Source organism: Nonomuraea sp. NPDC049421 (assembly GCF_040677005.1).
Taxonomy (GTDB): domain Bacteria; phylum Actinomycetota; class Actinomycetes; order Streptosporangiales; family Streptosporangiaceae; genus Nonomuraea; species Nonomuraea salmonea.
In genome coordinates, this window is the sequence record NZ_JBFAQA010000029.1 from 109724 (window position 1) to 159211 (window position 49488).

Here is a 49488-nt window from a genome sequence, read left to right on the forward strand (position 1 = left end):
CTGCGCCGCCGCCCCGCCCTGCGCGCACTCGCCGAGCGGACGCGCGCCCTGGCCGCGAACCCGCCCGAGCAGCCGTCCGGGTTCGCCGGAGCACTCGCCGCCTCCGCCGCCACGCTGGCCGGCCGGCCCGACGCGGGGTCCGTGCTCGACATGTGCGCCCACCTCACCTGCAACCGGCTCGGCGTGGGCCAGGAAGAGGAGCTCCACCTGCGCGACCTCGCCGACAGGACCTTCGCGGAGCTGGTCGAGGAGGAGGCCCTCGCATGACGACCGGGTGGCACAGCGTGCACGTCCACCACTACGGCGACGCGACCGACCGGCTGCTGCTGGACGCCGTGCGGCCGGTCATGGCGGAGCTGGCCGGGCGCGGGCACCGGTCCTGGTTCGCCCGGCACTGGCGGCGGGGGCCGCACGTCCGGCTGCACGTCGAAGCCTCGGAACCGGCCTTCCTCACGGACGTGCTGCCGGTGGTCGCGGCCAGGATCGAGCCGTACCTGGCCGGGCTGCCTTCTGTGCCGCCCGACGTGGAGGCGCTGCTGCCGCTGCACCGCCGGCTGGCCGAGGCCGAGTCGGAGCGCGGCCCGCTGACCCCCTTCTACGCCGACAACTCCTGGCACGTCGAGCCGTACGACGACCGTACGGCGGTGCACGGCACGCCCGAGGCCGCCGCCCTGTACGCGGACTTCATGTGCGCCGCCAACGAGCACGCCTTCGCCGTCCTGGAGGGGCGCGACGTGCTCACGGCGGCGTTCGACGCCATGGTGGTCGTGGCCGACGAGTTCCACGAGGACGGCATCGAGGCCGGTTACCTCAGCTTCCGCTCGCACGCCGACGCCTTCCTCGCCCAGCAGGGCGGCGGCGAGGCGCGGCGGCTCGCCTGGGACGCGCGCTTCGAGGCCCGCGCCGACGCGTTCGCGGCCCGCCTGGACGCGCTGCTCGACTCCGGCGCCGTGGACGAGGCGACGGAGAGCCTGGTCGCCGCCCTGCTCGCGAGCCGGGAACGCGGGCTCGGCCTGCGCCGGCGCGGCCTGCTCCCGCTCGGTGAGGACGGCGGCCTCCCCTCGGTTCGGGACGCCTACCGCGACCTCAGCCCGTTCCACCGGGCGCTGGCCGAGAACGAGCGGTGGCTCGCCGAGGTGCTGCCCTCCACCTGGTTCGCGCTCTTCCGGCTCGTGCTGAACCTCATGTACCTGCAGTTCACCCGCCTGGGAGTGACGCCGTTGCACCGGTATCTCCTCTGCCACCTGGTCGCCGCCGCCGTGGAGCGGCGCACCGGCAGGCAGGCCACCGACGTCCTGCGCGCGTTCGCGGCGGCCGGGGACGTGGGATGAGCGGGACGGTGTACGAGACCCTGCGGCTGCGCGCCGGGGTGTCGGCCGGTCGCGGGCGGAGCGGCGTCCACCTGGTCGGCTACCCCGACGTGCGGCCGATCGGCGGCGACGACCTGGCCGTGGTGCGGGCGCTCGCCTCGGGTGAGCACCGCGCCGACTCCTTCCCTCCGCCGGCTCGGCGGCTGCTGTCGGGGCTGCGGGAGGACGGCTGGCTCGTCGCCACCGTGTACGACGGCGACACGCCCGTCTACACCCTGGACCCGCAGGTCTGCCCGGACGGCGACGGCCCCGCGGACCCTGCTGGCAGCCGGTTGTCGCGTTTCACCACGATCGCGGCGGCGCCGGGCGGTGGGCTGCGGGCGACGTCGCCCCGGGCGTGGGCGTCCGTCACCGTGCACGCTCCCGGTGCGCTGGCCGTGCTCGCCGAGCCCGGCGCCCGCGTCCCGCCTCCGGGCGTCGGCGCGCGGGCGGCCGCGATGCTGCGGCGGGACCTGCTGCGGGCCGGGCTCGCCGTGACCGGGGACGAGGACGCGGAGTTCCGGGTGCGGCAGTGGTCGGCGGTCGATCTGGCGTTCCACCGCAGCAGCCGGGGCATCGACGGCGAGGTGGGGGTGGCCGGCGGGTTCGGGGCCACGTACTGGGGGCGGGAACACGTCACCGACCCGGGTCGTCGGCCGCCGAGCGGGCCCGTCACCGAGCTGCCCCGCCCTGACCTCGCCCGCGTCATCGCCGCCGACCCGAAGCTGACCGAGGTGCTTCAGGCGCGCCGGACCCTGCGCGGCCACGACGCCGCCAGGCCGATCACGCTGGGGCGGCTCGCGGAGTTCCTGTACCGCTGCGCCGCGACCGCCGACCACCCGACGCCGCACGGCGACCGGCCGCGCCGCGCCTATCCCGGCGGTGGCGGCGTGCACGAGCTTGAGCTGTACGTGGTGGCGCACCAGGTGGCCGGGCTTGAGCCGGGGACGTACCACTACGACGGCTACGGGCACCGGCTGGAGCTGGTGGGCCGGCAGGCCGGCGCCGAGCGGACGCTGCTGGAGGCGGCGCGTTCCATGTCGGACGCCCCGGCCATGCCGCAGGTGCTGGTGCTGGTGACCGCCAGGTTCGAGCGGCTCATGTGGGTGTACGAGGGGCTGGCGTACGCGCTGATCCTGAAGAACCTCGGCGTCCTGGTGCAGACCATGTACCTCGTCGCCACCGCCATGGGGCTCGGCGGCTGCGCCCTGGGCGCCGGCGCGCCGCGCGCCTTCCGGCGCATCGCGGGCGCCGATCCCTTGAGTGAGGACGTGGTGGGGGAGTTCATGCTCGGCACCGTCGCAGGGGAGCACGACACGGAAGGGAACGCATGAGGCTGCGCCTGGCCGACCACACGTACATGGCGCCGATCGAGAACGGGCTGCACATCGTCACCCCGGCCGGCCCGGTCACGCTCACGGGGCCGTCGATCGCCCGGTGGGTCGAGGCCCTCGTACCGCAGCTGGACGGCCGATCCGGCCTCGACGACATCACGGCGGGCCTGCCGATCGCGCACGCCGCGATGGCCCGGCAGATCCTGACCCGCCTGCTCGACGCCGGCGTCGTCCGCGAGGTCACCGCCCCGCCTGGCGACGAGCCGGTCGCGGGGCCCGCGGAGGTCGCGTTCGTGGGCGCGCACACCGAGGGGGCGGGGGCGGCGTTCGCGCGCTTCCGCGAGCTCAAGGTCGCCGTCGCGCACGAAGGCCAGGCGGGCGACCCGCTGGCGGAGGCGGTCGCCGGCGCGCTGCGGACGTCAGGGGCCGGGGACGTCAGGGTGCGCGCGGCGGACGCGCTCGGCGACGACGACCTGTGGAGCCTGGATGTGCTGCTGGTGATCGGCGAGCTGGGCGCGGGCGGGCATGAACGGGCGGCGCGGGACGGGCTCGCCGTCGGGCACGTGCTGCGGGACGGCACGGACATCTGGTACGTCCCCGTGCGAGGAGCCAAGGAGGACCCGCTCAGCCCGGCGTCCCTGCGCGCCCGCCTCCGCACGGCCCCGCGCGCCCCCGAGCCGATCAGCGATCTGCACGTGGAGGCCGCCGCCGCCCAGGTGGGACGCGCGGTGCTGCGCTGGGCCACGGGCACGGCCGACCCGCGCCACGCGGGCAAGGTGACCAGGATCGGCCCCGACCTGACCACGTCGAGGCACCACTGCGCGCCGGATCCGTACGAGCTGCCGGCCACGGCGTCCACCCCCGAGGCGCTGCTGACCCGGGTGGTGCACCTCAGGTTCCGGCCCGTCGAGGACGGGCAGGCGTTCTCGGACGCGGCGGTCAGGGCGGCCGACGAGCTGTTCGGCCCGTTCCGCTTCCTGCCTGACGACTCCGCCGCGCAGAGCCCCCTGCACGTGTCGGAAGCCGAGGTCGGCGACGGCGTCGTGCGGGCGGTGGGCTTCGATTACGCGGAGACCAGGATCGAAGCGGCCCGCGCCGCGCTGACCAGGTACGCCGCCGCCAGGGTCGACCCGCGCCGCCTGGTGGACGGCGGCGGGTTCGCGCTCGCGTACGACCTGGCGGCGGCGGCGACCGTACGGCTGCCCGCGCACGAGGCCTTCCCCCGCCCGGCGACCGGCGTGGGCGAGGGGTACGGCGCGAGCTGGGACGAGGCCGTGGCCCGAGGGCTGTGCACCCACTGGACGCGCGACCAGGAGCTGATCGAGGACGTGCGGGGAATCCCCGTCACGGTCGATCCCGGCGAGCTGGACGCGACGGGCCGCCGCTGCTTCGCCCTGCTGGCCGAGCTGGGCGAGCTGCCCGAGGTACGCGAGCACGGGGGCCGCTTCGGCGTCACCGTGCTGTCGTTCCGCCGCGGCGGCGTGGAGGTGGCGCGGACGGCGGGGACCGCGTCAGCGGCCTGGACCAGGGGCCTGCTTGGCGCGCTCTACGCCGTCCAGGTACGCGTCCACGCGGGCCGCCCGCGCCCGCCCGCCGAGCCGAGGCCGTCCCTGCCGACCGCCATGTGGGTCGACCCAGGCCGGTCCATCGACCCTGACGAGGTCGCGGCGGCGCTGGCCACCGCCGGCCGCCAGGCCGTCGTCATCCCGCTCGACCACGACCCCTTTGTGGCGGCGATCGCCCCCCTGAGCGTGCGGGTGGCGATCGTCAAGGAAGGACGTCAGGCATGACCGAGCACCCCGTGACCGTGCTGGCGGGCGGGCGGATCGCCGGCGCCGTGGCGGAGCGGCTCGGCGTACCGGCCGTTCCCCTGCCCGACGGTGAACTGCCCCCGGGGCCGACCGTCGCCGCCGCGGACGGCTGGGCCGAGGTCGTCACGCGGGATCTGCGGGCCAGGCTCACCGGCCCCGTGCTCCCCGCCCGCGTCGAGCTGGACACGATCGTCATCGGGCCCTGGGAGACGCCGGGCGAGCAGGGGTGCGCCTCCTGCGCCGCGTACCGGCAGTCGTGGGCCGCTCCGGCGTACGAACGGGGCGAGATCGTCCGCGAGCGCCACGCCGACCGGCTCGCCGCGCCCTCGCCGCTGCTGACCGGGGGCGCGGCCGGGCTTGCCGCGGCCCTGATGGCCGACGACCTGCGCGCGTACGCCGAAGGCGGGACGCCGCGCACCCGCGGCACGGTGCTCACCGTGGACCTCCACGACCTGTCGATCACCCCGCACCGGGTGCTGCCCGACCCGCTCTGCGCGGTCTGCGGCCCGCACGTGACCGACGAGCCGCCGACGGAGCTGGGGACGCCTCGCCCGGTCCCCAGTCACGCAGAGGGCGCCGTACGCGGGCGCGACCTCGTCGGGGAGCTGGACGCGCTGACCGACACGTACGTGGACGAGCGCACCGGCGTGGTGTGGCTGCTGCACGACCGCACCTCCGGTGGCGCGATCCTCAGCACGGCGGAGGTTTCCCACCGGTGGGCCAGGGGGTCCGGCGGCTACGGGCGCGCCTCGGAGCGCCGGGTCAGCAGGACGATCGCGCTGCTGGAGGCGCTCGAACGGTTCTCCGCCTCGCCGGGACGGCTGCACCCGCCGAAGGTGGGGACGTACCACGAGGTGCGGGACCGGGCGCTGGACCCGCGCACGCTCGGCCTGCACCCGCCGCAGGCGTACGAGGAGCCCGGCTTCGCGTACGAGCCGTTCGACCCGGACCGGAACTACCGCTGGGTGTGGGGCTGGTCGTTCCTGCGCGGCGAGCCGATCCTGGTGCCCGAGACCGTCGCCTACTACGGGACGCACTCCCACGAACCCGATAACCGCCCCTTCGTCTACGAGATCTCCAACGGCTGCGCGCTCGGCTCCAGCCTGGAGGAGGCGGTGCTGTACGGCATCCTGGAGATCGCCGAACGCGACGGTTTCCTGCTGACCTGGTACGCGCGGCTGCCCGCACCGGAGCTCGACCTCGCCACCCTCGACGAGGTCAACGCCCTCCACCTCGCCGCCCTGCGCGCCGAGACCGGCTACGACCTGCGCCTGTTCGACATCACCACCGAGCACGGCGTCCCCGCCGTCTGGGCCCTCGCCACCGCGCCTCCCGGCACGGACCTGCCGGCGGCGTTCTGCACCGCGGGCTCCCACCTGTCCGGCCGCCTCGCGGTCACGGGCGCGGTGGCCGAGCTGGGCGACATGCTGACCAACGGCATCAAGTACGGCGGCGGCCCCGAGATCAGGGCCAGGGCGGCGGCCATGGCCGCGAACTCCTCCGCCGTCCAGGAGATGGAGGACCACCCGCTCCTCTACCACGACCCGCGCGCCGCGGCCCGGCTGAGCTTCCTCACCGCCGGCCCGCCCACCCGCGCGGTCGGCGAGGTCGGCTCGGGCACGGAGGAGTTCGCCTCCGACGACCTCGGCGAGCTGATGCGCGCGGTCGTCGGCCGCTACACCGCGTCCGGGATGGACGTCGTGGTCGTGGACCAGACCTCCGACGAGCTGCGCGCCATGGACCTGCACGCGGTCAAGGTGCTGATCCCCGGGACGGTGCCGATGACGTTCGGGCACCGGTACCGGCGTACCAGCGGGCTGCCCCGGCTGCTGGAGGTGCCGCACCGGCTCGGCCACACCGGCGGCCCCCTCACCGAGGACGACCTCAGCACCGATCCGCACCCGTTCCCCTGAAGCCGCGGAGGAGATCATGACTCGACAGGCGGCGGCCGTGTGGCGGACCTTCCTGGGCTGGGCGCGGCCCTACCGCGCCAGGCTCGCGCTCGGCCTCGTGCTGGCGCTGCTCTCGGCGGCGAGCGTGCTGGCGCTGCCGCTGGCCACGCAGCGGCTCGTCGGGCAGATCGCCGGCGGCGACCGGACGGCCGGGTCCGTGCTGCTGATCGTCGCGCTCGTCCTGGCCAACCTGCTGCTCAACGCGGGCAGCTGGTTCCTGCTCGACCGGACCGGCGTCATCCTGACCAGGGATGTCCGGCAGCGGCTGGCCTCGCGCCTGGTGCGGCTCGGCATCCCGACGTTCGACCGGCTCAGGCCCGGTGACCTGCTGTCCCGCGCCACCGCCGACGCGGCGAGCGTGGACGACCTGACCACGTACGTGCTGGTCGGCCTGGGCGTGCACATCCCCGTGATCGTCGCGGTGCTCGTCTTCATGGCCTGGCTCGACTTGCTCCTGCTGGGGCTGACGCTGGCCGTGGTCGTGCTCTCGTTCCTGGTGTTCCGCCTGGTCGCGCCCATGATCAGGAATGCGGGCATGGCCACCGCCGAAGCCGTCGGCACGCTCAGCGCCGACATCGAGCGGGCGCTGGGCGCCCTCCGCACGATCCGGGCGTTCGGGGCGGAGCGGGCGGAGGAGGCTCGCCTGCACGGCGCGGCGGAGGACGTACGCAGGGCCAGGACCAGGGCGTCGCTGTGGGAAGGCGTGTCGGCCAACGTCACCGGCCTCACCTACCAGCTCGCGCTCCTGACCGTGCTGACCGCCGGGGCGGCCCGGGTGGCGGCGGGAACCATCGAGGCCGGCGTGCTCGTGGCGTTCCTGCTGTACGTTTTCTACCTGATCGGGCCGATGCAGAACGTCATCCAGGCGCTGGCGTCGTACCAGTCGGCCAGCGCCGGGGTCACCAGGATCGCCGAGGCGCTCGCGTACCCGGCCGAGCCCGGCCACGAACCGCCGGAGCCGCAGGCCGACCGCTCGCCCCTGAGCGTGCGCTTCGACTCGGTGCGCTTCGGCTACGGCACCGGCCCCGTGCTCATGGGGCTCGACTTCTCGGCCGCGGCGGGTACCGTGACCGCGCTCGCCGGGGCGTCGGGAGCGGGGAAGTCCACGGTGTTCGGCCTGATCGAGCGGTTCTACGAGCACGAGGACGGCCGCATCCTGGTCGGCGGGCGCGACATCAGGGACTGGCCGCTCGCGCAGCTGCGCCAGGCCATCGGGTACGTCGAGCAGGACGCCCCCGTGCTCGCCGGCACCATCCGCGACAACCTGACCTTCGGCGTCTCGGACGTCACGGACGCGGAGCTGGCCGAGGTGCTGCGGATGGCCAGGCTCGACCAATTCGTGGCCGCGCTGCCCGACGGGCTCGACACGCCCGTCGGGCACCGCGGCGGCACCCTGTCGGGAGGTGAGCGGCAGCGCCTCGCCATCGCCCGCGCCCTGCTCCGCAAACCGCGGCTGCTGCTGCTCGACGAGGCCACCTCGCACCTCGACGCGGTCAATGAGGCGGCCCTGCGCGACACCGTACGCGGCATCGCCAGGTCGGTCACCGTCCTCGTCGTCGCGCACCGGCTCTCGACGGTCGTGGACGCCGACCGCATCGTCCTCCTCGACCGGGGAGTGGCCCGCGCCGTCGGGACGCACGAGGAGCTCGGCAGGACCGACGACCTGTACGCCGAGCTGCTCGCCCACCAGCTGGGCGGACTCGCGCCCGTAAGTGCTCCGGCTCCCAGCGGGGGAGCCGGGTGAGAGAAAGGAACGCCATGAGCTCTGCGAAGTTCTCCGTCGCCGACCTGCCCGTCGACGTCTTCGAGCTGGAGACCGGCGACCTGGAGATCGAGTCGCTGACCGGCGGCCACGGGATGCTGGAGCACGGCGCCTCCAGGAACTGCGGCTGCTCCTGCCAGCTGGTCGGCTGCAGCTGCTGCAGCGCTTCGCCCAAGTCACCGAGGTAACCCACCGGCCGGCCGACGATCCCGGCCCGGCGCCTCACGGCCGGGCCGGGTGCTCCCGGAGTGCGAAGGAGACCGATGAGCTCAGGGGAGGCGCCCGCCCTGATCGTGGGCGTGACGGGCGACGCGGTGGTCCGCGTCGCGGGACTGACGACGGCGGTGCTCGACTGGATCCGTTCGCCGCGCCTGACCGAGGCACTCGACGACGTGCTGGCCCGCCGTGACGGGCTGCGCACCCAGGGACGCGCACTCGCCGACGCGCTGCACCCCGTGATCGGCGGCCTGCCCCGCGACGGCGTACGCCCGCGCGTGATCGGCCTGCGCCGGGCCCTGCACGCCGGGCGGCGACCGGCCGCGCGCGAATGGACGCCGGAGATCGCCGCACGCCTGCCGCCGGAGGTGTCGAGCGGGATCGCGGACTGGCTGGCCGGCACCGCCGCCCTCGCCGCCGTCGAGCAGAGCCTGCCGCAGGTCCTCGCCGCCGAGCGGGAGTGCGGCCTGAGCGCGCTGCTCAAGGCGGCGACCGACCCGGGGTTCCGGATCGCGCTCGGCGGGACGAGCCCCGTACTGGCGGCCGAGCTGGAGAAGTGGATCGCCGACCCCGGCAGAACTCCCAGGTCGGGCACCACGACGACCCTCGCCCGCTACCTGGCCCGCGCCGCGACCAAGACCAGCCCGCTGAGCACGTTCGCCACCAGTGGCCCCGTGCGGTGGCGCGCCGGCGGCCCCGCCGTCGAGACGGTTCCGGTCGATCGCTCCGGCGCCTTCGAGCTCTCCTACTACCACATCCGCGAGAACATCGCCGCCTTCGTCCTGGACCACGCGGCAGAGCGGGCGCCGATCGCGCTCAACGCCTCCGCCCAGCGCCTGGGGGAGCAGATCGTCTTCCTGCGCGGGCTGGGCATGCTCGGGCTGCTCGGCGGCGAACGCTTCTGCGCCATCCCCGCCCGCCCGTCCGTCCTCGCCCTGATCGACGTGCTGGGCGAGGAGCCGGGCGGACTGCCCCGCCCCGTCCTCCGCGACCGCCTCACCTCGGGGGACACCTCCCTGAACGACGAGGTGGACGCCTTCGTCGACCACCTCCTGGACGCCGGCCTCCTGGTCCGCGGCCTCCCCCTCACCCACCCCCACGAGGTCCTCGCCGGCGCCGCCACGTGGACCCGGCCGGCACCTGGCCTTTCTGACGCTTCGGCGGCTGTTCCGTCGCCCGCCCTGGCCGGCGCTTTGGGGCGGGCGGCCGCCGCGCTGGGGGCGCGGCCCGCGGCCGACGACGCCGACTTCTACCGGGCGCGCCGCGAGACGGTGGTGAGCAGGCTGCGCGAGCTGGCCGCGTTCGCCACACCGGGCGGGCCGCACCACGCGATGTTCACCTCGCTGACCGCCGTCAACGTCCGTGACACGGCGGTCGCCGCGGAGCCGCCGGCCGTCTGCTCGGTACGCACCTGGCAGCCGGTCGCCGACGACCTCGACGTGATCCGCCGGTGGATCGCCCCCTTCGCGCCGCACCTCCCCGCCAGGCTGGCCCTGACCGAGCTGTTCGGTGAGGGGCTGCGCGAACGCGGCCCCGTTCCCGTGCTGGCGTTCTACCGCGAGTACCAGTGGGCCATGACGGAGATGGACGAGGTCGGCGCCGAGCTGCGCGGCACCGTCCTCGCGCCGTCGGCCCGGCACCCCGAGGACAGCGTGCTCGACGGGGTACGCCGGCTCGCCGGCGTGATGGCCACCGCCCTCGCGGCCCTGACCCCGTACGAGACCGGAGGGACCGGGGTCGTCGCCGTGCCCGTCGAGGCGCTGCGGGCGGCGATCGCCACGTACCCCGCGTGGGTGCCGGAGGTGCGATCCATCAGCGCCTACGTCCAGCCCGCCGGCGGTCTGGGCGTGGTCAACGCGCTCGGCACCGGCTTCGGCTCCGTACGCGCCCGCCTCGACCACCTCACCGGCCGCCGGGACTCCGGCGTGGCGGACCCGGGCACCGGCCCGATCCACGCGGAGTTCGGCAGCCGGTTCGGCATCTCGCTCAACGACCATCGCCGCTGCCTCCCGTACCAGCTCGGCGGCACCCCCAACCTGCTCGGCGACGGCGACGGCGACGGCGACGGCGACGGCGACGGCGCCCGGCTGCGGATGCAGGACCTCGTCGTCCGCCTGGACGAGCGGACCGGCCTGCTCGGCCTGGCGACGACCGGCGGGCGCGAGGTGCGCGTCGTGCACACCGGCGCGGCCGCGCGCGAATTCCTGCCGCCGTTCTCGCTGCTGCTGACGGTCCTGTCCGGCGAGGTGCCGCCTCTCACGGTCCTTCCGCCGCACCCGTCCCGCACCGGCCCGCGTGACGGCCGCCGCGACTGGCCCCGCCTGGTGACGGGCTCACTGGTGATCGGCCGGGCCCAGAGCAGGTTCCCGGTCGGCGAGGTGCCGCTGCCCGGCCAGGGCGAGGAGGAGAGCCGCTTCCTCCTGCGGCTGGCGGAGTGGCGGCGCGCGGAGGGTGTCTCTCGAAGGTGTTTCTTCCGCACCCGCCCCGACCCCGACACCATGGACGAGACCAAATCCCCGACTTCATGGACCCAGGCTCAGGAGAAGTGGCACAAACCCATGTACCTCGACTTCGACAGCCTTCTCCTGGTACGCGGCTTCGTCGCCGCCCTGCGCCGCCCCGGCACCGCACTGGTGACCTTCGAGGAGGCCCTGCCCGACCCCTCCGCCGTGGAGGGCGGCGATCACCACGTCGCCGAGCTGGTCCTGGACGTCACCGCCGCCCCATGAGCCACACCCTCGCCGTCCTCGGCATGAGGGGGGACACGGCGGTGGGCCGGCGGATGCTCGCCCGCTGCCGTTCCGTACCCCCGGCCCCGCGCTCGACACGATCGCGGAGCCGGCCGTCCGCCACGGCCGGGTTCTCTACGACCCGCCGTTCGACGAAGCCTTCTCCTGAGGCGCGTCGAACACCTCCTTGACGAGCCGCTCCGTCGCCTTCTGGAACGCCGGGCCCAGGGAGAGCGTGGGATCGTCGGTGTAGTTCAGTGCGGCGGTCAGGGTCCTGGCACCGTCGGGCGTGCTGTACATGAGCGCCGCGTGGCCCGCGATGCCGCCGTTGTGGTTGATGACGGTGCCGCCGCCCTCCGTGGTCTGGACGAACACCCCCAGGCCGTAGCCCGCCCCGGGGATGCCGGTCGGGTGCGGCGCGCACATCTCTTCGAGCAGCGCGTCCGGCAGGAGCCTGCCGCCCACCAGCGCGGAGATGAACGTCCGCAGGTCGCGAGTGGTGGAGATCATGTCGCCGCCGCTGGAGATCCAGGAGGGGTTGTGCCGGGTGACGTCGACCGTCTCCTGCTCGGATCGGTAGTAGGCATGGGCGTACGGCTCCGGGATGTCGACCTCGTCGGACGGCTGGACGGTGCCCGTCAGGCCGAGCGGGTCCAGGATCAGCCGCCGCATCTCGTCGGCCAGCGGGCGGCCGGTGACCTTCTCGATCAGCAGCCTGGCCAGGACGTAGTTGGTGTTGGAGTACCTCCAGTCGGTGCCCGGCTCGAACCTGGCCGGCTTCGACAGCGCCAGCCGTACCAGCTCCTCCGGCTGGAAGGTCGTGAACCGGGCCGCCACCCACTCCTCGCCCGAGGTGGTGGCGGGGCTGCCCGGCACGTACGTGCCGTCGGGGTCGAAGTCGCCGGTGAAGTTGAACACGCCGCTGGTGTGCTGCAGCAGCATCCGTACGGTGATCCGCGGGTCGAGCCCGAACCCCGCCAGGTGCCCGGCCACCGGGTCGTCCAGCCCGAGCCTGCCCTCGGCCACGAGCCGCAGCACCACGGTCGCGACGAAGGTCTTGGTGTTGCTGCCGATCCTGACGTGGCCGTCGACCGGCGGCCCGGCGCTCCCGCCCAGCTCGGCGGCCCCGGCGGTGCCGACCCATTCGCCCTGCTCGTCGTGGACGCGCAGGGTCACCCCGACGAAGCCCGAGTCGATCATCTCCTCGATGATCTGCTGCAACTGGGGGCGGGCCTGGGCGGAACGCGTGATGGACATGGTGCTCCTTCTGCGGGAATGGGGTGGCTTTACAGGCTGCGGGCGGTGATGTCGCCGTACGCGGTGGTCGCGTGGACGGTCAGGTCGGCGGCGCCGCTGTTGACGAGTGAGTTGTTGATGCGGCCGAACGTGGTGCCGGCGTCCAGGGTGGCCGAGGTGCCGCGGGCGGCGCCGACCTCGATGTCGCCCTGCTCGGTGCGCAGCGTGACGGTGCCGCGTACGGCCTCGGCGACGCGCAGGTCGCCCTGCTGGGTGCTGATCCGCGCCGGGCCGGTGAGGCGGCCCACGGTGACGTCACCGGCCTGGAGCGTCAGGTCGGCGCTCGCGGCCTCGTCCAGCTTGACCGTGCTGCTCGCGCAGGTGAAGGACACCTCCCCGAGCCGCCCGACGCCTCGGAGGTCGCCGGCGGCCGCCTTCGCCTCGACCCGCGAACCGGCGGGCAGCTGCACGGTCACCTCGACGGAGCCGGAGGGGCCGAAGAACTGGTTCTTGGGCTCCGGGGTGTGGATCCGCAGGACGCCGTCGTCGTAGGTGACCACGGTCTCCTCGGCGGCCTTGACGTCGCGGCTCCTGGAGGCGTCCGCGGGACGGACCTCGACCGTGGCGTCGGCGCGGTCGGCGGCGATGAATGTGATGTGCCCGGCGGCGATGTCGAGGACCGTCGAGATGGTGGCGGGGGTGTCGAAGCGCTGCATGGTGTTGCTCCTCTTGTCCGTTCGTTTCCGACGAACGAAAAGCTACGTTGCTTTCCAAATTTCGACAACCTCATCGTTGCTTTTTAGGAGAGTATTAGCAGCTAGATGCCATGAAATCATTGCAACCGGCTTGAATCTAACGCAATGATCGAGACCGTCGCCCGTTGCAACAGGTCGGCGATGAACGCTATGGTGTGCGGACACCGCGGATCACGGAGGAGACCACGATGCCGGGCGGCAGACTCACCCAGCAGGAACGCCAGCAGATCGCGCTCGGCCTGGCCGACGGCCTCGCCTACGCCGAGATCGCCCGCCGCCTCGACCGCCCGACCTCGACGGTCACCCGCGAGGTCATGCGCAACGGCGGCCCCACCTCCTACCGCCCCGACCTCGCCCACCGCGCCGCCGAACACCGCGCCCACCGCCGCAGGAAACCCGCCGCCCGCGCGCAGGGCGCCGGCGCGGCCCCGCAGCACGCCGGCCGGGACACCGAGGCCGTACGCGAGTACGAGGAGACCTTCACCACCGTCTTCATGCAGTCGGGCCTGCCCAAGATGACCGCCCGCGTGCTGGCCTGCCTCTTCACCACCGACAGCGGCAGCCTCACCGCCGCAGAGCTGGCCGCCCACCTCCAGGTCAGCCCGGCGTCGGTCTCGAAGGCGGTCACGTTCCTCGAGAGCCAGGGCCTCATCCGCCGCGAGCGCGACGTACGCCGCCGCGAACGCTACGTCGTGGACGACGACGTCATGTACCAGTCCACGATGGCCAGCGCCCACTCCATCGCCCACCTGGGCGAGATCGCCCGCCAGGGCGTCGGCATCCTCGGCCCCGGTACCGCGGCCGCCGCCCGCCTGGAGAACATCGCCCGCTTCGTGGACTTCGTCTCCGAGAGCATCGCCCGCGCCGCCGACCAGGCCCGCGAAGTCCTCCACACCAAATCCACCGAACGGTGATCCGTTCTGTCGGTGGCGGCGCGTAGCATCGCCGGGCGTCCGGCTGGGCTCACGTGGAAGGGAAGACATGGAGACAGAGCTTCAGGTCGCGTTCGACGGTGCCGATCCGCAGCGGGTCCCCGAGTCCAAGGCCATGAAGAACCGGCTCCACCTCGACATCCGAGTCTCGAAAGGCCTCGCCGGCGACGAGCGCAAAAACCGCATCGAGGAGGAAGTGACCCGCCTGACGAAGCTCGGCGCCACGGTCGTCGAGCGCCGCACGCCGCCGGAGCCGTGGGTGGTGATGGCCGACGTCGAGGGCAACGAGTTCTGCGTGATCTGAGATTGCTCAGCGCGCCCTGCGCCAGTAGGCGAGCTGTCCGCTCGTGCTCTTGACCGTGCGCGGCGCCGACTCGGCCTGCGGCCAGATCTGCAGGAGGTAGCGGTCGATGACGGCGTCGGACGTGTCCGCTTCCGCAGCCTCGTCCATGTGCTGAGCGTGGTAACGCAAGCGGTACCATCCTGGGCCCGCGGGCAGCGCGGGAAGCTCGTGTACGTCCGCGCCGCCCCATTCGTGCAGGGACAACCGGCCGGCTTCCGACCGGAAACTGACCTCCACGATGTCCTCGTAACCGTCGGTGTCCGCTCCCGGGTCGTGGCCGGCCACGCTCACCGCGAAACCGACGACCCCGGTGTGCAGGCCCGTGATCCGCCGTCGTCCACCCGGATGATCCCGACGGGGTGCTGGGGGTGGTCGTCGGGCAGCCCATCGGGACCCATGGCGTCGTCGGTGTCGTCGATGAGGTACGCCTGCCGGTAGTGGACGCCGAGATCGAACGACATCGCGCGAAGGTCGGTCATGGCCGGCAAGCCTACGATCACGGACCGACATTTCCGGCGGGCCGGCCTGTGCCCTCTCGGCCGATCCCAGCCGTTCACCGGATGTGTCGGTGGGGTCGGCCATACTTCGCCGGGTCAGGTGATCACGAGGTGAGGGTGGCGGGCGATGGCGCGGTTGTTGCGGAGTCTCGATGACGAGGTCTACGTCGAGTACAACTCGATCGGGCTCGACGGCACCGACCTGCCGACATGGGGGTCGCCCACCGAGGAGATGTACCACTTCACCGCGGCGCTCCGGCTCGAGTCCTGGGACGCCGAGCCGGAGCCCGCGAACGGCTCGTGGACGCCGGTCAGCTCGTCGGCGCTCGTCGCGGAGAGCGGGGTGATCGCGGTCCTCGCGTCGATGGACGGCAGGGGGCACGACTTCCTGATCGGGCCGCCGCACTTCGAGTACGGCGTCCAGATGCACTTACGCGAGCCCCGGCCGGGCGACGGGCACGGCACCGGCGAGTGCGACGAGACGTGGCTGCTGCGGTTCTGGCCGATCCGGGACGTCTTCGACCCGATCGCGCACGCGGCCCCGTTCTCCTACATCGCCCGCGGCGTCCTCTACTACTCGATCGACCTCGAGCCCGAGCAGCTCGTCCAGCCTCCGTCCCGGCGGAAGACGCCGGTGCCGGTCTCGGTGGCGACCGACTGGGCGTCGCTGCGGGCGGAGCCCGACCTCGACACCTTCGACGGCTGGCTGCGTCAGGTCCACCGCCTGGCCGAGAAGGAGGGCGTCACCGTACACGCGTGGCTGCGCGAGAAGGGGCTCGACATCGAGGACGGCGCCGACCTCACCGCCGCGACCTGCATGCCGCCGGGCATGCGTGCGGGCCGGTACGCCGATCCGCTGCTCGACCGCTACTACGCCGAGCAGCGGCACCGGAGCCCGCTCTCCCGGCAGGACCCCGACGAGGACCGGCTGCGCGAACGCGCCGACGCCGACCGCATCGCCAAGGAGCTGTGCCGCGCCGGCACGCGCACGTTCTCGGTGCCCGTCGAAGGCCGGGGCGGCCTCTACCTGCGGCCGGGCACCAGCCGGCGCGTGTGGCGGTGGGAGGACGACTACCTGGGCGGCGAGCTCATGGACGGCGGGCTGACGGTGGACCGGCAGGTGCTGGCCAGGAACCCGTGGACCAGGCAGGTCCTCGTCTCCGGCATCGTGACGATCCTGCGCCTCGACCCCGACAGGGGCGCCTCCGGCGACACCGTCTGGTACCGCGTACGCGACGCCGAGCCGCACGAGGCGGCCAGGGTGCTGTGCGCGGAGGCCACCTGGGAGGAGGACCCGGAGCATCGGCGGGCCCTGGACGAGGTGGCCAAGGAGAAGCTCATCGAGCTGCGCGCGACGTACCGGAGCCGGGAGGGCTGAGCGGCGAAAACCCAGGCGACCGCCGCCGGGGTCGCCTGGCATGCTTGGACGACGTGATCATACGTACGGCGACGCGCCGCGACCTGCCCGCCGTCATCGCGCTCCTGGCCGACGAGGACACCGTGGTCGATCCCCTGACCGTCGAGGTCGACGAGGCGTACGAGCGGGCCTTCCAGGCGATCGACGCGGATGAGCGGAACGAGATGATCGTCCTCGACGAGGGCGACGGCACCGTCCTGGGCTGCCTCCAGCTGACCTACATCCCCGGGCTGGGGCGCCACGGGCAGGAGCGGGCGCTGATCGAGGCGGTCCGCGTACGCGCCGACCAGCGCGGGGACGGGCTCGGCCGCAAGCTGCTCACCTGGGCGATCGACCGCGCCCGAGCACGGGGCTGCACGCTGGTGCAGCTCACCAGCAACAAGCGCCGCACGGAAGCCCACCGCTTCTACGACTCCCTCGGCTTCACGAAGAGCCACGACGGCTTCAAACTGCCCCTCTGACCCCCGGCTCAGACGGCCGAGGAGCCTGGCGAGGCCAGGCCCGCGCCACCCAGCAGATCCAGCTCGATCATCTCGGCCGACTGAACGAGCCGCATCGCCGCAGCAGCCTCCGGGCTACCGGCCACCTGCTTCAAAGCGTCATCGAGGTCGGCCTGACTACGCCAGAGTTCGGTCACCCAGATGGTGTCGGACGCGTCAGCCTGCCGATTGACCAGGTACAACTCACACCCGGCCACCCCCTCCAGAGCGTTCGCGGCACCGAGCAACAGCTCCGCCAACTCCGCCCCTCGCCCATCCTGAGCCACGAACTTCCCATACCGCGCAACCTTCTCCATGCGCCCGAGCTTACGCGCGGCGGTCGGCGGCGGGCGCGGATGGCGGTCCTATGCGCAGGTCACCGGTGCTGGTCCGCAGGCGAAAGGAAGGGGCCCTGCGTGGAGGGCCCCTTCCGAGCGGGCGTCAGCCGCAGTGGGTCCAGCCGGACTGCCAGCTGTCGCCGGCGCCGACGCCGTTCGAGGCGACGCCGCCCCACGAGACGCACGCGCCCTTGGCGCTCACCTTCACGGGCCCGGTGCTGGGTCGTCGGGCAGCATAACTTGATCTCTGTCGGAAATCATGACAAATGGCGTCAGAGGTGGCAGCGGGCCTCGTGGCCGGGGCCGAAGCGGCGGGTGGGCGGGGGTTCCGTCGAGCAGTGCGGCATCGCATGGGGGCAGCGGTGGGCGAGCGGGCAGCCGACGGGCTCGGTGAGCAGGTTCGGCGGCTCGGCCAGGTCCTCCTCGTCGCCGTCGAGGTCCGTCACCTCCGAGGCGGGCCTGTCCGGATCGGGGGAGGCGGCGAGCAGCAGTTTCGTGTACGGGTGCCGCGGCTCCTGCGTCACCCGCTCGACGGGCCCGGACTCCACGATGTGCCCGGCGTACATCACGCTGATCTCGTCGGCGAAGTACCGCGCGCTGGCGATGTCGTACGTGATGTAGAGCATCCCGCCTGTCGCGGCGGCGCAGCTCGGCCAGCAGGTTGAGGATGTCCAGCCGGATCGACACGCCCCGTACGTCAGCCCCGTACGTCAGCCCCGCACGTCACCGGCGTACGTCAGCCCCGCGGGGCGGCCGAGTCTGGGGTGGGTGGCCGTGGTCTGACCTGCGGCGCGTCGTGGTCGCACCCTTGCCACCACCCAGTCCCCTCGTGGTGGTGGCGGTGTGCGGTGAGCCGGCCCCTCCTCGACGTCAGGAGTGGGCCAGGGTTGTCCGGACGCCGTGTTTCGCGAAGTCGGAGAGAGCGGTGCGGAGGTGGGTGGTGAAGTCGGAGTGGTCGGTCAGGTCGGGGGCCACCTCGGCGAGCAGGCGTTCGGGGGCGTGGGCCAGGCGGCGGAGGTCCGCTGCCCGGGGGTCGTCGACTTGCACCGGGTGGCCTGCGTCGTCCACGGAGACGGTGACGTGCCTCAGCCAGGCGGCCACCGCCAGGCAGGTCCAGTGGGGGAAGGCTCCGGCGGTCAGGCGGTCGCGGGCGGTGCCCAAGAGGCGGATCGGGACCTTCATGGAGCCGTCCATGGCTATCTGGGCGCAGCGGTGGCGCAGCGCGCGGTTGCGCATCCTGGTCACCACCTGTTCGCCGTACGACGGTAGGTCCACGCCGGGAGGCGGGGTCAGGGTGGGCAGGACGTCCTCGGCCAGCAGTCGCTCGGCGAGGTGGGCGAGTGGCGGGTCGTCGAGGGCGTCGGCGATGTACTCGTGGCCGGTCAGCGCGCCCGCGTAGGCGAGGGCACTGTGCACGCCGTTGAGCACCCGCAGCTTGGCCCGCTCGTACGGCTCCACGTCCGCGACGAACCGCGCCCCCGCCCGCTCCCAGGAAGGCCGCCCACCGGGGAAGTCGTCCTGGAGCACCCACTGGCTGAACGGCTCGGCCACCACGGCCGCCAGGTCCGGCCGCCCGGTCAGCCGTTCCGCGGTCGCGAGGTCGTCGGGGGCGGTGGCGGGCACCATCCGGTCCACGACGGTGGCGGGGAACGACACGCCTTCCAGCACGTTGCCGCAAACTTGCTGCACGGCTTCACGTACGCGGGCGCCGTTGGCCAGCAGGTTGTCGCAACTGACCACCGCCACAGGGCCGGCGCCAGCGGCGGATCTGCGGGACAGCCCGGCCGCCAGCAGGCCGATGGGGCTGCCGGGCGCGGTGTCGGCGTACGCCTTCTCGGTGATCGTCAGCGTGATCACCCGGACCGAGGGGTCGGCGATGTACTGGACGACCTCCTCGGACTCGGTCGGCGCGTGCAGGGTGCGGCGGATGGAGGTGACCTCGGTGGCGGAGACGCGTTCGCCGTCGCGTACCAGCAGCGTGTAGCGGTGGTCCTGGGCCCGCAGCGCGCGCACGACGTCGGGGGAGCGCGGCGCGACGGCGCAGATCGTCCAGCCGTCGCCCGCCTCCTGCGTGTGGACTGCCTGGTGGGCGCGGTGGAAGGCGCCGAGGCCGAAGTGCAGGATCTTGACCTCCTCCCCCTCGTGAACGAGGGGGATTCCCACGGTCGCCCGTGAGGCTTCCTGCTTCACCGCCGGTCGCCCGCCCGAGAAAGGAACTCTCGTTGAGGTCTTCACCAGCTCCACAGGCGTTTCACCTCTCCGCCGGCCCGGCGGCGAGGATGTTTCCGATCGTTCGTCCGGTGGCTTGGTCATCGCCACCGTCGAACACACTACCGAACCCTGCGGTGCAGCACGGCGTTTCGACGCCGGTTCGCCTGACGGCGAACCGGCTGCCCCTGTCCTGCTCCGCAGGGGTCCGATTCCTCTCCCGCCTGGAGGCGGGAGTTTCCTCGGAGGTATCTGGTGACAGGAGCGCGGCGATGTCGATCGGACGCCGCTCGACGGCCGAGCGCCGGATCGCCTCGCCCGTCGCCACCGCGAGCGCCCCCTGCCGGGCGTCGGCGGGCGGGCCGAGCCGCAGCGACTCCGGCTCCGGCGTGCCGCACAGGTCGTTGTGGAGCACCGGGCCGGCGCCCTCGTGCCCGCCCTCGCGCACGATGACGTCGATCGTCTCCGGCGCGCCGAACAGCGGGGAGAACGTGAACGTGCCGGAACCGGGCAAAGGGGTGCCGTTCGGGGTCCTGCCGTGGCGGGACTCGATCTGGCCGTGGGTACCGCTGATCACCACGCGGAAGCCCTCCTAGGGTGAGGAGAAGTCGAGGGTGTCCGCCGTACTTGCGCCGTTCCGGTAGCGGACCAGCGCGGAGTAGGCGTCCTCGACGTCGATCTCGTCGTCGTACAGGTAGGTGTCGGTGGGATGGTGGTGCTCGTAAGCGAGGCGGTACAGGACGGTGCGCACACCGCCGGGCTCGCGAACGTGCCGCTGCCCGCCTGACCCCGATGGTAGGGGTCGCGCTCGTAGAGGTCGGCCCCGGCGTACGACTCCCCGGTCGCGTCGTGGGGCGGCGCGGGCTACGCAATCGATGGCCGCAATGGCAGCATCATCTTGCAAACGCGGTCAGCTTCGGCCGGTCCGCACCTGCGATATGGTCGCCTTCGTTGCAGCAAACCAGGAGGGTCAGGCACATGCCAGTCACGCTTGCGGACGTCGCTCAGGCAACGGGGCTGTCCGCGTCGACCGTCTCGCGAGCGCTGTCCGATCCCGACAAGGTCAACGTGCACACGCGCGAAAGAGTTCGCCGCGCGGCCCGCGAACTGGGCTACGTCCCCAACCAGACGGCCCGCTCGCTGATCTCAGGACACCACGACATCCTCGGCCTCATCGTGCCCGACATCGCCAACCCGTTCTTCCCACCGATCATCAAGGCGATCCAGGCGCGGGCGGGCCTCAAGGGCAAGTCCGTGATCATCACGGACGTCGACGAGCACCCGGGCGACGAGGTGGAGCGGGCGCAGATCCTCCGCAAGCGGGTGGACGGGCTCATCATGGTCTCGCCGCGCACCGGCGACGAGCGGCTCGCCGAGCTGGCCAGGCTCAAGCCCATCGTGTTCGTCAACCGGCGGGTCGAGGGCGCGGCCAACGTCCTGATCGACAACGCCGACGGCATGATCGAGGCCGTCGAGCACCTCACCGCGCTCGGCCACCGCAAGCTCGCCTACCTCAACGGGCCCCGGCGTTCATGGTCCAACGCGCAGCGGCGCAAGGCCGTCGTCGCGGCCTGCCTGGCGCAGGACATCGAGCTGGTCGAGTACGGCCCCTTCGAGCCGCAGGTCCAGGCCGGGGTGCGGGCCGCCGACCTGGTGCACGCCGGCGACGTCACCGCGGTGATCGCCTACGACGACCTGATCGCCCTCGGTCTGATGACCCGGCTGGCCGAGCGCGGCGTACGGGTCGGCCAGGACCTCAGCGTGATCGGCATCGACGACAGCCCGATGTCCGGCATGGCCTACCCGACGCTGACCTCCATCCACGTGCCGGGCACGGAGGCCGGGATGGCCGCCGTCGACCTGCTCCTCGACATGATCGCCAACCCGACGGACGAGGAACCCCCGGTCGTCCAGCTGGAAACCCGCCTGGTGGTTCGCGGCTCCACCACCCCGGCCCCCACCACCTGACCACCGACATTCCACACATCTTGGGCGCGGCGCTGGAGGGAATGTGTTGCGGCGGTCCTGTCACGTGGTGGGTGTCCGTCGCGGGCCGCGTGCTGCATCGGAACGCTGAGCGCTCCGTCGGTCTTTCGTGGGACGAGCGGCGGGCCTCCGCGTGTCAGGTGTCACGTCGGCTCGGAGCAGGTGTCAGGCGTTCTCGGCGTGATCACACCGCAACATGCTCCCATGGCGAGAGGTCGCGCCGAGTTTCGTCCGCGCGACCGCTCAGCCGGGCCTCACATGACGGTGCCGAGTTTCGTCCGCGCGACCGCTCAGCCGGGCCTCACATGACGGCGCCGAGTTGCCAGGGGGCGAATTCCTCGTCGCCGAAGCCGAGCAGTTCGCTGGCCGTCTGACGGCCTGATGCGGTGGTCAGGATCAGGTCGTAGATGGCGCGGCCGATCTCCTCGATCGTGGCTTCGCCTGTGGCGATCGGGCCGCAGTCGATGTCCATGTCGTCGCGCATGCGCCGGTAGACGTCGCTGTTGGTGGCGAGCTTCAGGCTCGGGACCGGTTTGCAGCCGTAGACGGAGCCGCGCCCCGTGGTGAAGCAGACGACGTTCGCGCCGCCCGCCACCATGCCGGTGACCGAGACAGGGTCATAGCCGGGGGTGTCCATGAAGGCGAGGCCGGGCTGTCGTACGGGCTCGGCGAAGCCGTGGACCCCGGTCAAGGGCGCGCTTCCGGCCTTGGCGACCGCGCCGAGCGACTTCTCCAGGATCGTGGTGATCCCGCCCTCCTTGTTGCCTGGGGACGGGTTGTTGTCGAGGGAGCCGCCGTGCCGCGCGGTGTAGTCGCGCCACCAGTCGATGCGGTCGAGCAGCGCCCGCGCGACCTTCTCGTCCACGGCCCTGGCCGCGAGCAGCCGCTCGGCGCCGTAGATCTCCGGCGTCTCGGCCAGGATCGCGGTGCCGCCCTGCGCGATCAGCAGGTCGGCGGCGACGCCCAGCGCCGGGTTGGCGGTGATGCCGGAGTAGCCGTCGGAGCCGCCGCACTTGAGCCCGAGCACCAGGTGCGAGGCGGGTACGGGGGTGCGAGTCACGTCGAGCGCGGGCAGCAGCTCGCGGATGGCCTCGACGCCCTTGCGCACGGCCGCCGCGGTGCCGCCCGCCTCCTGGATGGTCATCGTCGCGATCGGGGTGCCGGCGGGCAGGTCGAGCTCGGCGATCTGGTTGACCTCGCAGCCGAGGCCCAGCACCAGCAGCGCGCCGAAGTTGGGGTGGGCGGCGTAGCCGGACAGCGTACGGCGCAGCAGGTCGAGCCCCTCGCCGTCGGAGGCGAGCCCGCAACCGCTGCCGTGGGTGATGGCGACCACGTCGTCCACGTGCGGGGCCGCGTCCAGCACTCCTGAGCGGCGGGTCTGGTCGGCGATGAGTTTGGCGACGGTCGCCGAGCAGTTGACCGAGGTGATGATGCCGACGTAGTTGCGGGTGGCGATCCGGCCGTCGGGACGCACGATGCCCTGGAACGTCTCGGGCTCCTGGGGGACGACCGTCCCCGGCGTGGGGACGACCTCGGCCCGCTCGGTGTCGTGGAAGCCGAGGTTGTGCGTGTGCACGTGGCGGCCCGGCGCGATGGCCTCGGTAGCGTGCCCGATGACCTGGCCGTACTTGATGACCTCCGCCCCGGGCTCGACGGCGGTGAGGCTGACCTTGTGGCCGGGCGGGACGTCCTGGGCCGCCGTGAGCCCGTACCCGATGGGGTCGCCGGCGGCGAGCCCGTCGAGCGTGACGGCCACCGTGTCGCCCTCTCGCAACCGGATGACTCTGGTCATGCGCTGTTCCCTTCTGGGCCGATCCACCTGCCGCGCAGGACGGTCGCCCACGGATGGAAGCCTTCGTCGAAGACGGCGAGGTCGGCGTCGGCGCCGGGCGCGATCACGCCCTTGCGGCCGGTCAGGCCGAGCACCCGCGCCGGCGTGGCGGTGGCGGCGGCCACGGCCTCCGGTACGGGCCAGCCGAGGTCGCCGGTCAGGTGCCGGAGCATGGCGGGCAGCGCCGCGGTGGAGCCGCCGAACGCGTCCGCGCCCACCACGAGACCGACACCGTCGCCGACCTCGCAGGTCACGGTGCCGAGACGGTAGCGGGCGCCGCGCGGCAGGCCGGTGCCGGGCGTGCCGTCGGAGACCACGCACAGACGCTCGCCCACGCAGCGGCGGGCGATCTCCAGCAGCGCGGGCGGCAGGTGGCGGCCGTCGGCGATCACCTCGGCGGTCAGGTGGTCGGCGGCCAGCGACTCCTCCAGCAGGCCGGGCAGCCGCCACGGGCCCTGCCTGACCGTGCTGGACTGGCCGCTCCACAGGTGGGTGACGTGGGTGAGCCCGGCGTCGGCGGCCGCGCGCAGGTCGTCGCCGCGTGCTTCGCTGTGGCCTGCGGCGACGACGACGCCGGCGGCGGCGAGGCGGGCGGTGGCCGCGACGGCGCCGGGCAGCTCGGGGGCGAGCGTGATCATGCTGAGCACGTCGCGGTGCTCGAGGAGCACGTCGATGTCCGCGGTGGTCGGCGGGCGCAGCGCGGCGGGGTCGTGCGCGCCGCACTGCGCCGCCGCCAGGAACGGCCCTTCCAGGTGGACGCCGAGCAGCTCCGCGCCGCCTTCGACGGTACGGTCCACGCCGCCGAACCCCGCCAGCAGCTCCTCCAGCCGCCCGACGGACGCCGACACCAGCGACGCCTGCACACTGGTGACCCCCTGCCCGGCCAGGCCACGCAGCACCGCGACCCCCTGGCCGGGCCCCTCGTCGAAGCACGCGCCCGCGAACCCGTGCACGTGCAGGTCGATCAGCCCCGGAGTGACCAGCCGCCCGCCGACGTCGATCACCTGTCCGTCGGCCCGGCTCCCGCGCGCCGCCACCGCCGCGACGCGCCCACCCGAGACGACCACGTCAACGTCATCACGCACCCCCTCGGCCAGCACCACCCGGCCACCGGTCAGGATCACGTCCACGTCACCACGCTTCCGGATGGGGGCCGCCGGTGAGGATCACGTCCACGTCACCACGCTTCCGCATGGGGAGCCGCCGGTCAGGGGCGCGTCCGTGGCGTCGCGGACGCCCTCAGGAGGGATCACGTCGGCGACGCCTTCGAACCGGAGCACCCGATCACCGCGGCAGGTCGAGCTTGCCGGCGGAGTCGGGGTCGAGGAACAGGGTGGCGTGGGGGGTGCGGCGGAGGATCGTGGCGGGGCAGGCGGGTGAGATCGGGTCGGTGAGGGTGGCGGCGACGGCGGCGGCCTTGCGCTGCTCGGGGACGCACACCTGCACCGACGTGGCCGCCAGCAGGGCGGGCACAGTGAGCGAGATCGCGGTGGCGGGCACGTCGGCGACGGTGGCGAAGTGGCCCTCGCCGACCTGCTGCTCGCGCGAGCGCTGCGTCAGCGTGATCACCCTGGCCCAGCGGTCGTCGTCGAAGCGCGCCTGGTGCGGCTCGTTGAAGGCCAGGTGGCCGTTCTCGCCGACGCCCATGCACACCAGGTCGAGCGGCAGCGTACGCAGCTCGGCCTCGTAACGGGCGCACTCCGCCTCGGGGTCGGGGGCGTTGCCGTCGATGTAGTGGACGGCGGCGGGCGCGAACGCGTCCTCGATGCGCTCCTTGATCCACCGGCGGAACGAGGCGGGGTGGCCGGCGGCGATGCCGACGTACTCGTCCATGTGGAAGACCGTCACCCGATCCCATGGGATCTCCTGCTCGCGCAGCGCGTCGGTGAACGCGTACTGGGAGTTTCCCGTGGCGATGACGACGCGGGCGGCGCCGCGCCGCGCCACCGCGTCCCTGATGGTCGCGGCGGCGCGCTCGGCCGCGGCGCGGCCGAGGTCCGCCTCGCTCGGGTGAACCTCGACGGGCAGGCTGTCCGCCGTGAAGCGGGTCAGTGGGGTGGACAAGGTGCTCCTCCTCGGGCTAGGCGTACACCACCATACTGCAAACGTATGCAGCACTTGCGAGGAGGAGCAGCGATCGTCTCAGGGACGATTGCGCTGATCGCGATGGAAGCGATTGCCACACGGGCGTCCGTGCGGCAATCGCTGCAAGCCGGCTACGGGCGGCGTGCGTCCGTCCGCCGGAGTTCGTGCCTGATGGCGAGCCTGATCGTCCAGTAGAGGAAGAAGAGGACGACTGCCGCTGGAATGACCCAGTAAAACAGCAACATCAGCACTTCGGGCAGCCCGATGTTCATCACGTGGATCCTCCTCCGGGACGGCAGGCGTCCAGCATCCCTCAGGCGTTCCCGCCCGTACAGCGAATCATCGGTCGCGCGGGTCCTTCAGCGAGCGCATGGTGTCGACCAGGGTCTCGTGGATGTACTCCAGCTCCGGCGAGGTGAAGCCCGTCCAGTCACCGGCGTCCCCGGCGGCGTCCTCGGTGGCGTCCTCGGTGGCGTCCGCCGTCCAGGACGCCTCGTCGGAGTCGCTCCAGGTGCTCTCGGCCGCCGCCGGGTCGTGGCAGTACACCCACCACAGGTTCCCCGACGGGTCCTGGAAACGGGCGAGGGTGTCGCCGAAGAAGTCGGTCGGGCGGGTCACGACGCGGGCCCCGCGCGCCGCCGCCCGGTCGAGGGTGGCCTCCACGTCGTCCACGTAGACGCGGGTGAGCGCCGGCGTGAACGGCCAGTCGGGCTTGCGGTCGGCGATGGTCAGCAGCGAGTCGCCGACGCGCAGCTCGGAGTGCAGGATGAGCCCGTCCTTGTCGTTCGTACGGGCCTCGGGCACGTCCACCGCACCGAACACCGCGATCAGGAAGTCGATCAGTCCGGCGGCGTCGTCGGTGACGATGAACGGGTTCACGGTGTTGGAACCCGCGGGCACTGCGGTCATGGTGCGTCCTTTCAGCAAGCTGAACGAAGGGATGCACGCATGGTCGCCAGCGGTGCGGCCACTTGCTGGCCTGAATGCGGCCGCTTTTCAGATCGGGAAGCGGCCGTCGCGCCACTGCCAGTGCCGGCCGGCCTTGAGGTGGTCGATGACCGCCCGCTGGAGCGCGGTGCGGCGCGGCAACTGGTCGAGCGGCGTGGTCAGCGTACGGAAGACGAACCGCAGCACCTCCACGTCGGCGTCGATCCCCTCGGGCTCCTCGTACGGCTCCAGCTCGAACCTGCGCTGGAACCGCACGATGTTGGAGTGGGCCGGCAGATATTCGCTGAGCTGCGGATCGAGCAGCCACGAGCCGCACGAGAACGCCGTGTGCTGCTCGTCGGGGAAGTGACGGGGGAAGAACGCGCGGGCCCGGTCGAGCGAGGCGTCGATGGCCTCGGGGGTCAGCGGACCCGACTCGGGGATGTGCAGCTGAACGGCAGTGTCGCCGCGATGGAACTGCAGCCGGCCCAGCTCGTAGAGGCCGCCGCGGACGTGCAGCGTCAGCCAGTTCTGGATGGCCGGCCAGCCCTCGCGCTCCATCCGCCGGTCGACGGCGAGGTTGCGGCCGAGGTCGGCGAGGGTCGTCCAGGACACGTCCTCGGGTACGCCGTGGTGGCGGTGGTAGCCGAGGACGACGTCGATCAGCGCGAGGTAGGCGTAGACGTACAGGTGCCGCCAGGCGGGGCCCCGATCGCGCGGCAGGGCGGGGCCGAACGGCAACCACCCGTAACCGCCGAGGTCGGCGCGGACCATGGCGGTCGCGCGGTCGAGCAGCCAGCGCAGCTCCGGCGTCCACAGCGGGGAGTCGGGGTCCGGCCAGCCCTCCATGATCTCGGCGGCGTCGTCGGGGCGTACGGCGAGCCGGTCGAGGATCGCGGGGGCGTCGGCCTTGGCGGGCAGCGGCGCGGACGGGAGATCGCCGGCGAGGCGATGCACGCGCTCGACGTCCTCGAGGGGAACCCCGAGCCGGGAGGCGATGTCGTCAAGCTTCATCTAGCCGACTTTACCTACGGGAGGTTATGATACGACTGTATCCATAAGGAGGTCGCCAGCATGCCCGACCAGCCGTCCGCCTTCACCAGCGACCGTGCCCGTGACCGCTACCACGCCGTCTACGACCGCCTGCTTCAGGAGCTGTGGCCGGTGCCCGTGGACGCCTTCGACATCGAGACCCGCGCCGGCACCGTCCGCGTGCATCGCGCGGGTCCCCCGGCCGGCGACCCAGTCGTGCTCCTGGCCGGGGCCGGGGGGAACGCGCTCGCCTGGCACGCCTCGATCGAGCCGCTCGCCCGTACCAGGCCGGTCCTCGCCGTGGACCCGCTCGGCGAGCCGGGCCGCTCGATCCAGCGCCGCCCGCTCACGAGCGGCGCCGACATCGGCGGCTGGGTCGCCGACCTGCTGGCCGCGGTCGGCGCCGAGCGCGCGCACCTCGCGGGCTTCTCGGCCGGTGGGTGGGCCGCGATGGAGCACCAGCGTGCGGGAGGCGGCGGGGTCGCGGCGCTGACGCTGGTGGATCCCGGCGGTCTCGCGCCGCTGTCCAGGCGGTTCGTCCGGTGGGCGGCGGCCGGGGCCCTCGCCTCCATGCTGCCGGGACCGCTGCGCCGCCGCTCGGCCGGCCTGGTCACCAACGGGGTGTTACGCGATGACGGGCTGGTGGCGCTGCTGCGGGCCGGCTGGTCCTTCCGCCGGCGGGTGCCGATCCCGCCCGGCTACCGCGACGAGGAGCTCCGCGCGGTGTCCGTGCCCGTACAGGTGCTGCTGGGCGCCCGCAGCGCGCTGTTCGACGTGGGGGCGCTGGCCGCGCGGCTGGCGGAGGTGGTGCCGTCCTGGCGGGTGGAGGTCGTGCCGGGCACCGGGCATTCGATGTCGGTCGAGGCCCCCGAGCTGGTCGCCGACCGTATCCTCTCCTTTCCCGGGACCGAGCAGGCGGGAGACGCGCATGCCCCGACAGGTGGATCATGACGAGCGGCGGCGGCAGCTGACCGAGGCGCTGCTGCGCATCGCGAGCACGCGCGGGCTGGGGGCGGTGTCGATGCGGGAGGTCGCCGCCGAGGCCGGGGTCTCGCTGCGCGTCGTCCAGTACTACTTCGCCAACAAGCAGGCCCTGCTCGAATCGGGCCTGACCGAGCTGGGCGCCCGCATGAACCGCCGGGTCAGGCGGCGGATCACCGACTCGGGCACGCCGGCGCCGCGCGAGCTGCTCGCCGCCGTGCTCGCGACGATCGTCCCGTACGACGAGCAGAGCCGCCTCGACTCCCTGGCCTGGACCGCCTACTACACGGCCGCGCTCACCGACCCGGCGCTCGCCGCCGCCGGCCTCACCCTGCCCGACGCGCTGGAGGACTTCCTCACCGTACGGCTGACCGGCGCCATCGCCGCGGACCGCGACCCGCGCATCGAGGTCGCGTCCCTGCTGGCCCTCGCCAACGGCCTGACCTCCAGCGTCCTCAGCGGCCAGCGCAGCCACGAGGACGCCCTCAAGATCATCGACTACCGCCTGGACCGCCTCTTCGAGCAGGACTGACCGGCGACACACCCCCTGACCATCGGGCCGCGGCCCTTCACGTGACGGACACTCGACTCGTGACCTCGGAGACTCCCGCCGCCACGGCGGCACTGGCGGTGGCCCGGCGCTTCTACCCGCCGGCGCTGCTCGACCATTGCGTCCGCACCCGCCTGTGGGGCACGACGTACGCCGCGGCGCACGGCATCGTCATCGACGACGAGCTGTTCTCCGTCGCGGCCCTGCTGCACGACATGGGCCTGACGAAGGCGTTCGACAGCCACACGATGCCGTTCGAAGAGGCGGGCGGGTGCCTCGGCTGGGTCTTCTGCACGGCGGCCGGCTGGCCGGACGAGCGGGCCGCCAGAGCCGAGGAGATCATCGTGCTGCACATGCGGGCCGACGTGTCCGCCGCCGACGACCCCGAGGCGCACGTCCTCCAGGTCGCGTCGAGTTTCGAGGTGGTGGGACGGTGGCACGAGCAGTTCCCCGACGACGTACGCGCGGACGTGCTCACCCGCCATCCCCGCCGCGACTTCGCCGCCGACCTCCTGGCCGCCTTCGAGGACCAGGCGCGCCGCAAGCCCGGCAGCGCCGCGGCCCGCTCGGTGCGCAACGCGCTCGCCGAGCGGATGGCCGCCAACCTCCTCGAAAGCTGAGGTCTCCCAGGGCGGCGGCCATGCGCCGGCCGCTCGGTGATGCGGGCGACGCGAGAACCCCTGGCCCACGCCGCCCGAGCAACCGTCCCCACGCTACGGCTCCGCGGGCCCGTCCGGTGTCCGGTGAACACCCGACAAGCGCGCCTTCCCGTACGGTGGCGATCATGACGGACGGATTCCGGGAGCGGCTGGCGCGGCAGGTCGCCGGCATCACCCCGTGGGACGAGCAGGAGGCCGCGCACCTCGCCGAGACGCTCGCCTGGATCGACAGCGGCGCGCCGCTGCACCGGGCGGACGCGCCCGACGTCCCCGACCCGCATCTCGTCGCCTACACCGTGGTCATGGACCCGGACGGGCGGCTGCTGCTCGTCGACCACCGCAAGGCGGGGCTGTGGCTGCCCAGCGGCGGGCACGTCGAGCCGGGCGAGGAGGTGTGGGAGACCGTCGAGCGGGAGTGCCGGGAGGAGCTGCACATGGCGGCGCGGCCGGGTCCCGTCGCGGGGCGGCGGCCGTTCTTCGCCACCGCGACGCGGACCAGGGGCGCGCACCCGCACACCGACGTCTCGCTCTGGTTCCTGCTGGAGGCGGACGCCGTCACCTCCTACGACGAGGGGGAGTTCGCCGGCATCAGGTGGCTGCCGCCGCGCGAGGTGCTCGACGAGCCGGCCGGGCGGCTCGACCCGCACATGCACCGCTTCACCGCGAAGCTCATCGACGCCGTAGGGGCGTGACGCCTCACCACCATCCGAAGGCGGCCCAGGTCAGGGCCGGTGCGACGACGATCGAGATCAGTCCGTACGTGAGGAGCTGCCGGAACAGTCTGGGCCGCACCGCGGGCTCGGCGGCGCCCAGGATGAGACCGCCGGTGATGCCCAGCGGGTTGAGGTCCACCAGCACCGAGGCCAGTGCCAGGGCCAGCACGCCGCCGACCGGGGAGAGGCCGGCGTCCACCAGCGGGGGCAGCAGCGGTATGACGGTCGCGAACACCGCGATCGAGCTGGCCGCGAAGGACGTGATGCCGGCGACGTAACACAGCACGAGCAGGCTGAGCAGCGGCGCGCCCGTCACCCCGAGCAGGTCGCTGATCTGCTTGAACGCGCCCAGGTGCTGCATCAGCCCCACGTACGTCAGCAGGCCGCCGATCAGCAGCACCACGTTCCACGGGATCCGCGACACCACCTCGCCGATCGGCATCCTGAACGCCAGCTGCAGGATCAGGGCGGCGGTCAGACCGAGGTACCCCACGTTCATGTCGAACCCGACGGACAACACGACCACCGCACCCATGCACACGAGGGTGAAGGCGCGAGCCCCCGACCGCTGCGGCGCCATGGCAGGCGCCTCCGGCTCAGCGGTGACCGTCACTGTCCCGCTCCCTGACGACGTGGGGGTGGGAGTGGTGGGCGCGATGGGAGGGGTTCGGGCGGGGGTCGAGGTGCGGCCGCGGGGGATGCCGCCTTTCCAGCGGCCCACCGCCAGGACGCCCGCGCACACGACGAGCCCGGCGAGCAGGCCGCCGGCCAGGAACGTGACCGGGGCGGAGCCGGGGAGGCCGATGCCGAGCTTGCCGCTCAGCTCGCGCGCCGTGACCCCGTACACGGCGAGGGGTGACAGCAGGCCGCTGATGATGCCGGTGACGCCGAGCACGGCGGCGAGCATCGGTGAGATGCGGTAACGCGCGGCGAAGCCGAGCGCGATGGGGGAGACGATGGCGGTCGCGGCGGCGGGCAGGGTGCCGGCGGCGGTGAGGACGGCGCCGATCGCGAACGGAGCCAGCGCGATCAGCACGAGCCGCCCGCCGGCCAGCCGCAGCAGCAGGTCGAGCAGCCAGTCGAGGGTGCCGTTGTGCTGGGCGACGGCGAACAGCGCGGTCACCCCGACGATGAGCACGAAGAAGTCGGCGGGGAAGAACGCCGTCACGTCGTTCTCGGTGATACCGGCCGCGAGCCCGAGCAGGAACGCCGCCGCCAGGGCGCCGAGCCCGAGGTCGAAGCCGGGGATCAGGGTGGCCGCGAGCAGTCCGGCCAGCACGATGATGGACAGGGTCGCCAGGGTCATGGGCAGCCTCTTCCGTCGGTCAGGCGAGCCCTGCGCGGGCAGGGACGGTTCGCTCGGGGGTTGTCAGGGTCTGGTCGGTCAGACCACTCCTCGGTGGTGCAGGGCTTGGATCTCGGAGTCGGTGAGGCCGGCGAGGTCGCGGAGGACGTCGGCGGTGTGTTCGCCCAGCGCGGGGGCGGGAGTGCCGGGTGCGGGGTCGAAGCCGGAGAAGCGGCCCGCCGGGGCCTGCATGAGCCGGGTGCGGCCGGTCCTGGCGTCGGGCACCTCGACGATCGAGCCGCGGGCGCGGATGTGCGGGTCGGCGCAGACATCGGCGGCGGTGTTCACCGGTCCGGCGGCCACGCCGGCCTGGGTGAGCAGCGCCATCAGGGGGTCGAGGTCGTGCGCGGCGACGAAGGCGGCGACCCGCGCCTCGATCTCGGCGCGGTGGTCGAGCCGGGCGGTCATGGTGTCGTGGACGGCGAGGTCGTCCGCGTCCATGACCTTGACGAGCCGGCGCCACATCTGCTCGGTCGAGGCGGGCAGGGCCAGCCAGCGGCCGTCGCGGGTGCGGTAGAGGTCGTTGGGGCTGATGTGCGGGTTGCGGTTGCCCTGGCGTTCGCGGTTCTCGCCGGTGACGCCGTACTCGACGATGAAGTCCTCCATCATCCGCAGCAGCGGCTCGTACAGGGGGATGTCGGCGAGCTGGGCCTGCCCCGTACGGTCGCGCTGGCGCAGCGCGAGCATGGCGGCGAACGCGGCGTAGATGCCGGTGACGCCGTCGGCCACGGGATAGCCGGCGAAGATCGGCGGCCCGTCGGGCGAGCCGGTGCGGTGGGTGAGGCCGGCGAACGCCTCGGCGACGCGGGCGAAGCCGGGCCGGTCGGCGTAGGGGCCGGTCCTGCCGAACGCGCTCACCTGCACCATCACCAGGTCGGGCCGGTAGGCGCGCAGGTCGTCGAAGTCGATGCGGAAGCGGCGCAGGGTGGCGGGGCGGAAGTTGGTGACGACGACGTCCACGGCCGCGGCCAGCCGCCCGACCAGACCGGCGGCCTCGGCGTGGTGCAGGTCGATGGTGACGCTGCGCTTGCCGCGCCCGACCATCGTCCAGGCGGCGGACTCGCCGTCCTCCAGGGGCGGGTAGTGGCGGGCCGGGTCGCCCGTGGCGGGATGCTCGACCTTGATCACTTCGGCGCCGAACTCACCGAGCAGCGCGGCCGCCAGGGGCCCGGCCAGGATCGTCGACACATCCAGGACCCGCACCCCGCTGAGCGGACGGTCAGACAAAGAACTTTCCTTTCACCCGAGAGTACGAAGGTCACGATCCCCCTCGGCCGGAGCGGCGGGAAGACGGCGGAGGGATTCACAGGTGAAAGGCTTCGCCTTTATGGTGGCGCGGTGCGGGTGGAACGGGCGCGATACTTCCTGGCCGCGGTCGAGACGGGCTCGCTGCGTGCGGCGGCGGCCAGGTGCGGGGTCAGCCAGCCGACCGTCGGGCAGCAGATCGCCCTGCTGGAGGAGGAGCTCGACGTCGTGCTGCTCACTCGCAGCAGGCACGGCGTGCACCCGACACCCGCGGGCCAGGCGCTGATCGAGCCGCTGCGCAGGCTGGTCGCGGCCGAGGAGGCGGTACGTGAGTCGGCGATGGAGACGAGCGGCTCCTATCGCGGGCGCGTGCAGATCGGCGGTGTCACGGTGGCCGTGGAGACCGTGATCGCGCCGGTGGTGGGCAGGTTGCGGCGCTACCACCCGGGGCTGCGGTTCAGCGTGCGCGAGGGGGCGTCGGCGGCCGTGGAGGCGGCGGTGCTGGACGGCGAGCTGGACTTCGGGGTGGTCACCATGCCGGCCGGGCCGGCCGCTCCTGGGCTGCGCAGGATCCCGCTGGCGTCCGCGCCGGTCGGCGTGTACGCGCGTACCGACCACCCCTTGGCGGGCCGTGACCAGGTGCAGTGGCGTGACCTGGAGAGCTGGCCGGTCGTCACCATGCGGGCGGGCACCGTGATGTGGGAGACCCTGCACCGGCACGTGCCCGCCCCCGACGTCGTCGTGCAGGCCATGTCGGCGCGGACGGTCAAGGTGATGGTCGGCCAAGGCGTCGGGCTGGGCGTGCTCGCCCGCTTCGACACCTCGGCCGACATCACCGACGTGGTGTGGATCCCGCTGTCCGACGCCGAGCCCGTGCACCTGTGCCTGACCCAGCGTCAGGACAGCAGGCCGTCGCCGTCCGCGCTCATCGTGCGCCGGCTCATCAGGGACCGGGCGGGCGAACTGGTCAGCTGATGGCGCAGGTGTTGACCAGGTCACCCGAGGTCGCGCGGGGGACGGTGGCGCTGCGCGGCGGCTGCTTGCCGCGGTCCGTCCAGCGCTCCAGGGCCTCGAACGCCGTCCGCATGCACGGCAGCAGGGGACGCATGCGGTCGGGGAACATGTCGTACTCGATGTCGAGGTGCGAGGCGCCCTCCATGCGGTAGTAGCGGTGCAGCGCGCCCCTGCCCTGCTCGCGTACGGCCTGGGCGTAGGCGTCGCCGTGCACCCTGATCGGCAGCAGCGTGTCGAGCGTGCCCATCACGGTGATCAGCGGCTTGCCGATGCGGCCGGAGTGGGAGGCCCGCCGTACGGCGTCGTGCACGCTCTTCGGACGGTTGGCGTAGTCGTAGTCGGCGTCGCAGTTGGGCGTGCCGCTCTGGCAGTAGGGGATGCCGGCGTCCAGGTCGCCGTCGAAGCCGGGGTCCACCTCCTCGCGGTAGCGGCGCTGGGTGCCGTCCCACAGGACGCTGTAGTTGAAGTCCCACAGGAACTCCGAGCCGGGCGCGAAGCCCGCCCGCAGCATCGCGGCGTGCGCCTGCTCGTCGCCGGTCGCCTTGTACTTGGGGTATTCGCGCAGCGCCACCGGCAGGTACGTCAGCGCGTTGCGCTGCTGCCCGCCCGGTGGCCAGTAGGTGCCCTCGGAGTCGACGCCGCCGTCGTACAGCTCGGGATGGTTCTCCAGCGCCCACCGCACGAGCTGGCCGCCGTTGGAGATGCCCATCGCGTACGTCCTGCGCGCCTGCCGGCCGTAGCGGCGGGCCACGGTGGCCTTGGCGGCGACCGTCACCTCGGTCATCCGGTGGTACCACTCCCTGATGGCGTCCCCGGGCCGTTTGCCGTCGTGGTAGAAGTTCGCGTCCACGTTGCCCTTGTCCGTGGAGGCGTAGGCGTACCCCTTGGCCAGCACGAAGTCCGCGATCGTGTAGTCGTTGGCGTACTGGCGGCGGTTGCCCGGCGCGCCGGCGACGACCAGCCCGCCGTTCCACCGCTCAGGGAGGCGGATGACGAACTGGGCGTCGTGGTTCCAGCCGTGGGTGGGGTTGGCGGTGGAGGTGTCGGCGAAGTAGCCGTCGATCTGGATGCCGGGCACGCCGCTCGGGTTGCGGGTGCCGGCCGCGTGCAGGCCCTGCCAGTCGGCCTGGTCGGTGTGGCCCGAGGCGACCGTGCCGGCCGTGGTGAGGTCGTCCAGGCAGGTGGCGACCTGGTGCTGCGCGCCGGGCACGCGCAGCCGGTTCATGCCGTGGCAGCGGGCGTCCGCGGCGGCGGGGGACGCCACCGGCACCAGGGGGATCGCCACGAGCGCGGCCATCAGGGCGGAGAGAGCAGAGGATCGGCGAGTCTTTCCGAGGAGGGACAGAGGCATGTGCGACTCCCATCGATCAGACGGACGCCATGCTGATCCAGCGATCCCGGCGCGGCGACGTGCGTGGTCTCCACTGTTCGGCGGCGACCTGTGGAGGGGGTGTCCACCGGTTCGCCGGTGAGAGCCCGATCGGCCGGCCGGAAAGCCGGAACAGGCGGCGGATGCCGCGTACCGGTGTGTGTCACCGCATAGCGGGCGGCCCGAATGTGTGGGTGCCTCACCTGGTCCGCCGTCGTGGGCGCGACCTAGCGTTCACGGTGTCCGAGGTCGCGTTGTGACACGTGAGGAGGGCGCATGGGAGCAGGCCCCACGGGGTCCGCGGGTCCCGCGGCGCAGGCGGCGAGCCCGCCCGCCGGGCCGGTGCTGCGGGCGCGCGGGCTGGTCAGGGAGTTCCGCGGGTTCCGCGCCGTGGACGGCGTCGATCTCGACGTGGCCGAGGGCAGCGTGCACGCGCTGGTGGGCCCGAACGGCGCCGGCAAGACCACCCTGTTCAACCTGCTCACCGGCTTCCTCAAGCCCACCGCGGGCAGCGTGGTGATCGACGGGCACCGGGAGCTGGTCGGCCGCAGCCCCGAGGCGATCAGCCGGCTCGGCGTGGCGCGCTCGTTCCAGATCACCAGCCTGTTCACCGACCTGACCCCGCAGCAGCACGTGGAGCTGGCGCTGGCCGGGCCGACGGGCCTGGGCTGGCGGTTCTGGCGCTCCGACCGGGCACTGGAACGCTTCGCCGCGCCCGCCGCCGAGCTGCTGGAGCGGGTCGGGCTCGCGGGCCACGCGGGCGTCCCGGCCGGCTCGCTGTCGTACGGCCGCAAAAGGGCCCTTGAGCTGGCGCTCGCGCTGGCCATGGACCCCAAGGTGCTGCTGCTCGACGAGCCGACCGCCGGGATGGGCGTCGAGGACGTGGACCGCACGATCGAGCTCGTCCGCACGATCCGCGCGGGCCGCACCGTCGTCATGGTGGAGCACAACATGAACGTGGTCGCCAGCCTCGCCGACCGGGTGACCGTCCTGCAGCACGGCAAGGTGCTGGTCGAGGGCGCGTACGCCGAGATCCGCCACGACCCCCGCGTCATCACCGCCTACCTCGGAGACTCCGATGCTGCGCGTTGAAGGACTGTCCGCCTGGTACGGCGAGGCGCAGGCGCTGCGCGAGGTGTCCATGCGGGTCGACGAGGGCGAGATCGTCACCCTGGTCGGCCGCAACGGCGCCGGCAAGACCACGCTGCTGCGCTGCCTGATGGGCCTGCACGGCACGTACGGCAGGACGACCGGCACGATCGCGCTGTCCGGCGCCGACATCACGGCGCTGCCCCCGCACGCCAGGGCCAGGCGCGGCTTCGGCTACGTCCCCGACGACCGCGGCATCTACGCGACGCTGTCGGTGGAGGAGAACCTGACACTGGCGCCGCCGGTCAAGGGCGGCGGCCCCGAGCCGTGGTCGCTGGAGCGGGTCTACGAGACGTTCCCCCACCTGAAGGAGCGGCGCCGCTCGCCCGGCACCACGCTGTCGGGCGGCGAGCAGCAGATGCTCGTGCTGGCCAGGGTGCTGCGCACCGGCGCCAGGCTGCTGCTCTGCGACGAGCCCACCGAGGGCCTGTCGCCGCTGTTCGTGCAGCGCATCGGTGAGATCCTGCGCGAGGTGCGGGCGGCGGGCACGACGGTGCTGCTGGTCGAGCAGAACGTGCACTTCGCCGCCACGGTCGCCGACCGCCACTACCTGCTGGCCGAAGGGCGGATCGTCGAGTCGCTCGACCGCGACCAGGTACGCGAACGCGAGCACCAGCTCCTCGAATACCTCGGAATCTGACGACACATGGACGATTCGCCACCCCTGAGGAAGACAGAACGGTAGAGGAGATGCCGCACATGAGAATCACGGGCTGGAGCGGCGGGCTGGCCGCCGCGACGCTGGTGCTGGCCGGATGCGGCGGCGGGCCCGGCGGTGGCGGCGGCGCGATCAGCGACGGCGGGGTGGTGCTGGCCGTGCTGAACGACCAGTCGGGCATCTACGCCGACACCTCGGGCCGCAGCACGGTCGAGGCCGTCAAGATGGCGGTGGACGACTACCGCGCCAAATACGGCGACAAGGCGGTGGCCAAGCAGGTCGAGGTGGTGGCCGCCGACCACCAGAACAAGCCCGAGATCGCCAACTCCAAGGCGCAGGAGCTCTACGACCGCGAGCACGCCGACGTCATCCTCGACGTGCCCACCTCGTCGGCGGCGCTCGCCGTCGCCACGGTCGCCAAGAACAAGAAGAAGGTCTTCATCGACGTCGGCGCCGCCAGCACCGAGCTGGAGGGCAAGGCGTGCAACAAGTACACCTTCCACTACGGCTACAACAGCTACATGCTGGCCCACGGCACCGGCACCGAGGTCACCAAGGACGGCGCCAAGAACTGGTACATCGTCTACCCCGACTACGCGTTCGGGCAGGACATGAACAAGACGTTCAGCACCGCCATCCAGGGGGCCGGCGGCTCCGTGGTGCAGTCGGACCCGACGCCGTTCCCCAACGACAACTTCTCCACGTTCCTGCTCAAGGCCCCTGGGCTCGACCCGAAGCCGCAGGTACTCGGCACCATGCACGCCGGCGGTGACCTGATCAACCTGGTCAAGCAGTACAACGAGTACAAGCTGCGCGACAAGGGCGTGCAGCTCGCGCTCGGGCTGCTGTCCATGAGCGACATCCACTCGCTCGGGCCCGACGCCCTGGCCGGCACCCGCTACACCACCATGTGGGCCTGGACCTTCGACGAGCAGACCCGCGCCTGGGCCGACAAGTTCCAGGCCAAGGTCGGCAAGCGGCCCACCTCCAACATGGCCGCCAACTACTCGGCCGCCCTGCAGTACTTGGAGGCCGTGCAGCGCGCCGGCACCGACAACTCCGACAAGGTGGTCGCGCAGCTCGAAGGCCACTCCATGGAGGACATGTTCGTCCGCAACGGCACCATCCGCGCCCAGGACCACCTGCTGCTGCACGACGCGTACCTGACGGAGGTCAAGGCGAAGAGCGAGGTCAAGGAGCCGTACGACTACGAGAAGGTACTCAAGACCATCCCGGCCGCTGAGGCGTTCCAGCCGCAGCCCGACCCGGCCTGCAAGCTGTAGGCGGCCGGCGTGCTCCAGCAGGCGTTCAACGGGCTGGTGGGCGGGTCGTTCTACGCCCTGCTCGCCCTCGGCCTGGCCGTCATCTTCGGCATGCTGGGCGTGGTCAACCTCGCCCACGGCGCGTTCTACATGCTCGGCGCCTTCGGCGCGTTCATCGCGCTCGACTCGTTCGGGCTGAACTTCTGGGTGGCGCTCGCGCTGGTGCCGCTGCTGCTCGGCGTGGCGGGCGCGGTGCTGGAACGGCTGTTCATCCGGCGGCTCGCGCCGCTCGACCCGCTCTACAACTTCCTGTTCACGTTCGGGCTCGCGCTGATACTCCAGGACCTCATCCGCCGCGAGTACGGCGTCAACTCCCAGCCCTACCCCCGGCCGCCCGCCCTGGAGGGCACGGTCGACCTGGGGCTGTTCACCTACCCGGCGTACCAGGTGTTCGTGCTCGGCGTCTCGGTCCTGATGTGCCTCGCGGTGTGGGTGGTGCTCACCAGGACCCGCGTCGGCATGATCGTCAGGGCCTCGACCGAGCGGCCCGAGCTGACCCGCGCGCTCGGCATCGACGTCGGCCGCTGGGTGACGCCGGTGTTCGGCTTCGGCATCGCGCTGGCCGCCTTCGCCGGGGTGCTGGCCGCGCCGATGCGCGCGGTCAACCCGCTGATGGGCGCCGACCTGATCATCACGGTCTTCGCCGTGGTCGTGATCGGCGGGCTCGGCTCGGTGTTCGGCTCGGTCGCCGCCGGGTTCGCCGTGGGGCTGGTGTCGGCGCTGGGCAACCTGTACGTGCCCGCGCTCTCCCAGATCCTCGTCTTCATCCTGATGGCCGCCGTGCTGCTGTGGCGGCCCGCCGGGTTGTTCGGACGCGAGGAGGCGTACCGGTGATCATGTCCAGGCTGGCCCGCTCCGGCAGGGGCGGGATGGTGCTCCTGGTGGCCGGGCTCGTCGCCGCCCTCGTCCTGCCGTGGCTCATCTACCCGCCGGTCGCGCTGGACATCGTCTGCTGGGCGCTGTTCGCCGCGGCCGTGGACCTGCTGCTCGGCTTCACCGGGCTGCTGTCGTTCGGGCACGCCGCGTTCTGGGGCGGGTCGGCGTACGCCACGGGGCTGATCGTGCTGCACGGCGGGCTGCCGTTCCCGGTGGCGATCATCGGCGGCGCGGCGTTCGCGGCACTGCTCGCGCTGCCCATCGGCTATCTCTCGGTACGCCTGACCGGCATCTACTTCGCGATGGTCACCCTGGCCTTCGCCCAGATGCTCTACTTCCTGGCCAACCAGTGGCGCGGGGTCACCGGCGGCGAGAACGGCCTGCAGGGCATCCCGCGCGACCTGCTCGGCCTCGACCTCAACGACCCCTTTTACTTCTATTACGCGGGGCTGCCGTTCGTGCTGCTCGGCCTCGCCGCCGCCTGGCGGATCGTCCGCTCGCCGTTCGGCCGGGTGCTGGTCTCCATCAGGGACAACCCCTCCCGCGCCCGCGCACTCGGCTACCCCGTCGAGCGCTACCGGCTGCTCGCGTTCGTGCTGTCGGCCGCTCTCGCGGGCGTCGCCGGCGGCGTCTTCGCCATCGGGCACGGCTTCGCCTCGCTCGACGGCCTCTACTGGACCACCTCGGGCCAGGTCGTGATGATGGTCATCCTCGGCGGCATCGGCACGCTGTGGGGCGGTGCCATCGGCGCCGCCATCGTCGTCCAGCTCCAGGACTTCCTCGCCACCGCCGGGTTCGAGGGCATCGGCATCGTCACCGGCACCATCTTCATCGTCATCGTGCTGTTGTTCCGTCGCGGCATCTGGGGGACCGTCCGCCACCTGATCGCCACCCGTCGTACCACGCCGCCGCTCAGCTCCGCAGCCGATGCAGGCGCAGCGCCAGCTGGATCTCCAGAGCCCGCTCCGGCTCCTGCCAGTCCTCGCCCAGCAGGCGGCTCACCCGATGCAGCCGCTGGTGAACGGTGTTGATGTGGACGTGCAGCCGCTCCGCCGTCCTGGACAGCGCGCACCTGCTGCCGAAGTACGTCTCCAGCGTCCGCACCAGCGACGTGCCCCGGCGCGCGTCGTAGTCCAGCACCGGGCCCAGCGTCGCCTCCAGGAACCCCTTGGCGTCGCGGTGCGCGCCGATCAGCAGGCCGACGAAGCCCAGCTCGCGGGCGTCGGCGCCGTCGTCCATGCGGTCGAGCGCGAGCAGCGTGTCGGCGCAGCGCCTGGCCTCCCGGTGTGCGGCGGGCACCCCGGACAGGTCGCGCACCGGGCCCGCCGCGCCGACCGTCACCGGCGCCGCCAGCGCCGCCCCCAGCTCCTTGGCCACCCGCCGTGCCGTCTCACCCGGCACGTCGCCGGGCAGCAGCAGCACGACCTCCTCCCCGCGCGCCGCCGCGAGCCCGTGCGCCGCCGCCGCATAGGACGCCGCCCAGAACGCGGCCCGTCCGCGATGCCGTGGCGAGGCGCAGCGCGCCGACAGCACCACGTACGGCACGTTGCGCTCAAGCCCCACCCGCCGGATCCGCGCTTCGAGCCCCGGCCCCCCATCCGCCGCACCGCCGCCGGGCCGATCGCCGGCCCTGCTTGTCGCCCTGCCCGTCGGCCCGTCCGTCGCCCAGCCGTCGGTCCAGCCGCCGGTCCTTTCGCCGGCCTTGCCGTCCAGGAGGTCGTCGAGCAGCTCGCCCTGGACCCGCGCCTCGGCCTCGGCCGGGCTTCTGCGCAGGAGCATCACCAGCGCCGTCACCAGGGCGGCGCGTTCCAGGATGCGGCGGTCGGCGTCGTCGAGGCCGGCGTCCGTACGCAGGGCCAGCGCGCCCAGCACCTCGCCGGGCGTCGAGATCGGGGTGATCCATAGGTCGCCGTGGCGGGTGGTGCCGCCCCGGGGATGCGTGGTGGCGGTGACGGCCGGCAGGTCGTCCTCGGCGAGCGGCACCGCCTCGCCCGACGCCACCAGGCAGCGGCCGGCCGAGTCCAGCACGTACAGGGTGCCGCCCAGCACCTCGGTGACCACCGCCGCCAAGTCCCCCGCGTCGCCGCCCTTGACGACCAGCGCCGTCATCCGGTCGTGCGCCTGCGCCGCCCGCTCGATCGCCGCGCCGCGCGCCCGCAGCCGCCCGTTGACCGCGTCCAGCTCCTCGACCGTCGCCCTGGTCTCCGCCAGCAGCCGCGCGTTGCCGATGGCCAGTGCCGCGTGCGCGGCCAGCGAGCCCAGCAGCACCGCCTGCTCGGGCGCGAACGGCCGCTCGGTGCGGTTGGCCGCGTACAGCACGCCGATCACCCGGCTGCCCACCCGCATCGGCACGCCCAGGATCGCCACCAGTGCCTCCTCGGCCACCGCGGCGTCGATGAACGCCTGGTGCCTGAACTGGGGGTCGCGCAGGTAGTGCTCGGTGCTGTACGGCATCGCGGTCTGCGCCACCAGCCCGCCGAGCCCGTCGCCCAGCGGGATCCGCAGCCGCCGGAACGCGGCCGAGATCGAGCCGTCCGTCATGCGCATGCGGGTCTCGCCGCACTCGTCGTCGTTGAGCGTCACGTACGCGATGTCGGCGTTCAGCAGCCGCCTGGCGCGGCGCACGATCGCCTCCAGGATCGCGTCGAGGTCGCGCAGCCCGGCCAGGTCGCCGGCCAGGTCGAACAGCGCGGTCAGCTCGGCCTCCCGGCGCGCCTGCCTGCGCATGCCGGCGCTCACCCGCAGCGCGGTCAGCTTGGCCGCCTCCAGCTGGGCCAGCGTCTCAGGGGTCGCGCCCGCCGCGCGGGCCGAGGCCACCGGCTCCTCGAACTCGACCGGCGCGGCCTCCCTGGCCAGCAGGTCGAGGAAGACGTTGCACGATGCGAGGGGGGTTTGCACGGTCATTTGCACGGTCATCGGCGCGTCCGTCCGGGTGCGGGGGGTCGGCGGCGGCACAGTCTGGGGCACGCCCTGGGGCGCTGTCGGGGGCGCGGTTCGGGGCGCTGCCCGGGGTGCGAGCCGGGGTGCGGGCCGGGGTGCGGGCACGGCATGGTCACGCATGCGGGCCGGCGGGTCGGGTGCGTGGAAGGGTGGTCAGGTCCTGCGACAGGGCATGCAATGGGGCCTCCAGAGCACAACGAGCAGGGGTCTGATCGGAGTCCGCCAGGTTACTAAGCGCATAGTCAGTCCGTGAACGGTCGCTTGTCAACCGGTGGCCGGACTATTCGCCGTCCGGCGCCAGCAGCTTCAGCGCGAGGCCGGCGTAGAACTCGCCGAGCTGCTCAGGGGAGTCGGCCCCGTCCAGCCGGTACCACCGGACCAGGTCTATGGTCAGCGACAACATCGCCCGCGTGACCCGCTTGACGTCGACTTTCGCGAACGACCCGTCCGCCACGCCGCGCGCCACCGCGCCCCTGAAGTAGCCGTTGGTCTGGTGGCGCAGCTCCACGATCTCGCCGTAGTGCTCGGGGGTCAGATGGTTCAGCTCCATCTGGCAGACGCGCGCCGTCACGTGGTGGCGGGCATGCCACACCGTGTACGCCGACACGATCGCCCGCAACCGCTCCGCCGACCCCTCAAGTGCCACGATCGCCGGGTCCCTGATGTGCGCGAGCACCCGCTCATGACCGGCCCTGATCACCTCGAACAGGACCAGCTCCTTCGACGGGAAGTGCACGTAGAGCGCGGCCGGGCTGAGCCCGACGCACTCGGCGATGTCGCGCGTCGTCGTGGCGTGGAAGCCGTTGGCGGCGAAGCAGCGCACCGCCGAGGACAGCAGGCCGCGCTGCACCTCCCCGAGGTCCGCCCGCCACAGATCGGGAGAGTGGTCACGCAGCCGGGGATCTGCCGCCAAGTCCTGCGCGGTGAATCGGGCCTGCCGTCGGGCCATCCGCGACCCTCGCCCCCTTCGACTCCGAGTGCGTGGTATCGATGCCGCCCGCGGAGCCCGCCGGCCACCTGGTCGTGACCTCTTGCCGCGAGTGTTTCGTACTCGCAGTCTAGAGCTGACTATGCGCTTAGTCACCACCTCTCTCGGCACCCGTTGCTCAGCCGGGCAGCATGCCCCGGATGAGCGCCGCGTCACGGTCGAGCAGGCCCCGCGCCCGCCGCCGCCCACCGGCCGCGATCACGATCCCGTCACCCGGATAACGCGGCACCACATGCAGGTGAAGGTGAAAAACCTCCCTGCCGGGCAGCCTCCCCCAGCCGTCGCCGGTGCCGCCTCCCGGGTCGTCATCGTCTTCCTCGGGGGCGGTCATCACGAGCGCCGGGACCAGGGTCGGTGGGCCGTGGAGGACGTAGGACTCCAAGGTGCCGTCCCGGGCCGGATGGGCTGCCAGGGCGGCTCGGCAGGCCGCGTCGCCCGCTTGGGTGGGGCCGAGCGTTCCCCTTCTGAGCAGGCCGCGGCGGACGAGGTCGCGCCGGATGCGCTTCTCCAGCGGGGCCCACTCCGGCGCCCGCTTCAGGTCGCGGCGGTGGGCCCGGCCGAGACGCGCGGCGAGCAGGTCGAGCACCAGGCGCTCGGCCGGATGCCACACGCCCCCCGCTCCTGACCCCGCTCCTGACCCCGCTCCTGACCCCGCCCCCAGGCCGCCGCAGGCGCGGGACGGGCCACCTACCGCTCATGCCACCAGGAAAGCGCCGCTGTCGGTTCTGTACAAGACCGGCAGGGACTCGGCCGCCTAGTGTCTCGTTCATCGACGAAAGCGAAAGAAGGAAAGAGGACCCAACCGTGGGCAAGATCGTGTCGAGCTTCTTCATCTCGGTGGACGGCGTGGTCGAGTCGCCGGACCAGTGGCACTTCCCCTACTGGTGCGATGAGATGGGAGCGTTCGTCCAGGCGGGGATGGAGAGCGCGTACGGCTTCCTGATGGGCAGGAAGCTGTACGACGAGTGGTCCAGCTATTGGACGACCACCGACGCCGACCCGGAGATCGCCGCGACGTTCAACGAGGCCAGGAAGTTCGTCGTCTCCAGCTCCCTGGAGAAGGCCGACTGGGCCAACACCACCGTCATCTCGGGCGACGTCGCCGCCGGGCTGCGCGAGCTCAAGGAGCGGAGCGAGGGCGACCTGCAGATGTCGGGGTCGGCGACGACCGTGCGGTGGCTGCTCGCCAACGGCCTGCTGGACGAGCTGCACCTGCTCGTCCACCCGATCGCGGTGGGGCGCGGGCAGCGACTGTTCGAGGACACGCCGACGCACCCGCTCAAGCTGACCGGGTCGGAGACGTGGTCGTCGGGCGTGATTCGGGCCAGCTACGTCCCCGCCGACGCCTGAGGGGGCACGCAACGGGGGCGGGCGCGGCCGGGTGACCTCAGCGCGAGACGTCGTGCAGGCCGAGCAACTCCACGGCCGTGTCACGCATCTCGACCTTGCGGATCTTCCCCGTCACGGTCATCGGGAAGGCGTCCACGAGGTGCACGTACCGGGGGATCTTGAAGTGGGCGAGGCGTCCGGCGCAGTACTCCCTGACCGCCTCGGCGGTGAGCGGCGGCGCGCCGGGCCGCAGCACGATCCAGGCCATCAGCTCCTCGCCGTACTTGGCGTCCGGCACCCCGATCACCTGGACGTCCGCGATGTCGGGATGCGTGTAGAGGTACTCCTCGACCTCGCGCGGGTAGACGTTCTCGCCGCCGCGAATCACCATGTCCTTGATCCGGCCGACGATGTTGACGTACCCCTCCTCGTCCATGGTGGCGAGGTCGCCGGTGTGCATCCAGCGGGCGGTGTCGATGGCCTCGGCGGTCTTGCCGGGCTCGTCCCAGTAGCCGAGCATCACGGAGTAGCCGCGGGTGCACAGCTCGCCGGGCTCGCCGCGAGGCACCGCGAGGCCGGTCGCCGGTTCCACGATCTTGATCTCCAGGTGCGGCATGACCTGCCCGACGGTCTCCGTACGCCGGGCCAGCCCGTCGTCCCGCCTGGTCATCGTGGACACCGGGGAGGTCTCGGTCATGCCGTAACAGATCGCCACCTCGCTCATGTGCATCTCGCCGATCACCCGCTTCATCACCTCGACCGGGCACGGCGAACCCGCCATGATGCCGGTGCGCAGCGACGACAGGTCGTAGCGGGCGAAGCGCGGATGGCCCAGCTCGGCGATGAACATGGTGGGCACGCCGTACAGGGACGTGCACCGCTCGCTCTCGACCGCCCGCAGCGTCGCCTCGGGGTCGAAGCCGGGCGCGGGCAGCACGACGCAGGCCCCGTGGGAGGTCGCGCCCAGGTTGCCCATGACCATGCCGAAGCAGTGGTAGAGCGGCACCGGCAGGCACACCCGGTCGGCCTCGGTGTAACCGACGCCCTCGCCGACGAAGTAGCCGTTGTTGAGGATGTTGTGGTGTGACAGCGTCGCGCCCTTGGGGAAGCCGGTCGTGCCCGAGGTGTACTGGATGTTGATCGGGTCGTCGAACGACAGCGTGGCGGCCCGTTCGCGCAGGGCGGCGGGGTCGGCGCTGCGGCCCGCGGCGACCAGCTCGTCCCAGCCGGGCTCGCCGATGAACACCACGGGACCGAACCCGATCTCGGCCAGCATCGCGCGGTAGTCGCTGGTCTTGTGCTCGACGGCGCTGACCATCAGCCGCAGGCCCGACTGCCGGACCACGAAGTCCAGCTCGTGGCCGCGGTAGGCCGGATTGACGTTGACGAGGACGGCGCCGATCTTGGCGGTGGCGTACTGCGTGAGCACCCATTCGGCGCAGTTCGGCGCCCAGATGCCGACCCGGTCGCCCTTGGCGATGCCGCGCGCGAGCAGGCCGAGCGCCACCTCGTTCACGGCGGCGTCGAACTCCGCGTACGTCCACCGCCGCCCGGTCGCCACCTCCACCAGCGCCTCCCGGCCGGGATGCCGGGCCACCGTGCGTTCCAGGTTCTCCCCGATCGTCTCGCCCAGCAGGGGTACGGCGGAGACGCCCGACGCGTACGAGAGCAGTGACTCACCCATGATGTGAAGCATCCGTCAGCAGGGACGCCCGCGCCAGCCCCAGCTCGCGGCGCACCCTGCGGTTTTCCACAGGGGAAGTGGACGGAGCACCGCATTCTGCCGCGATCTCGCCGTCCCTAGCGTTGGGGCCATGATGCAGACGCTGATGAACGTGCTGGTGGCAGCGAGTGTGGCGACGGCGAGCCCGGGGGTGGGCCAGGACCTGGAGAAGATCGTCGCGGGCAAGGGCGCGACGGCCGCGCTGGCCCGCGTGACAGACGGCGGGAGGACGTGGGCGGGCGCCGCCGGCGTACGCGACCTGCGCCGCGCCGGCAGGCCCGCGCCGAACGGCTACTTCAGGATCGGCAGCGTGACCAAGGCCTTCGTCGCCACCGTGGTGCTCCAGCTCGTGGACGAGGGCAAGATGCGCCTCGACGACCCCATCGCCGACCACCTGCCGGGGCTGGTGCCCGGCGGCGAGAAGATCACCGTCCGCGCGCTCCTCGACCACACGAGCCACCTGTACGACTACATGAGCGAGCCCGGCCACTCCACCAACCGGTGGCGCGGCACGGCCAGGTTCCGCTCGTACCGGCCGAAGGACCTGCTCAAGGTGGCCTTCGCCAAGAAGCTGCCCGACGACGGGAAGTGGCACTACTCCAACACGAACTACGTGGTGCTCGGCCTGCTGGTGGAGAAGCTGACCGGCCGCCCGTACGGGAAGGAGGTCGAGCGCCGCATCCTGCGCCCGCTGAAGCTGCGGCACACGCTGGTGCCGGGGAACAGGCCTGGGGTGCCGTCGCCGCACGCCAAGGGGTACGAGCCGGTGGACGGCGAGCTGGTGGACGCGACCAGGATGAACCCGTCGCTCGACTGGGCGGCCGGTGAGATGATCTCGACCGCGGCCGACCTCGAGCGGTTCATGGCGGCGCTGCTGGGCGGCAAGCTGACCAGCGCCGAGTCGCTGCGCGCCATGCGGACGACCGTCGAGACGGGGGCCGGGTTCGGCTACGGGCTGGGGCTGCAGGCGTACAAGCTGCCGTGCGGCACGGTATGGGGGCACAGCGGCGAGCTGATCGGCTACCTGACCTTCGTCTTCCGCTCGGACACCGGCAAGTCGCTCACCCTCTCGCTCAACCCCTCGACCCGCAACCCGTCGACGGAGGAGGTCATGGGCATCGCGGTGCGGACGTTCTGCGGCTGACGCGAGGTCCGAAGGCCGCCAGCGCGCGCGGTGAGCACGTACGACAGTGGATGGTCATGACCACGACCGTACAGAGCCACACCGCGATAGAGCCGAACATCCTCTACTTCGGCACGCCCGTCGTCCTGATCTCCACCGTGAACGAGGACGGCTCACCCAACCTGGCCCCGATGTCGTCGGCCTTCTGGCTCGGCTGGCGGGCCGTGCTCGGCCTCGGCCGGCGCGCCAAGACCGCGCAGAACCTGCTGCGCACCCGCGAGTGCGTGCTGAACCTGCCGTCGGACGCGCTCGCCGCCGCCGTGGACCGGCTGGCGCTCACCACCGGCTGCGACCCCGTGCCCGAGGGCAAGGAGCAGCGGGGCTACCGGTTCGTCCGCGACAAGTTCGGCCGCGCCGGGCTCACCCCGCTCGCGTCGGAGACGGTGGCGCCGCCCCGCGCGGCCGAGTGCCCGGTCGCCATGGAGGCCGTGCTGGAGCGCCACCACCCCGTCGACGACGGCGGCGTGCTGGCGTTCGAGGTGCGGGTGCAGCGCGTCTGGGTGCACGAGGACATCCGCATGACGGGCACGGACGACCGGATCGACCCGGACGCCTGGCGGCCGCTCATCATGAGCTTCCAGCACCTGTACGGCCTCGGCCCCCAGGTCCACCGCTCGACCCTGGCGACGATCCCCGAGCGCCTCTACCGGCCGGACGAGGACCTGGGGCGGGCGCACAGCGTCTGGAGCAGCAGTGTCTAGAGCAGCAGCGACCACGTCTGCTCGCCGCAGAGGCGGTCGATCTCGGCCCGGGTGAGCCAGGCCGCCCTGGTGCTCTCGGACCCGGTGGGCGGGCGGGTGGCGGCGCCGGGCCCCGGCAGCGCGGCCCGGCACATCACCATGTAGGCCAGCGAGGGGTAGCGGTAGCCGGCGGGCGGCGGCTCCAGCAGCTCGATGCGCTGCCAGGCGAAGACCGACAGGGCGGACGGCGGCAGCCGCAGCCCGGTCTCCTCATAGAGCTCCCTGGCCGCCGCCTCGACGGCGCCCTCGCCCGGCTCCAGGTGGCCGCCGGGGATGTCCCACCCGCGGCCCACGCGATCGACGCACGTCATCAGCGTGCGGCCGGCGGAGTCGGACACGAAGGCGAACGCCGACGTCGTCCGACCGTCGGGCGGCAGGCTCGCGGCCCTGACGACATCGAGGCGGTGGGCCACCGGGATCCACGGCACGGTCAGCGTGGCCAGCACTTGAGTCACCGGCTCACTCTGGTCCCCGCCGCGCGGGGGTGTCAAAACGGCTCAGAGGCCCTTGCTCATGGCACGGTTGCCCAGGTAGAGGCCGATCGCGGCGACGACGCAGGCGGTGAGCGTGCCGTACAGGACGCTGGGCTCGCCCAGGTTGCCGGCGAAGAGGGCGCGCTGGGCGTCCACGATGTACGTGACCGGGTTGATCTGCCCCAGCACCTTCAGCCACCCCGGCGCGGTCTCCAGCGGCAGCAGCACCCCTGACAGCAGCAGCAACGGGAACAGCAGCGACTGGCTGACCACGTAGAACAGGGTGCCGCTCGGCACCGACTTCATCGCCAGCACGAACGACAGCGCGCCCAGCCCCACGCCGAAGATCGCCAGTTGCGCCAGCCCGGCCAGCACCCCCGCCGCGTGCAGCTCGAACCCGAGCGGCAGCGCCAGCACGATGATCAGCACGGCCTGCACGACCAGCGTGACCACCGCTTTCATGCTCTTGCCGATCAGCATCGCCGTACGGCTCAGCGGCGTCACCATCATGCGCTCCATCGCGCCGCCGATCAGCTCGACCAGCAGCGTGTAGCCGGAGCTCATCGGGCCGGTCAGGCACATCATGACCAGGATGCCCGGCACGAACCACTGCCACGACGACCCGACCGCCCCGCCCAGCAACGACCCGAACAGGAACAGGAACAGCAGCGGCTGCCCCATGTCGAACAGCATCGCGGCCGGGTTGCGCAGGCTGGGCCGCAGCTCCCTGGCGAAGACGGTGGCGGTGTCACGCAGGAACGTCGTCATCAGATACCTCCGAGGAATCTCCCGCCCTCAGGCGGGAGAGGAATCGGACCCCTGCGGAGCAGGACAGGGGCAGCCGGTTCGCCGTCAGGCGAACCGGCGTCAAAACGCCGTGCGGCACCGCAGGGTTCGGTAGTGTGTTCGGCGGTGGCGATGACCAAGCCACCGGACGAACGATCGGAAACATCCTCGCCGCCGGGCCGGCGGAGCGGTGAAACGCCTGTGGAGCTGGTGTAAGACCTCAACG

Annotated in this window: 50 protein-coding genes (1 of these 50 running past the window's edge); 26 read left to right on the forward strand and 24 right to left on the reverse strand. The window is 72.5% G+C overall.

The window, feature by feature from the left end; genetic code table 11:
• The 8 genes from AB0K18_RS38255 to AB0K18_RS38290 form a co-directional block, all read left to right on the forward strand.
• Positions 1-267, forward strand: partial view of a lantibiotic dehydratase C-terminal domain-containing protein gene (locus AB0K18_RS38255; RefSeq protein WP_364925008.1) — the final stretch only. The gene continues 606 nt to the left of window position 1, outside the view; the window shows 267 of its 873 coding nt (coding positions 607-873); its start codon lies beyond the left edge, outside the window; its stop codon occupies positions 265-267.
• Entirely contained in the window at positions 264-1331 is a 1068-nt protein-coding gene (locus AB0K18_RS38260; protein ID WP_364924860.1) for a thiopeptide maturation pyridine synthase, read from the forward strand. The genes AB0K18_RS38255 and AB0K18_RS38260 overlap by 4 nt, the downstream gene beginning before the upstream one ends.
• Complete coding sequence (locus AB0K18_RS38265) at positions 1328-2683, forward strand: SagB family peptide dehydrogenase (RefSeq protein WP_364924863.1); 1356 nt, start codon at positions 1328-1330, stop codon at positions 2681-2683. Before AB0K18_RS38260 ends, AB0K18_RS38265 begins: the two co-directional genes overlap by 4 nt.
• On the forward strand, positions 2680-4473 hold the full coding sequence (locus tag AB0K18_RS38270) for a hypothetical protein (RefSeq protein WP_364924866.1): 1794 nt from the start codon (positions 2680-2682) through the stop codon (positions 4471-4473). Before AB0K18_RS38265 ends, AB0K18_RS38270 begins: the two co-directional genes overlap by 4 nt.
• Positions 4470-6407: a TOMM precursor leader peptide-binding protein gene (locus tag AB0K18_RS38275; protein WP_364924868.1), complete on the forward strand. Its 1938-nt coding sequence runs from the start codon at positions 4470-4472 to the stop codon at positions 6405-6407. The genes AB0K18_RS38270 and AB0K18_RS38275 overlap by 4 nt, the downstream gene beginning before the upstream one ends.
• A gap of 16 nt (positions 6408-6423) precedes the next feature.
• Positions 6424-8190 (forward strand): ABC transporter ATP-binding protein, encoded by a 1767-nt coding sequence (locus AB0K18_RS38280; RefSeq protein ID WP_364924871.1) that lies wholly within the window; start codon positions 6424-6426, stop codon positions 8188-8190.
• A 14-nt stretch (positions 8191-8204) separates the two neighbouring features.
• Positions 8205-8396 carry a thiomuracin/GE37468 family thiazolyl RiPP peptide gene (locus tag AB0K18_RS38285; protein ID WP_364924874.1) on the forward strand — a complete coding sequence of 64 codons (192 nt, stop codon included), beginning with the start codon at positions 8205-8207 and terminating at the stop codon, positions 8394-8396.
• Between the two features lie 75 nt (positions 8397-8471).
• Positions 8472-11153 carry a lantibiotic dehydratase gene (locus AB0K18_RS38290; RefSeq protein ID WP_364924876.1) on the forward strand — a complete coding sequence of 894 codons (2682 nt, stop codon included), beginning with the start codon at positions 8472-8474 and terminating at the stop codon, positions 11151-11153.
• 135 nt (positions 11154-11288) lie between these two features.
• Here the strand turns inward: AB0K18_RS38290 and AB0K18_RS38295 are convergent, their stop codons facing one another.
• Positions 11289-12410, reverse strand: coding sequence for a serine hydrolase domain-containing protein (locus AB0K18_RS38295; protein ID WP_364924879.1), 1122 nt, complete (start codon positions 12408-12410; stop codon positions 11289-11291).
• 29 nt (positions 12411-12439) lie between these two features.
• Positions 12440-13105 (reverse strand): DUF4097 family beta strand repeat-containing protein, encoded by a 666-nt coding sequence (locus AB0K18_RS38300; RefSeq protein WP_364924881.1) that lies wholly within the window; start codon positions 13103-13105, stop codon positions 12440-12442.
• A gap of 227 nt (positions 13106-13332) precedes the next feature.
• Between AB0K18_RS38300 and AB0K18_RS38305 the strand changes: the two genes are divergently transcribed.
• A complete protein-coding gene (locus AB0K18_RS38305; RefSeq protein ID WP_364924884.1) occupies positions 13333-14058 on the forward strand; it encodes a helix-turn-helix domain-containing protein in 726 nt (241 codons plus the stop codon).
• Between the two features lie 67 nt (positions 14059-14125).
• Positions 14126-14380 (forward strand): VOC family protein, encoded by a 255-nt coding sequence (locus AB0K18_RS38310; protein ID WP_364924887.1) that lies wholly within the window; start codon positions 14126-14128, stop codon positions 14378-14380.
• 6 nt (positions 14381-14386) lie between these two features.
• Here the strand turns inward: AB0K18_RS38310 and AB0K18_RS38315 are convergent, their stop codons facing one another.
• Both AB0K18_RS38315 and AB0K18_RS38320 read right to left on the reverse strand, forming a co-directional pair.
• On the reverse strand, positions 14387-14710 hold the full coding sequence (locus AB0K18_RS38315; RefSeq protein ID WP_364924890.1) for a hypothetical protein: 324 nt from the start codon (positions 14708-14710) through the stop codon (positions 14387-14389).
• Positions 14707-14898 carry a hypothetical protein gene (locus AB0K18_RS38320; protein ID WP_364924893.1) on the reverse strand — a complete coding sequence of 64 codons (192 nt, stop codon included), beginning with the start codon at positions 14896-14898 and terminating at the stop codon, positions 14707-14709. The genes AB0K18_RS38315 and AB0K18_RS38320 overlap by 4 nt, the downstream gene beginning before the upstream one ends.
• A 145-nt stretch (positions 14899-15043) precedes the next feature.
• Here AB0K18_RS38320 and AB0K18_RS38325 point away from each other — a divergent pair, with 145 nt between their 5' ends.
• Both AB0K18_RS38325 and AB0K18_RS38330 read left to right on the forward strand, forming a co-directional pair.
• Entirely contained in the window at positions 15044-16294 is a 1251-nt protein-coding gene (locus AB0K18_RS38325; protein WP_364924896.1) for a hypothetical protein, read from the forward strand.
• A 53-nt stretch (positions 16295-16347) separates the two neighbouring features.
• On the forward strand, positions 16348-16794 hold the full coding sequence (locus tag AB0K18_RS38330; protein ID WP_364924899.1) for a GNAT family N-acetyltransferase: 447 nt from the start codon (positions 16348-16350) through the stop codon (positions 16792-16794).
• Between the two features lie 8 nt (positions 16795-16802).
• Here AB0K18_RS38330 and AB0K18_RS38335 read toward each other — a convergent pair whose 3' ends face one another.
• The 5 genes from AB0K18_RS38335 to AB0K18_RS38355 all read right to left on the reverse strand — a co-directional run bounded on the left by AB0K18_RS38335 (position 16803) and on the right by AB0K18_RS38355 (position 20109).
• A complete protein-coding gene (locus AB0K18_RS38335) occupies positions 16803-17129 on the reverse strand; it encodes an antibiotic biosynthesis monooxygenase family protein (protein WP_364924902.1) in 327 nt (108 codons plus the stop codon).
• Positions 17130-17422: 293 nt separating this feature from the next.
• Complete coding sequence (locus AB0K18_RS38340; protein WP_364924905.1) at positions 17423-17776, reverse strand: oligopeptide/dipeptide ABC transporter ATP-binding protein; 354 nt, start codon at positions 17774-17776, stop codon at positions 17423-17425.
• 244 nt (positions 17777-18020) lie between these two features.
• A complete protein-coding gene (locus tag AB0K18_RS38345; RefSeq protein ID WP_364924908.1) occupies positions 18021-19313 on the reverse strand; it encodes a mannitol dehydrogenase family protein in 1293 nt (430 codons plus the stop codon).
• An 88-nt stretch (positions 19314-19401) separates the two neighbouring features.
• Entirely contained in the window at positions 19402-19938 is a 537-nt protein-coding gene (locus AB0K18_RS38350) for a hypothetical protein (RefSeq protein WP_364924910.1), read from the reverse strand.
• A gap of 12 nt (positions 19939-19950) precedes the next feature.
• Entirely contained in the window at positions 19951-20109 is a 159-nt protein-coding gene (locus AB0K18_RS38355; RefSeq protein ID WP_364924914.1) for a hypothetical protein, read from the reverse strand.
• A gap of 227 nt (positions 20110-20336) precedes the next feature.
• On the opposite strand from AB0K18_RS38355, the gene AB0K18_RS38360 reads away from it, so the two are divergent.
• On the forward strand, positions 20337-21326 hold the full coding sequence (locus AB0K18_RS38360; protein WP_364924917.1) for a LacI family DNA-binding transcriptional regulator: 990 nt from the start codon (positions 20337-20339) through the stop codon (positions 21324-21326).
• A gap of 319 nt (positions 21327-21645) precedes the next feature.
• Here the strand turns inward: AB0K18_RS38360 and AB0K18_RS38365 are convergent, their stop codons facing one another.
• The 6 genes from AB0K18_RS38365 to AB0K18_RS38390 form a co-directional block, all read right to left on the reverse strand.
• Complete coding sequence (locus AB0K18_RS38365; protein WP_364924921.1) at positions 21646-23136, reverse strand: altronate dehydratase family protein; 1491 nt, start codon at positions 23134-23136, stop codon at positions 21646-21648.
• Positions 23133-24305: an amidohydrolase family protein gene (locus tag AB0K18_RS38370; RefSeq protein WP_364924924.1), complete on the reverse strand. Its 1173-nt coding sequence runs from the start codon at positions 24303-24305 to the stop codon at positions 23133-23135. The genes AB0K18_RS38365 and AB0K18_RS38370 overlap by 4 nt, the downstream gene beginning before the upstream one ends.
• A gap of 154 nt (positions 24306-24459) precedes the next feature.
• Positions 24460-25239, reverse strand: coding sequence for a glucosamine-6-phosphate deaminase (locus AB0K18_RS38375; protein WP_364924927.1), 780 nt, complete (start codon positions 25237-25239; stop codon positions 24460-24462).
• A gap of 152 nt (positions 25240-25391) precedes the next feature.
• Complete coding sequence (locus AB0K18_RS38380; RefSeq protein WP_364924929.1) at positions 25392-25532, reverse strand: hypothetical protein; 141 nt, start codon at positions 25530-25532, stop codon at positions 25392-25394.
• A 67-nt stretch (positions 25533-25599) separates the two neighbouring features.
• On the reverse strand, positions 25600-26169 hold the full coding sequence (locus tag AB0K18_RS38385) for a VOC family protein (RefSeq protein WP_364924931.1): 570 nt from the start codon (positions 26167-26169) through the stop codon (positions 25600-25602).
• A gap of 87 nt (positions 26170-26256) precedes the next feature.
• Positions 26257-27201: an acyltransferase domain-containing protein gene (locus AB0K18_RS38390; RefSeq protein ID WP_364924932.1), complete on the reverse strand. Its 945-nt coding sequence runs from the start codon at positions 27199-27201 to the stop codon at positions 26257-26259.
• A gap of 60 nt (positions 27202-27261) precedes the next feature.
• Here AB0K18_RS38390 and AB0K18_RS38395 point away from each other — a divergent pair, with 60 nt between their 5' ends.
• The 4 genes from AB0K18_RS38395 to AB0K18_RS38410 all read left to right on the forward strand — a co-directional run bounded on the left by AB0K18_RS38395 (position 27262) and on the right by AB0K18_RS38410 (position 30101).
• A complete protein-coding gene (locus tag AB0K18_RS38395; protein WP_364924933.1) occupies positions 27262-28170 on the forward strand; it encodes an alpha/beta fold hydrolase in 909 nt (302 codons plus the stop codon).
• Positions 28148-28732, forward strand: coding sequence for a TetR/AcrR family transcriptional regulator (locus AB0K18_RS38400; RefSeq protein WP_364924935.1), 585 nt, complete (start codon positions 28148-28150; stop codon positions 28730-28732). Before AB0K18_RS38395 ends, AB0K18_RS38400 begins: the two co-directional genes overlap by 23 nt.
• Positions 28733-28791: 59 nt before the next feature.
• Positions 28792-29370: a cyanamide hydratase gene (locus AB0K18_RS38405; RefSeq protein ID WP_364924937.1), complete on the forward strand. Its 579-nt coding sequence runs from the start codon at positions 28792-28794 to the stop codon at positions 29368-29370.
• Positions 29371-29534: 164 nt separating this feature from the next.
• Complete coding sequence (locus AB0K18_RS38410; protein WP_364924940.1) at positions 29535-30101, forward strand: NUDIX domain-containing protein; 567 nt, start codon at positions 29535-29537, stop codon at positions 30099-30101.
• Between the two features lie 4 nt (positions 30102-30105).
• Here the strand turns inward: AB0K18_RS38410 and AB0K18_RS38415 are convergent, their stop codons facing one another.
• Together AB0K18_RS38415 and AB0K18_RS38420 are read right to left on the reverse strand one after the other, a co-directional pair.
• Positions 30106-31428 (reverse strand): SLC13 family permease, encoded by a 1323-nt coding sequence (locus AB0K18_RS38415; protein WP_364924943.1) that lies wholly within the window; start codon positions 31426-31428, stop codon positions 30106-30108.
• A 78-nt stretch (positions 31429-31506) separates the two neighbouring features.
• Positions 31507-32694, reverse strand: coding sequence for a CoA transferase (locus tag AB0K18_RS38420; protein WP_364924946.1), 1188 nt, complete (start codon positions 32692-32694; stop codon positions 31507-31509).
• 111 nt (positions 32695-32805) lie between these two features.
• Here AB0K18_RS38420 and AB0K18_RS38425 point away from each other — a divergent pair, with 111 nt between their 5' ends.
• Positions 32806-33687: a LysR family transcriptional regulator gene (locus AB0K18_RS38425; protein ID WP_364924949.1), complete on the forward strand. Its 882-nt coding sequence runs from the start codon at positions 32806-32808 to the stop codon at positions 33685-33687.
• Here AB0K18_RS38425 and AB0K18_RS38430 read toward each other — a convergent pair.
• Positions 33680-35077: a tannase/feruloyl esterase family alpha/beta hydrolase gene (locus tag AB0K18_RS38430; RefSeq protein WP_364924952.1), complete on the reverse strand. Its 1398-nt coding sequence runs from the start codon at positions 35075-35077 to the stop codon at positions 33680-33682. The two genes, AB0K18_RS38425 and AB0K18_RS38430, sit on opposite strands and share 8 nt — an antisense overlap.
• Before the next feature lie 294 nt (positions 35078-35371).
• Here AB0K18_RS38430 and AB0K18_RS38435 point away from each other — a divergent pair, with 294 nt between their 5' ends.
• Genes AB0K18_RS38435 through AB0K18_RS38455 form a run of 5 tightly spaced genes read left to right on the forward strand, consistent with a single transcriptional unit; the run spans position 35372 to position 40131 of the window.
• Positions 35372-36187, forward strand: a complete 816-nt coding sequence (locus AB0K18_RS38435) for an ABC transporter ATP-binding protein (RefSeq protein ID WP_364924954.1) — start codon at positions 35372-35374, stop codon at positions 36185-36187.
• Complete coding sequence (locus AB0K18_RS38440; RefSeq protein ID WP_364924957.1) at positions 36174-36884, forward strand: ABC transporter ATP-binding protein; 711 nt, start codon at positions 36174-36176, stop codon at positions 36882-36884. Before AB0K18_RS38435 ends, AB0K18_RS38440 begins: the two co-directional genes overlap by 14 nt.
• A 59-nt stretch (positions 36885-36943) precedes the next feature.
• The gene (locus tag AB0K18_RS38445) at positions 36944-38185 is read left to right on the forward strand and encodes an ABC transporter substrate-binding protein (RefSeq protein ID WP_364375481.1); all 1242 of its coding nucleotides are present in this window, start codon (positions 36944-36946) and stop codon (positions 38183-38185) included.
• A gap of 9 nt (positions 38186-38194) precedes the next feature.
• A complete protein-coding gene (locus AB0K18_RS38450; protein ID WP_355416738.1) occupies positions 38195-39058 on the forward strand; it encodes a branched-chain amino acid ABC transporter permease in 864 nt (287 codons plus the stop codon).
• Positions 39059-39060: 2 nt separating this feature from the next.
• On the forward strand, positions 39061-40131 hold the full coding sequence (locus AB0K18_RS38455) for a branched-chain amino acid ABC transporter permease (protein ID WP_364925011.1): 1071 nt from the start codon (positions 39061-39063) through the stop codon (positions 40129-40131).
• Here AB0K18_RS38455 and AB0K18_RS38460 read toward each other — a convergent pair.
• The 3 genes from AB0K18_RS38460 to AB0K18_RS38470 form a co-directional block, all read right to left on the reverse strand.
• Entirely contained in the window at positions 40013-42004 is a 1992-nt protein-coding gene (locus AB0K18_RS38460; RefSeq protein WP_364924960.1) for a GAF domain-containing protein, read from the reverse strand. The genes AB0K18_RS38455 and AB0K18_RS38460 overlap by 119 nt on opposite strands.
• A gap of 316 nt (positions 42005-42320) precedes the next feature.
• A complete protein-coding gene (locus tag AB0K18_RS38465; RefSeq protein WP_364924963.1) occupies positions 42321-42989 on the reverse strand; it encodes a TetR/AcrR family transcriptional regulator in 669 nt (222 codons plus the stop codon).
• 157 nt (positions 42990-43146) lie between these two features.
• Entirely contained in the window at positions 43147-43638 is a 492-nt protein-coding gene (locus AB0K18_RS38470) for a hypothetical protein (RefSeq protein WP_364924966.1), read from the reverse strand.
• A gap of 194 nt (positions 43639-43832) precedes the next feature.
• On the opposite strand from AB0K18_RS38470, the gene AB0K18_RS38475 reads away from it, so the two are divergent.
• Entirely contained in the window at positions 43833-44378 is a 546-nt protein-coding gene (locus AB0K18_RS38475; protein WP_364924969.1) for a dihydrofolate reductase family protein, read from the forward strand.
• Between the two features lie 37 nt (positions 44379-44415).
• Here AB0K18_RS38475 and AB0K18_RS38480 read toward each other — a convergent pair whose 3' ends face one another.
• Positions 44416-46041, reverse strand: coding sequence for an AMP-binding protein (locus AB0K18_RS38480; RefSeq protein WP_364924972.1), 1626 nt, complete (start codon positions 46039-46041; stop codon positions 44416-44418).
• 130 nt (positions 46042-46171) lie between these two features.
• Between AB0K18_RS38480 and AB0K18_RS38485 the strand changes: the two genes are divergently transcribed.
• Complete coding sequence (locus AB0K18_RS38485) at positions 46172-47224, forward strand: serine hydrolase domain-containing protein (RefSeq protein ID WP_364924975.1); 1053 nt, start codon at positions 46172-46174, stop codon at positions 47222-47224.
• A gap of 56 nt (positions 47225-47280) precedes the next feature.
• Positions 47281-47964, forward strand: coding sequence for a flavin reductase family protein (locus AB0K18_RS38490; protein WP_364924978.1), 684 nt, complete (start codon positions 47281-47283; stop codon positions 47962-47964).
• Here the strand turns inward: AB0K18_RS38490 and AB0K18_RS38495 are convergent.
• Positions 47961-48458 (reverse strand): NUDIX domain-containing protein, encoded by a 498-nt coding sequence (locus AB0K18_RS38495; RefSeq protein WP_364924981.1) that lies wholly within the window; start codon positions 48456-48458, stop codon positions 47961-47963. The genes AB0K18_RS38490 and AB0K18_RS38495 overlap by 4 nt on opposite strands.
• A gap of 42 nt (positions 48459-48500) precedes the next feature.
• On the reverse strand, positions 48501-49244 hold the full coding sequence (locus AB0K18_RS38500) for an ABC transporter permease (RefSeq protein WP_364924985.1): 744 nt from the start codon (positions 49242-49244) through the stop codon (positions 48501-48503).
• Between the last annotated feature and the right edge of the window lie 244 nt (positions 49245-49488).

Coding starts and splice junctions, on each gene's coding strand:
- AB0K18_RS38260 (WP_364924860.1), top strand. CDS start 264: ATGACGACCGGGTGGCACAGCGTGCACGTCCACCACTACGGCGACGCG.
- AB0K18_RS38265 (WP_364924863.1), top strand. CDS start 1,328: ATGAGCGGGACGGTGTACGAGACCCTGCGGCTGCGCGCCGGGGTGTCG.
- AB0K18_RS38270 (WP_364924866.1), top strand. CDS start 2,680: ATGAGGCTGCGCCTGGCCGACCACACGTACATGGCGCCGATCGAGAAC.
- AB0K18_RS38275 (WP_364924868.1), top strand. CDS start 4,470: ATGACCGAGCACCCCGTGACCGTGCTGGCGGGCGGGCGGATCGCCGGC.
- AB0K18_RS38280 (WP_364924871.1), top strand. CDS start 6,424: ATGACTCGACAGGCGGCGGCCGTGTGGCGGACCTTCCTGGGCTGGGCG.
- AB0K18_RS38285 (WP_364924874.1), top strand. CDS start 8,205: ATGAGCTCTGCGAAGTTCTCCGTCGCCGACCTGCCCGTCGACGTCTTC.
- AB0K18_RS38290 (WP_364924876.1), top strand. CDS start 8,472: ATGAGCTCAGGGGAGGCGCCCGCCCTGATCGTGGGCGTGACGGGCGAC.
- AB0K18_RS38295 (WP_364924879.1), bottom strand. CDS start 12,410: ATGTCCATCACGCGTTCCGCCCAGGCCCGCCCCCAGTTGCAGCAGATC.
- AB0K18_RS38300 (WP_364924881.1), bottom strand. CDS start 13,105: ATGCAGCGCTTCGACACCCCCGCCACCATCTCGACGGTCCTCGACATC.
- AB0K18_RS38305 (WP_364924884.1), top strand. CDS start 13,333: ATGCCGGGCGGCAGACTCACCCAGCAGGAACGCCAGCAGATCGCGCTC.
- AB0K18_RS38310 (WP_364924887.1), top strand. CDS start 14,126: ATGGAGACAGAGCTTCAGGTCGCGTTCGACGGTGCCGATCCGCAGCGG.
- AB0K18_RS38320 (WP_364924893.1), bottom strand. CDS start 14,898: ATGACCGACCTTCGCGCGATGTCGTTCGATCTCGGCGTCCACTACCGG.
- AB0K18_RS38325 (WP_364924896.1), top strand. CDS start 15,044: ATGGCGCGGTTGTTGCGGAGTCTCGATGACGAGGTCTACGTCGAGTAC.
- AB0K18_RS38335 (WP_364924902.1), bottom strand. CDS start 17,129: ATGGAGAAGGTTGCGCGGTATGGGAAGTTCGTGGCTCAGGATGGGCGA.
- AB0K18_RS38340 (WP_364924905.1), bottom strand. CDS start 17,776: ATGCTCTACATCACGTACGACATCGCCAGCGCGCGGTACTTCGCCGAC.
- AB0K18_RS38360 (WP_364924917.1), top strand. CDS start 20,337: ATGCCAGTCACGCTTGCGGACGTCGCTCAGGCAACGGGGCTGTCCGCG.
- AB0K18_RS38365 (WP_364924921.1), bottom strand. CDS start 23,136: ATGACCAGAGTCATCCGGTTGCGAGAGGGCGACACGGTGGCCGTCACG.
- AB0K18_RS38380 (WP_364924929.1), bottom strand. CDS start 25,532: ATGAACATCGGGCTGCCCGAAGTGCTGATGTTGCTGTTTTACTGGGTC.
- AB0K18_RS38385 (WP_364924931.1), bottom strand. CDS start 26,169: ATGACCGCAGTGCCCGCGGGTTCCAACACCGTGAACCCGTTCATCGTC.
- AB0K18_RS38390 (WP_364924932.1), bottom strand. CDS start 27,201: ATGAAGCTTGACGACATCGCCTCCCGGCTCGGGGTTCCCCTCGAGGAC.
- AB0K18_RS38395 (WP_364924933.1), top strand. CDS start 27,262: ATGCCCGACCAGCCGTCCGCCTTCACCAGCGACCGTGCCCGTGACCGC.
- AB0K18_RS38400 (WP_364924935.1), top strand. CDS start 28,148: ATGCCCCGACAGGTGGATCATGACGAGCGGCGGCGGCAGCTGACCGAG.
- AB0K18_RS38410 (WP_364924940.1), top strand. CDS start 29,535: ATGACGGACGGATTCCGGGAGCGGCTGGCGCGGCAGGTCGCCGGCATC.
- AB0K18_RS38415 (WP_364924943.1), bottom strand. CDS start 31,428: ATGACCCTGGCGACCCTGTCCATCATCGTGCTGGCCGGACTGCTCGCG.
- AB0K18_RS38430 (WP_364924952.1), bottom strand. CDS start 35,077: ATGCCTCTGTCCCTCCTCGGAAAGACTCGCCGATCCTCTGCTCTCTCC.
- AB0K18_RS38435 (WP_364924954.1), top strand. CDS start 35,372: ATGGGAGCAGGCCCCACGGGGTCCGCGGGTCCCGCGGCGCAGGCGGCG.
- AB0K18_RS38440 (WP_364924957.1), top strand. CDS start 36,174: ATGCTGCGCGTTGAAGGACTGTCCGCCTGGTACGGCGAGGCGCAGGCG.
- AB0K18_RS38445 (WP_364375481.1), top strand. CDS start 36,944: ATGAGAATCACGGGCTGGAGCGGCGGGCTGGCCGCCGCGACGCTGGTG.
- AB0K18_RS38455 (WP_364925011.1), top strand. CDS start 39,061: ATGTCCAGGCTGGCCCGCTCCGGCAGGGGCGGGATGGTGCTCCTGGTG.
- AB0K18_RS38460 (WP_364924960.1), bottom strand. CDS start 42,004: ATGACCGTGCAAACCCCCCTCGCATCGTGCAACGTCTTCCTCGACCTG.
- AB0K18_RS38465 (WP_364924963.1), bottom strand. CDS start 42,989: ATGGCCCGACGGCAGGCCCGATTCACCGCGCAGGACTTGGCGGCAGAT.
- AB0K18_RS38480 (WP_364924972.1), bottom strand. CDS start 46,041: ATGGGTGAGTCACTGCTCTCGTACGCGTCGGGCGTCTCCGCCGTACCC.
- AB0K18_RS38485 (WP_364924975.1), top strand. CDS start 46,172: ATGATGCAGACGCTGATGAACGTGCTGGTGGCAGCGAGTGTGGCGACG.
- AB0K18_RS38490 (WP_364924978.1), top strand. CDS start 47,281: ATGACCACGACCGTACAGAGCCACACCGCGATAGAGCCGAACATCCTC.
- AB0K18_RS38500 (WP_364924985.1), bottom strand. CDS start 49,244: ATGACGACGTTCCTGCGTGACACCGCCACCGTCTTCGCCAGGGAGCTG.